Raw genomic sequence first — 57,671 nt, forward strand, 5'->3', positions numbered from 1 at the left:
GAGCGTGAACTTGAAGCGCAGACTTTTACGGTGAAAGAACTGGCAACCGCAGAGCAATCGAATGTACCATTTACGGACTTCGTTGCATTTTTTAGTGCTAAAATTTCTTTAAAATAATCGATAAAACCATCAAACTGACAATAAAATAGAGGTTCACCACGTTTTAAAATTAAATCTTTCTTTGTGTCATGCCATTCGAATGCCCACATCAAAGGTCTTGGCCAAATGTGAATCGGAAAACGTCCGCCAAAAATAGTACCTGGTAAAGGATTTTTACGGTAATGTCCAAAAGCATCGAGTTGAGTGATATAGACAACTTCGTCTGCAATAAAGCAATAAGGAAGCTTTAACTGTAAGATCGGTACGTTAGGAGTACGCCATTCATTTTCATTCACGAGTGTTAATAATTCACGTAACTTATTACCACGAACAGGAGAAGCATCACCTAAAATATTCACTAAGCTCGGCTTACCAGTTTGATCACGATCAAAACGTAGATGAAAGTCAAATGGGCAATTGATAACGAAATATCTGCTTTCAAGTTGTAATACAGCAGGACAACGACTGGCTGATTTAGCATGCTTTTGTTGTGACTGTGAGCGCATTCGATAAGGAGGTTCAAATAGAATTGAGGCTTTATCGTCAGTTAAAAACCATCCTACTTGAATTGGTCCTTCCTCAATATGTTTTTCACTGTCTTGTACTGTAAAGTGAATTTGCATGATTCTTATTCGCAAGTATTAATTCTTTCATTATAACTGAAGCAAGTATATTTTTTATACAAAATTTTATATTTCTTATCCAAAAAATTTAAATAAATCTTAAACAAAATAATGATTTATTATAATTTTAACAAAATAAGTGCAATAGTTATCATATTTTAGTTTTATTGATAAAAATACCTAATATCGTAAGTTACACTAGACTTACTCTTTATCTTCATCATTTCTAAAATTATTACCTTCATAAAGTTTCTTTTGCTTTATTAAAATGGATATCAACATAGGTAACAAAAATTGTACAAACGATTAGGGCTCCCATATAGGTTACTTCAACTGTATTTCATCATTCACCTTTAATATTTTTCTAAAAAATAAGTTGTAGAATTTTTCTCTCATTTCACACTTTTGGAGTTATCTATTTTTTTCTTTTGCTAAGCTCTGGCTCAAGCAATCCTGCTTTAACAATAAAAAAGGAGTAGACATACAATGTCTATTACTAAACTTTATCGAGTGAAAGATCTCGTTAATTATCCAGCACGTGCTGGTAAGGTCTTTGTAGATCGTTCTGGTCGCACACGAAAACTCTCCCATCGTGAAGCAACCATTGGCTTACTCAACATTTCAGAGTCCATGCTTTGGAAACTCGTAAAGCGCGGTGACTTCCCTGCACCGACCTATATTACTGCAAGCATGCCAACATGGTCTGAAAGTCAAATCAATGAATGGATCTCAAGTAAAAATAGAGCTGTATAGCGACTATTTTATTTCCCTTAAAGCCTGCCAGTAGACAGGCTTGAATCTTTTTGAAATAACGTTGTCTCAATCTTTCTATCGTTTAAAAGGTCATACAAATAATCCGCCCATTTCTGCATCATTTCTCGGCGATCTTCTAAGAACTGTGTTCTGTTGTATGCAGTACCGTTAGGATCTTTAACTCTATGCGCTAACTGATGCTCGATATGTTCTGCTGGCTGCTTAAAAATCTCAGCCAATAGTGTTCTTGCTGTAGCACGTGAACCATGTGCCGTATGCTTTCCTGCAAAGCCGATTCGCTCTAGCGCTTTATTCATTGTGTTTTCTGAAATAAACCCTTTACCCTCTCGTCCAACAAAAATATATTCGTTTTCTGGATAGAGATTAATAATCGAATCAAGTAGCTCAATTGCTTGGCTTGAGAGCGGAACAATGTGGTCTTGTTTGGTTTTACTCGCAATAAACTTTAAACAATGATTTTCTCGATCATAATGGGATTTTTTAAGCTGGCGAATCTCACCAGGTCGTTGAAAAATGAGTAGAGAGAGTTTTATTGCAATTTGGGTAGTAATTAAACTTCTAGGATGTAGTTCACCGTAGCCCCATACAGCCTTAACAAGTAAAGCTAACTCACGTGGTTCAACAATTGCGGCATGATTTTTCTTTGGTGGTGATGGGAGTTCAATATCCTCAACCGGATTATAAGTAATGAGTTTTCTTTTTCGAGCAAATTTGAAGATTTGATTTAAGTCTGACTTTAACCTTTTTGCAACAGCGTATGCTTTCCTCTCGAGAATAGGCTGAAATACCCGATCCTCCAATAGCTCCAATGTTAATTGATCAAAGCTCAACTTGCCTATATATGGCAGTGCGTCATGCTCTAAGCGACGAATTGTTTCGCTGTCTTGCTTTTGTTCTACTTTTCGCTTGTCTAGCCATTTAGATGCAATCACGGCAAAGGTATTTTCTATTTCATGTCGGCGTTGGTGTTTAGCTTGTAAACGTTTTGTTGTTGGATCAATCCCCTGTTGAATAAGTATCTTGTACTCATCTCTAATTCTACGTGCATCTTCTAAAGAGATTTCGGGATACGTACCGAGGGATACTTCATTGCGCTTGTTTGTATATGGGCGGGTATAATTAAATATCCAATACCGACTACCATTCGGATCAACACGAAAATAGAGATTTCCGCCATCACCAATCTTTATGCTCTTTTGAGGATCCGCTTTAAGTTTTTTAATCTGTAGCGCTGTGAGCTTATTTTGAGTACGTGCCATGATAAAAAACCACGCAAAAAAAAATGTAGTAAGTTTTAACTTACTACATTTCTTACTACTTTATAACCGTCGATTTACGTCAAGTGTCAACGTGCGTCATACCGCTGTATTCCAACTTTAACCAATATAATCAATCTCTTATATTGCGTTAAGCAATGTTGGAAAGTGTTGTATGGCGGAAGCGGTGAGATTCGAACTCACGGAGGACTCACACCCTCGTCGGTTTTCAAGACCGGTGCATTAAACCGCTCTGCCACGCTTCCATGGGCGCAATAATACGGCGCTTTTATGTAACTGACAAGTGAAAGTTACAGTGAATCTGATTAACTGCATATAGTTTCATCAAATCCCTACAATTTGGCGGCCAATTCGGCTCCTTCACGAATGGCACGCTTGGCATCCAGCTCGGCAGCCAGTTTAGCCCCACCAATAATATGATATTGTGCCAAGGTATTTTCCCCGGCAAGTGGCATCAAATCTTTTACCGACTCCTGTCCTGCACACACCACAATACTATCCACACGCAATAATTGAGCGTGGCCATCCACCTCAATCCATAAGCCTTCATCGGTAACAGATTTATATTGCACACCGCGCAACATGCGCACCGCGTGTTTTTTTAATTGGGCACGATGTACCCAGCCTGAAGTCTTGCCTAGGCCTGCGCCAAGCGGTGTCTTTTTACGTTGTAATAAATAAATTTCACGAATAGGTGCTTCAATTTCTGCACCTTGCATGCCGCCTTCACTGACATAATTTGGATTCGGGTCTACACCCCATTCACGTTTCCATTCATTCACAGGTTGCGGCTGTACCTGATGCGGCGGCTTTAACAAAAACTCGGACACATCAAAACCAATACCGCCTGCACCAATGACTGCAACACGATCTCCGACTGGCGCACCGCGTAGTACTTCTGCATAAGACAAGACTTGCGGTGCCTGACTGCCTTCGATCTTAAGCGCTCGCGGCACGACACCAGTCGCGACAATGACTTCATCAAAACCTTCACGCTCCAGCTGTTCACGGTTCACTTGGGTATTTAATCGCACATCAACGCCGGTTTTTTCCAATTGGACTTTAAAATAACGAATCGTTTCGTGAAACTCTTCTTTCCCCGGAATGACTTTAGCCAGATTAAACTGTCCACCCACTTCATGACTGGCCTCAAACAGCGTCACATCATGCCCGCGACTGGCTGCGACTGTGGCCGCAGACAGCCCTGCAACACCACCACCGACCACTGCAATACTTTTGGCTTTTTTGGTTTTGACATAGACCAGTTCGGTTTCATAGCCGGCACGTGGATTGACCAGACAGGTTGCGCGCTGGTTTTTAAAGGTATGATCCAGACAGGCCTGATTACAGGCAATACAGGTATTGATTTCATCAACACGATTGGTCGCGGTTTTATTGACCCAGAAGGCATCTGCCAAGAATGGACGTGCCATCTGCACCATGTCTGCCTGGCCGGAAGCCAGAATTTCTTCAGCAGTATCTGGCATATTGATCCGGTTCGATGCAATGACCGGCACCGCCACGTGCTTTTTCACTTCAGCGGTATAATCGACAAAAGCTGCACGCGGTACAGAAGTCACAATGGTGGGAATACGTGCTTCATGCCAGCCAATACCGGTATTGAGTAAAGTAATCCCCGCCTTTTCCAAAGCTTTAGCCACGGTAATCACATCTTGCATGGTATTGCCATCATGTACCAGATCCAGAAGCGACAAACGGAAACAGATAATAAATTTTTCGCCAATTTCCTCACGAATCGCTTTGACAATTTCTACGGCAAAACGCATCCGGTTTTCGATCGGGCCACCCCAACGGTCAGCACGCTGATTGACATGCCGGCTTAAAAACTGATTCAGCAAATAGCCTTCAGAACCCATGATTTCTACGCCATCATAGCCGGCTTTTTTGGCAATACTGGCCGTTCTGACATAATCCTGAATGGTATTCAGAATCTGTTTATCTGACATTTCACGTGGTTTAAAGGGAGAAATCGGCGACTTGATCGGGCTGGCCGAGACCACAAAAGGCTGATAGCCATAACGTCCGGCATGCAGAATCTGCAACAGAATTTTGGCACCATGCTTATGCACTGCATGCGTCACCAAACGATGCGGCGCAATGTCCCCCAAAGTATTCATGGTACCGCCCGCCGGTAACAACCAGCCTTGACGGTTGGGCGATATTCCACCCGTAATCAGCAGACCTGCGCCACCCTTTGCACGCTCACCAAAATACGCAGCCAGTTTGGGATAATTATAAAAACGATCTTCTAGGCCAGTATGCATCGACCCCATCACCACCCGGTTCTTAATGGTGGTAAAACCCAAATGCAGTGGCTTTAAAATGTTGGCATAGCGCGTCGTAGTCATAACAAATCCCTGATTATATTTGGCTGAGCAAGTCATTCCCTTACTTTAACTGATTTTCAGTGGCTTTTTATGACCCGGAGTTCAGCATTTTCAGGCACAAATATCAATCTTTAGAAGAGGATCACTTTCTATTTGGCGGATTAATCCTGCCATTGTCGCGCGCTAGATTTCCATAATGCAATCACGCCCAATACTGTACCAATCGGAAAACTCAGGAGCATCAGGATGGCCATAATTCTGGATAAAGTCCGTCCTGAACCATTGCCCTGTTTGACTTTGATGCTGGCCTGTATATTAAAAAATACCAGGCCGCCTAAAAGCAGCAGCACCATACCTAAACTCAGCGTAGAAATACTGGCTTGCTGATATTCCAGATATAAAAATACCAGTGTACTAAAACCAATCAGACCGGCATAAATCCCATGCAACAGTGCCAGCGTTTCATTCTTGGTTTTAGGATTTAAATTAGGTAAGGGTGGGATATGAGTCGCCATGCATTTATTCCTGTTTTATCTGAGTTTTTAACTTTATTCGGCTGAATATAGCGAATTTTTACTTTTTTAGCAGGATTCTGCTCAAAATCGTGCGATTTATGATTATTTAAGCCTATTGAATATAGATTTTAAAACGAGTTTTTCTTTTCTAAAGCAAACCTAAATAAATTAATGATACAATTGAGACAATATGTATTTTTTCAGGCCACCAATTCTGGCGTGCCTATTTCATATCATTAGGATGAACAATGTCTGATAATGCAACTATCTTGCAGAATGTCCCAGTAGGTAAAAAAGTTGGTATTGCCTTCTCTGGTGGTCTAGATACTTCTGCTGCTCTTTTGTGGATGAAACAAAAAGGCGCTGAACCTTATGCTTACACAGCGAACTTGGGTCAGCCAGACGAAGACGATTACGATGCGATTCCAAAAAAAGCTGAAGCTTATGGCGCAGTAAAAGCACGCTTAATCGACTGCCGTTTACAGCTTGCATTAGAAGGTATTGCTGCAATTCAATGTGGCGCGTTCCACATTTCAACTGGCGGTGTTCCTTACTTTAATACGACTCCTCTTGGTCGTGCTGTTACAGGTACCATGCTTGTCACTGCCATGAAAGAAGATGACGTCAATATTTGGGGTGACGGTTCTACTTACAAAGGTAACGACATTGAACGTTTTTACCGTTATGGTTTGTTGACCAACCCTGCGCTTAAAATTTACAAGCCTTGGCTAGACCAAACCTTTATCGATGAGCTTGGCGGCCGTGCAGAAATGTCGCAGTTCCTGATCGACAACGGTTTTGACTATAAAATGTCAAAAGAAAAAGCCTACTCAACAGATTCAAACATGTTGGGTGCGACCCATGAAGCCAAAGATCTTGAATACCTGAATGCGGGCATCAAAATCGTGGATCCAATCATGGGCGTTGCCTTCTGGAAAGATGACGTCGAAGTGAAAGCTGAAGAAGTATCGATTACTTTTGAAGAAGGTTTCCCTGTTGCGATCAACGGTCAACGTATCGAAGATCCAGTTGAATTCATTCTTGAAGCGAACCGTATCGGTGGCCGTCATGGTCTAGGTATGTCGGATCAAATCGAAAACCGTATTATCGAAGCAAAATCTCGCGGTATTTATGAAGCTCCGGGTATGGCGCTGCTTCATATTGCTTACGAGCGTCTTGTGACCGGTATTCATAACGAAGATACCATCGAACAATACCGCATCAACGGTTTACGTTTAGGCCGTTTGTTGTACCAAGGCCGTTGGTTCGATTCTCAAGCGCTGATGTTGCGTGAAACTTCACAGCGTTGGGTGGCTAAAGCCGTGACCGGTACTGTGACTTTAGAACTGCGTCGTGGTAATGATTACACCATCATGAACACTGAGTCGCCTAACCTGACCTATGAAGCTGAGCGCTTGACCATGGAGAAAGGTGATTCTATGTTCTCTCCAATGGATCGTATTGGTCAGTTGACCATGCGTAATCTGGACATTACCGATACCCGCGCAAAACTTGGCATCTATACAGAAACTGGTTTGCTTGCAGTGGGTACAGCATCTGCAGTGCCACAACTGAAAGACAAAAACTAAGTTTTGTTTTTGTTAAAAAACCGCTCTTGATGAGCGGTTTTTTTATGGATAGTTGTTCTTGATGTTTAAAGCATCGAACCATTGGCGGTATCTGAATTGACGGAACGAAGTGATTGATAATAAATCTGATTGCGCCCAAGCTGCTTGGCACGATACAGCGCCTGATCTGCAATTCCCAATAATATATCTTTATCAGTATCTGTTTCACCACGATAGACGGTAATGCCTAAACTGATGGTAATATGTCTCGCAACCAAAGATTTTTCATGGGGAATTTCCAGACGGTCAATCGCCTTGAAAATATTTGAAGCTACGGCATAAGCACCATGTGCATCTGTTTCTGGCAATAACACAACAAACTCTTCCCCGCCATAACGCGCCACAAAGTCCATATGACGGATCGCATTCTTGATGGTTCTGGCAATGGTTGAAATAACATCATCGCCTTTCTGATGCCCATAAAAATCATTATAGTTTTTAAAAAAGTCCACATCGATAAACAGGATCGCCAAGGTAGTGTCTTCACGACGGGCCCGTTCAAAATACACTTCAAGCGTTTCATCGAAAGTTCTCCGATTGGAAATCTTGGTCAGTTCATCATACTGGCTTAAATGTAACAATTCGGTGGTATGAATACGCTGGATCTGCTCACTGATTCTGGCCCGGATACTGTATAAAAAAATCACACGCTCACGCGCGAAAATCATATGACTAATTACATAACCCAGTAAGCAACTCCCAATCAGAATTCGCCCAAAAACCAGCGGATTAAAGTCTATGGCCATGATTGATAATACAATAATGGTCGTTGCTGCAGCGACCAGTCCGGTGACCAGCATCTGTACAGGCTTAATACCGGTCAGGATATAACCCAGAATATAAATAATGGTGACGATTGCCATCGACTGATGTTGTAACGCTGGGGTTTTAACCAACATCGTGATACAGGAAATGGACACCAGCATCCAGAATACCAGCAGCATTGAAGCTTGCAGAAAAAAGCGCTTGATCTTGGGTAAACAGGAAAACATATAAAAGAGAATTAATGACATACCGCCATTCAGTAGCCCGAACATAGACAGCACAAAATCATGCACGAAATATTCTTTACTGATAATCCAGTAATCTGTGGGGATCATCACCACCAGAAAAATAAAATAAGCCAATACCCCACCCCAAACATATTTTTCGACATGTTTGCGGGCACGTTCCAGATTTTTTGTCCAGAATTCCTGTTCCAGATGTTGAGGGAAGACCGGGCCTACACGCTGACTTTGCCGTGTAATTAATTCTTCTATGTTTTCCTTGTCATCTTGTAATTTCGCTAAACTGTACTTGTATTCCATTGCAAGTATTTATGTAATTTTTTTAGTAATTTTAAAATAACATACTTTTTCAAATTAATTTATAGATATCCCTTATTTTGTAGCCCTTTCTCATTACCATTTTTGCTATAGATGGATTATCATTTGTTTTATTTGTTCGACTGAATTTGCCTTGAATACGATTACGATTCTCCAGCCAGATGATTGGCACGTTCACCTGCGTGATGGTTTAGCACTTCAACGTACTGTTCCCGATTTAGCCAGACAGTTTTCTCGCGCAATCTGTATGCCGAATCTGGTACCACCCGTTAAAACCGTTGAAGAGGCCAATGCCTATCGTGAACGCATCATGGCGCACGTACCTGAAGGGATAAATTTCGACCCGCGTATGGTGCTGTATTTCACAGACAACACCCCGGCAAGTGAAGTTAAAAAGATCAAAGAATCTGCGCATGTCAATGCCATCAAGCTCTATCCTGCGGGTGCAACCACCAATTCTGATAGTGGTGTCAGCGACATGAGCAAAGTGTATGGCGTAATTGAGCAGCTTGAAGAGCATCAGGTACCTTTATTGCTGCACGGTGAAGTGACACATAATCATGTCGATATTTTTGACCGTGAAAAGCGCTTCCTGGACGAAGTCCTCGCACCCTTGCTCAGACAGTTCCCTAAGCTGAAACTGGTGTTAGAACACATTACTACCAGCGAAGCAGCAAACTTTGTGCTTGAGCAAGACCGTAATGTCGCTGCAACCATTACGCCGCAACATTTATTGTTCAACCGCAATGACATGCTGGTGGGTGGCATCAAGCCGCATTTCTACTGCTTGCCAATATTAAAACGTCAAACCCATCAGCAAACCTTGCTGGAAGTGGCGACTAGTGGCAATCCTAAATTTTTCCTAGGCACCGACAGCGCACCACATTCAAAAAATGCAAAAGAAAATGCGTGTGGCTGTGCAGGATGTTATAGTGCGCCGACTGCCATTGAGCTGTATGCTCAGGCATTTGATCAAGTGGGTAAAATTGAACGTCTGGAAGGTTTTGCCAGCCACTTTGGTGCAGACTTCTATGGCCTGCCACGTAATACCAGCACCATTACACTGGTTAAAGAAGATCAAGTAATCCCTGAAAGTTTAGACTATTTGGATGGTGAACAGATTATTCCGCTCTATGCGGGTAAAACCATTCAATGGAGAAAAGTGTGACAAATGAAACCCTCCCAATCATTGGTCAACGTTTTCGTGGATTCTTACCTGTAGTTGTCGATGTCGAGACGGCAGGTTTTAATGCACAGACTGATGCATTGCTGGAAATTGCGGCCATTCCGATTGTTTATAATGAGGATGGCCAGTTTGTGCCGGGTCAAGCTTACCATGCACATATCAATCCTTTTGAAGGGGCCAACCTCGATCGTAGGTCACTGGAATTCATCGGCATTGATCCGTCAAATCCGATGCGAATTGCCATGGCTGAAGATGAAAAAACCGCATTAAAGCGTATTTTCAAATCGGTCAATGACGTGCGCCGTCAGCAAAACTGTACCCATGCGGTTTTGGTGGGTCACAATGCACATTTCGATTTAGGTTTTGTTCAGGCAGCAATTGCCCGTACCGGCACCAAAAACCAGAACCCGTTCCATAGTTTTTCTGTGTTTGACACGGTGACCTTGAGTGCGGTGATGTTTGGTCAAACCGTACTGGCGAAATCCTGTATTCAGGCCGGGATCGATTTTGATGGCAAAGAAGCTCACTCTGCGTTATATGACACACAGAAGACGGCTGAACTGTTTTGCTATATTTTAAACAAACTCGCGCCTCACCTGCTTGACACTCTGGTGGCGGATCAATAAGATACCGCCATCTTCTAAACGTCCCTATCGTCTAGAGGCCTAGGACATCGCCCTTTCACGGCGGTAACCGGGGTTCGAATCCCCGTAGGGACGCCATCTATTTTCCTCTCTTTTCATATTTTTATTTTCCAGCGACTTAAGCTGCTTAAATCTTACACATTTAAAGCCCAATTAATGCAAATAATTCTCATTACTATTGATTGTAGCAATCAAGTTAATGATAATCGCTTTCATTATCTTTCAAAGATTTAACCTTCTCATGCGTTTTGCCTACTCTTCACTTTCACTTGCTATATTGGCAGCTTTATCAACCTCTAGTTTCGCAGAAGAATCCAGTTATCAAGAATCTGTCCCCAATAAGGCAACGCTTAAGTTCAACACGATTATTGTCGAAGCTCAGCAAGGAAATGAAGTTGGGAAAACGGTTTATAGCAAAGAAGATTTAGCAAAAACGCCGAATAGCTCAAAGAATATAACTGATTTTTTAAAGGTGAATCCGAATGTGCAGTTTAGCCAATCACAGTTAGCAGCAGGCTCACAAGGTGAACTTAAACCCTCTGAAATTTCTATCAATGGTGCTCAAACCTTCCAAAATAATTTTATTGTGAATGGCGTATCCAATAACCTATTAATTAACCCTGCTGATGGTCCAAGTAACTACAATACATTTAGCACTGGCTCTCAAGCGATGGCTGTCAATACAGACTTACTGTGTGATTTGGAAGTACTCGACAGCAATGTTTCTGCTGAATATGGTCAGTTTACCGGTGGCGTGGTCAATGCAAAGACCTGTGCACCACAAACTGAAATCGGAAAGATTCATGGTACTGTCACATATGATTACACAGAAAGTGACTGGGCTCGCTTTAATGCTGTTAGCCCATTAGAAGAAGAGCTCTTTGAAGAGCCGACTGAAGCCTATCAAAAGGAATATACCAAACAAGGTTTAAGTGCCAATATTTATGGCAAGCTTTCAGAGCAATGGGGGTTTAATAGTTATGCATCAAAACGTAAATCTATTATTCCTGTAATGAGTGGTTTTGATGACCCGAAAAAAATTGATCAAGAACGCAGTAATACCAACATTGGTTCAACCTTCTTCTATAACCCAAGCGAGACAGTGAAAGCTAAATTTGGATTTGATTATGCTTTACTTGACAGCTTGAATTATGCTGAAAGCCGTCGCAACTCAGCCAGTACGCTTGACACAGAAACGACAACAATGTTTTCAGAGTTAGAACACCACATAGGATCTGTAACATTAACGCATAAACTCAACTTCCAAAGTGCTGATAATGTCCGAAACTCAGAAAACAACTATGGTTTTATTTGGCATTATGCTGAAGGCAGTAAAGATTGGACCGACTCAAAAACCGTATCTGAAGGTACGCTTTTTGGTCAGCTAGAACAAAATCAAACTGCGCTCAACTACGACTTAAAAGCAGCCTTTGATCCATTCAAAATTGGTACGACTCAGCATAAGATTACAGCGGGTACAGGATACACTCATGCAGAAGTGGATTGGAAACGTGCCTCTGATGTATATATGTCAAATGTTTCAGCTGTCAATATGAAAAATTTAGCTAACAATACCTGTTTAGCTGATGATGCTTTATGCGATGCGACACCCACGATTCAAGGTTGGACAGGACAATATGTCGCTGCAGGTTCATTGTATAAAGCTGGACAATTCTCTGCTCAACAAGACCGCTTCAATGCTTTCCTTGAAGACAACATTCAATGGAACGATCAATTATCGACCCGAGTAGGTGTCCGTGCCGACTACGACTCTTTAAGCGGTAATTTCAATATTTCTCCACGTAGTTCCGTGTCTTATAAGCCCTTTGCAAATGACAAACTGCAATTTTTAGCAGGCTGGAATCGTTACTATGGTCAGCAAACATTAGGCACCGAACTCAACGATGGTATTGGTGAGTTGATGTATAAATTCTCACGTGAGAATCCGCAGGCGGACTGGGTCACATCTGCAACGAACTCAGCAAATGCCACACGTCGCTCTGACCTAGACACACCATTTAGTGATGAAACTGTTTTGGGTATCAACACCCAATTACATTCTTGGGATTTAGGTCTTAAGTGGGTGAATCGCAAATACCAAGATGAAATTTCACGTACCCACACCGATATCCCAAAAGATGGTTTCAACTTCTCTTATGAATATAGCAATGATGGTCATGGTGAAGCCGACATCTACACACTCACATTAAAAAATCGTGAAGCTTTGAAATTCGCTAGTACACAGCATTTCATTGCTTTTGGTTTTGACTATAGCGATGTATTCCGCAGTTATACCGATTATACCGACAAATTCATAACCGCAGATCAAGATGAACTCGTGTCCTATAACGGTAAAATTATGCATTGGTCAGAGCGTCCTGCACAAAACTTCAACCAACCATGGACTGCCCGTGTAAATTGGGATATTGCTTTCGATCACGCACCAGTAAAACTTTCAAACTTCTTTAGCTATAAAGACAGTTACGACGATATGATCACAGTGACCAGTAAAGATGACAAAGTAGAATATGAAGGTAATCTTCTTGATACTTATATTGCTTCTGAAATTAAACCTAAATTTATCTGGGATATGCGTACAACTTATGATTGGAAACTTTCAAAAGATTTACATGCAATCTTTGGTTTAACTATTAACAATGTAACTAACCGCACCAACACGTATACCACCAAATCAACAATCGCAAGCAAACCAAGAGTTATGACTGAAATCGGCCGCCAGTTTATCGCCGATGTCACTTTCAAATTCTAAGTTTTATAGAGAGCACTCCGGTGCTCTTTTTAATTTGCTTAGGCTATAATTAATGCAATTTCGTACTTTGTCTATGTGCCATGTTAAAAAAGATCTTACTGGTTTTACTGATTTTAGCTCCTTCACTGCTTTATCTTTATATCGTGAACCGTGAAGAGAAAGTAGAAACACCTGCCGAGCAGACTGCTCCTGTGCATAACCCGACAGAATACCAAACACCCGATCATTAAAATCTGGCTGTTTTAAACTCCTGCCAGCCGCGGGAGTTTCATTTTCCGCCTAAATGACGAGCAAATAAGCCCAATCATTCGATTTATTTAAGCCCTCAATAAAATTAATGCATTACTCCTGTTTAATGTTTGAACTTTTAGCGCTTTTTTATATAAAAGCCTTTTGACAAAAACCAATTGAGTCCTTAATATACGCATCACCTCGCAACGTCCCTATCGTCTAGAGGCCTAGGACATCGCCCTTTCACGGCGGTAACCGGGGTTCGAATCCCCGTAGGGACGCCATCTATTGATCGCATACGATCAAGCCTTATTCAAAATTATTATTAATACATTGCAGATTTATAGTTTTTCACTACAATAACTCGCTTCATTCTTCTGATTTTTTTCAACTCCTATGCACTCATCTCCGAATGATGCTACGCATCAGGGCAATTCTGCGCCTTTAAAACGCGCTATGAGTACTCGACATCTGGTCATGATTTCGCTTGGTGGCGCAATCGGAACAGGCCTATTTTTAGGGTCGGGTGAAGTCATTGCACAAACGGGGCCTGTAGGTGCCATTATTGCTTATCTCCTGGGCGGCATTATCGCTTACATGGTTATGCTCTGTCTGGGCGAACTTGCTGTTCATATGCCAGAATCTGGTTCATTTGGTGCTTATGCCAAACGTTATATTGGACCGGGTACAGGCTATACCATCACTTGGTTATACTGGCTGACCTGGTCTGTCACTCTGGGAACCGAATTTACTGCAGCCGCCTTGCTGATGCAGGAATGGTTCCCGGATATTTCCATGTGGTTATGGACCATTATTTTTGGTGTCTTTGTATTTAGCTTAAATATGATTTCGACCAAATGGTTTGCCGAATCCGAATTCTGGTTGGCACTGGTGAAAGTAGTCACTGTTGTTGCCTTTATTGTTTTGGGCTTACTGGCCATCTTTGGTGTTTTGGGCTATCAGGGCTACGAAGCTGCACCTCTATTCACCAATCTGACTGCCCAGGGCTGGTTCCCTGAAGGTCTATTCCCGATTTTTGCGACCATGCTGATCGTGAACTTTGCCTTTTCGGGTACAGAGCTGATTGGTGTTGCGGCGGGTGAAACTGAAGATCCTGCGAAAAATGTCCCTAAAGCCATTAATACTGCGATTTTCCGCTTATTAATTTTCTTTGTGGGGACGATTATCGTGGTGACGGCCTTACTCCCGCATCAGGAAGCTGGCTTGGCCGCTGAAGGTGTCAGTAGCAGTCCATTCGTAACGGTATTCCAGCACATCGGTATTCCTTATGCTGAAGACATCATCCGCTTTGTGATTATCACTGCGTTACTTTCTGCTGCCAACTCGGGCTTATTTGCCGCTTCTCGTATGATGTGGTCATTGTCCTACAGCAAACAGTTACCTGCCGTATTCTCAAGACTCAATGCTCGCGGTGTACCGTATATTGCAGTCATGGTGACCATGCTCGGTGCATTGCCAGGCCTGCTGTCTGAACAGTTTGCGCCAGAAACCATCTTTACCAACCTACTGGGCATTGCGGCGTTTACCATGGTGGTGGTCTGGATGAGTATTTGTTTAAGTCAGTTCAACTTCCGCCGGCAGTGGTATAAACAGGGTCGCACGGTCAAAGAACTGGGCTTTGCAGCACCATTGTTTCCGATTGTGCCGATTTTAGGCTTCGTGTTCTGTTTTATTACCTGTGTCAGTATGGTCTTTGATCCATCAATGCGCATCAGCTTCTTTGGCTGTCTGCTGTTTATTGCAGCCTGCTATGCCAGTTATTATGCGTTCTACCATAACAAGTCTTAAGCATCAGCTTTAAAAGAGCGACTTCGGTCGCTCTTTTTTGTCTATACTGATTGTATATTGGGCAGCTTCAATGGTGCGTCGATGAAAATTGTGTTTATTCACGGCATGAACAAGCAACAGTATACGGCGCCTTCATTACGCCAACATTGGCTGCATCTTCTCAAAAGAGGCCTCAGAAATAACCCGCAACAGCAAGCCCGTTTTAGCTATTTAAAACGGCATATCCGTATCCCTTTTTATGGTGATTTACTCTCTCGACATCATTTGCATAATCTACTCAATGCCAGCACCTTAATGCCGCAGCAATGGCCGCATTTCCCTTTTCTACATCCGGCACAGCGGCAAGCCGTACCACCAACCAATCAGTGCAAATATCAAGTTTGTGATGTGCCCCAGTTAAATCCAGATAAGACATTCAACTTTGATCAAAAGCTGAATTTTATTACAGCATTAAGCAAAGATATTGCCTTGCGGGATTTTGCGGTACTCATTAATTATTTCCCCAGTTTACACGCCAGTTTTTTGCATAAGTTCCTGCTGGAAACCTATCTTTATTTGGCCAATCCGACTTTTATGCAGGAAGTTCATCGGCGCATTCATCATCAACTGCATAGCAGCAAACCACAGATTCTGGTGGCACATTCGCTGGGTAGCGTGATCGCCTATAACTATTTGCTTCAACATCCAGAACTGAATATCCAGCGTTTTATTACCCTCGGATCACCACTGGCATTTCGTGTCATTCAGGCGCATCTTCCGCAACCAATGATAAGACCTGCTGCAATTTCAGGCGATTGGATAAATTTCTATTCACATGATGATTTTCTCACAGCATTCCCCCTCTCAGAAAGCCCTTTTAATTTTCAGCCAGCCATTATCAATCAGGAAATTCGCACGTTTGTGCAACGCCCACACGATATTGCGGGTTATTTACAGCACCCACAGGTATTAACCGCGATGCTGGAATTGCTCAAAAATCCGGCTTAATTCAGGTAATTTTCCAGTATACCCATCAGATTGTTTTAAAATTACGCACTCAATCCAGAAAATCAATTTTTTTATAGAAATGCGTTTGACACCCCCCTGTTTTCACCCTATTATACGCCCACCTCTGAAACGTCCCTATCGTCTAGAGGCCTAGGACATCGCCCTTTCACGGCGGTAACCGGGGTTCGAATCCCCGTAGGGACGCCAATTTTCAGAAGTACATTTTATTAAGTCCCTATCGTCTAGAGGCCTAGGACATCGCCCTTTCACGGCGGTAACCGGGGTTCGAATCCCCGTAGGGACGCCATTACTTCAAGCTAAAAGTAAGGGTTTTAAAATTGATCTTCTGTACTGTCCCTATCGTCTAGAGGCCTAGGACATCGCCCTTTCACGGCGGTAACCGGGGTTCGAATCCCCGTAGGGACGCCATATTCGAGATGGCAACATCTCAACAAAAAAGCCCGGGCATTGCGACTTGGGCTTTTTTGCATTCTGAATATTTAAATATAATTTTTTACCACTCATTAAAATATGCTCTTCGTTACATAGGCTGCCATGTAATTCATATTTTACAATTTGCATTCTTTTAACATTTCTATTCATATAAATATCCGTTCATTTTCATTTAAAGCAATACACCAATAAATTAGAACAAAAATTCAACATCTAGACGTCAAGTCGCACGTTAAGGTAACTGAAGAGATATCTGCAAGGATCAGATTATGTTCGTCAGCACAGAGTTAAGTTTGCCTTTATCGCCAAATAATAATCATAATTATCAATTTAAAAGCTTTAAGGATTGGGTCGACTTTTTTCAAGATACTGAAATCTCGACGAATACCAAAACCGAACAAGCTGAATCTTATTTGAGTGATCTGATTAAAAAACTGAATATAGAAACACTTGAATGGCTGGATCAACCGGCACAAGTTGAACAGCATCTTTTAGAACAACATCATCAAATTTGTGCCAAGTTTCAGGCTTATCTGGGACGGCGTAAACAGCATCAGGCCCGGGAGTATTTCCCAACGGTTTCACATGCTTTCGAATTTCTATCCAAGGTTGCACCGGTTAAACTGGTCGATGGTTCCTGGTTATATTCCACCGTACATAACTGCAATCAACCCAAGCTGAAAGATTTGATCTATATCTATCTGGAAGAACTGGGTCTGGGACATCCACGTGCCAATCATGTCACCATGTATCAGCACCTGTTAAGTCACTATGAGCTGAACAGTTATGCCGAACAACTGGATGCCAGTTATTATGAGCAGGCCGCGGTACAGTTAGCACTGGCTTATGCGCCGGCCAAATACTTGCCTCTGGTGATTGGTTTTAATCTCGGCTATGAACAGTTGCCGCTGCATCTACTCATTACCAATTACGAATTGGCTGAACTCGGGATTGATCCCCATTATTTCAATGTGCATATTACGATTGATAATGCCCACAATGGCCATGCACAAAAATCCCTGCAAGCCTTTATCCAGCATTATGAGAATGCGGAAGATCCGGAGACTTATCTTGATTTGATCAAGCAAGGCTATCTGCTCAATGACATCGGTAAAAGTTCTTCCCAGATTGTGAAAGAGCTGGATATTGAGCGCATGGCCTTAAAAGTATTCCAGAACAAGGCACTGATTGGCCAATATATTCATAACCAGAAATGTCAGTTTAGTGGCAAAACCATCAATGACTGGTTATCAGATCCGGCGCAAATTTTCAAGTTCCTGAACGTGCTGATTGAGAAAGGCTGGATTATTAAAGATGCTCCTGTTGAACAGAGCCGTTTCTGGAAAATGATTGATCATCCTGAAGGTAAAATGTTTGGTGTGTTTAATGCGACTGAAAAACAGATCATTAAAGACTGGATTCAGGGGGCAACTTTAGCAACTCGGCTGTCTTCACGTAGCGCAGCGCCGTCTCAGGCGAAAGTTGAACCTGCTTTAAGCCGTATGGATCAACAACGTTTAAATCAGTTAAAAAATCGCTTTATGCGCTGTGAAGGTGCGGAACAGAAAATTGACTTGCTGATTCCCTATACTTCACCGCATATGCATCATACTGAAGTGGGTTTATGGGCCACTCGTCAACTGGGACAGTTATTATTTCCTTTCCAGACCCAGGCGATGCATTATTCTTAACTATGTGATGAATAAAAAACCGGGCATTCTAATTGCCCGGTTTTTTATGCTTAGATGATAAATTTAAGCCGATTTACGCGAATTCAACTGCCCTTTAATTACGGCTTTAACATTGCCTTTGAGGTAGTTCAAAAAGACTTTTAACGGTGACAGTTTTGGATTCGGCTGTTTGCCTTTGGCAATTTCCTTAAACTGCGCGGCATACCAGATAATTTCCATAATCGCCATTTTGTCAACCAGCGGAATACCGGTTTTAATTTTCTCAACCGCATAACGTACATCTTGCCCTGCAATCAAACGATCACCCAGATCCGGCTCTACCGCAAAAGGTCGGGCAATGCCGACAAAATCACATGCACCACTGTCGAGTGCAGCATTCATGCCGTCGACGGTTCTAAAGCCACCAGTCACCATGATATGGCAATTGACTTCCTGACGGATCTTTTCGGCAAAATCGAGGAAATAGGCTTCACGGGCAATGGTTGAAGCTTTGCGTTTGTCTTCTTTTACACCAGCCATGGCAGGCGCTTCATAGCTGCCACCAGACACTTCAATGATATCAATCCCGGCTGCATCCATCGCCTTAAAGACATAGATCACATCTTCTTCACTTATACCACCGCGCTGAAAGTCAGCAGAATTCAGTTTGACTGAAATAATGAAATTTTCTGAGCTTGCAGCACGGACAGCCTGATAGGTTTCCAGCAGAAAACGGGTACGGTTTTCAATACTGCCACCCCATTGATCCTGACGCTTATTGGTCAGCGGTGACAGAAACTGGCTAATCAGATAACCATGCGCACCATGCAACTGGACGCCTTCAAAACCGGCCTTTTCACAAATTTGCGCTGAAGTGGCAAAACGCTGGATAATCTCCAGAATTTCAGTTTCAGTCAGCGCACGTGGTGTGCCGAAGCTGACGGCCAATGCCGGACTAAAAGGTACGGCCGACGGCGCAACTGTTTCTTTATTTAAGCCTTTGGGACACTGACGACCCGGATGTGATAACTGCACCAACTGTACCATACCCTGCTGCTTGCCCACTTCCGCCCAGACTTTAAGCTGCTCCAGATCACGCTCGGTTTCTACCACCACCACGCCCGGCTCATTTTTGGCACGAAAGTCCACCATGACATTGCCAGTAATGGCACAGCCCAGTCCACCTTTGGCCCAGGCTTCATACAACTTGAAATGTGCCTGATTGGGCTGGCCGGCATCATTGGCCAGCGCCTCACTCATAGCGCCTTTAATAATACGGTTTTTGAAATTGGTATGACGAATTTGAATGGAATCGGCCAATTGGGTCATGATCTGTCCTGATATTACTTTTATTTTGTATTCGTTTATAACGCAAGTCAGGATAATTGACAATTCAACTTGTCAAATTTACACAATTTTCATCTGCTTATTTTTACGATGATTAAAAAGTTTCGTGATTTATTGTCTTGGATCAAAAGCATCACGCACTGCTTCGCCAATATACATCAGCAAACTCAGCACAATGGCCAGACTAAAGAAAGCTGATAAAGCCAGCCATGGCGCATTTAAATTATTTTTGGCTTGCAGCAACAGCTCTCCTAAAGAGGCTGTTTCCGGTGGTAGCCCATAGCCTAAAAAATCCAGAGCCGTCAGTGCGGTAATATTGGCAGTCAGCATAAAGGGAAGTTGTGACAGACTTGAACCGATGACATTCGGCAATATATGCCTGAACATGATTCGCCCATCTCCTGCACCCATACTTCGTGCCGCCCAGACGTATTCCAGATTGCGTGCACGCAAAAACTCAGCCCGTACCATGCCCACCAGAGTGGTCCAGCCAAACAACAGCATGATCAGAAATAGCCAGTAAATATTGGGACTAAACAGACTGACCAGCACCATGACCATAAATAGCATCGGCAAACTGCTCCAGACTTCGAGCAGTCGTTGCCCGATCAGGTCGATCCAGCCGCCATAATAGCCCTGTACAGCCCCCAGCAAAATTCCAATCGCCGCCGACAATAAAGTCAGTGCAAAACCAAATAAGAGTGAAACCCTCAAGCCATACAGAATCCGCGCCAGCACATCACGACCCTGATCATCTGTTCCGAGCCAGTTTTGTGTACTTGGTGGCGAAGGCACCGGAACAGCCAGTTCCAGATTCGGGCTTTGATATGAAAATAGAATAATTGGCCAGATCGCCCAGCCTTTTTCTGCAATTAACTGTTGAACGGCAGGATCTTTATACTCGGCTTCGGTTTCAAATACACCGCCAAACGCCGTTTCCGGATAAGATTTTAAGATAGGCAAATACACTGCATGATCATATTTCACCAGCAAGGGCTTATCATTGGCAATCAGTTCTGCGCCCAAGGACATGATAAAAATAAGGCCAAACACAATAAAACAGCCAAAGCCTAGCTTGTGCTGCTTAAAGCGTTGCCAGCCTAATTGCATCAAGGACGACATTAGGAGGATCCCCGACGTGAACTGAAATGAATCCGTGGGTCGATCAGTTGATACAGCAAATCGCTTAATAATCGCAATATCAGACCAAGCAAAGTAAAGATAAACAGAGTACCGAAAATCACCGGATAGTCGCGCTGGATGATCGCCTCAAAACCCAAAACACCTAAACCATCGAGATTAAATATAATCTCAATAAACAGGTTGCCGACGAAAAACACCCCAATTAATACTTCTGGCAAACCTGCGATCAACACTAACATCGCATTTCGGAACACATGCCGATACAGCACTGCGTTTTCATTTAATCCTTTGGCCCGCGCAGCCAGAACATATTGCTTACTCAGCTCTTCCACAAAAGAAAATTTCACCAGATAAGTCAAACTGGCAAATCCACCCAGCACCATGGCCAACAATGGCAATGCCATATGCCAGAAATAATCCTGAATTTTCCCGAAAAATGAGAGTTCGGCAAAATTTTCAGAGCTGAGTCCCTGTAAGGGAAACCATTGCAGAAAAGATCCACCGGCAAAAAATACAATCAGTAAAATCGCAAAAATAAAGGCTGGAATGGCATAGCCCACAGCCAGCATTAAAGAGGTGATCTGATCAAAAACACTGCCATGTTTTCTGGCTTTGCCGATGCCTAAAGGGATAGACACCAGATAGATGATTAAGGTACTCCACAGACCTAAAGACAGCGATACCGGTAGTTTTTCCCAGATCAGATCAGTCACAGCCTTGTCTTTAAAAAAACTAGTGCCCAGATCAAACTGGGCATAGCGCCTTAACATGTCCCAAAAGCGGATATGGGCAGGCTGATCAAAACCATATTGAATATTGATCTGCTCGATCATCTCAGGGGTGAGGCCTTGCTGCCCCTGATACTGTAATCCGGTATGTGTCAAGCCATTGACCTGTTGTGCCTGATAAATCGCTTGTTCCACCGGCCCACCCGGTGCCAGCTGGATCACCATAAAGTTAATCAGCAAAATGATCAGCAAGGTTGGAATCATTAGCAACAGACGCTTGAGTATATAAGTGCTCATGGCACTCCCTGATAGGCTTGGAGCTTAATGCTGTTTGAAATAATTGGCCACACGTTGAGCCTTTGCCGCATCGACCCACCAGTAGTCAATGCCCGCGGAGAGCTTAGGTTTAAGCTTGGGCTGCTGATACATGTTCCAGTAAGCATACCAGTATTCACCCGTACCATAAGTCGGAATATGATAATAACCTGCCCGCAGCAAACGGTCTAAAGCTCGGGTACTGTCAATCACCTGCTCCCGGTTCTGCGCCTGAATTACTTGCTTAATCACCGCATCAATAGCAGGATTCTGAATACCGGCATAATTATAGTTACCGACCTGCTTGGCAGCCTGACTGCTCCAGAACTGTTTTTGTTCCTGCCCCGGTGTCAGGGACTGTGGCATGCTGTCGACAATCATATCAAACTGGTAATTTCGTAGCCGTTCATAATACTGCGCGGTTTCGACCATACGAATATTCGCCTGAATCCCCAAACGTTTTAAATGACGTAAATAAGGCATCAGATGACGCTGCTGTTCCACCTGATGCAGCAAAAATTCAATCTTGACCGCTTGACCGGAAGCATTGACCAACTGCCCCTGTTGATAACGATAACCGGCTTTTAACAGCAATTGACGGGCTTTTAATAAATTCTGCCGGTTAAACCCTGAGGCATCGGATTGAGGATATTGCCAGTCCTGAAGTACAGCCTGACGCTGAACCGGATGAAGCTTCTGCAAATGAGGCTTTAAAATTTGCAGCTCTTGGGCACTCGGCCGTCCACGAGAAGCCAGCTCGCTATTGGAAAAAAAGCTGTTCAGACGTTGATATTCACCATAGAACATGGCTTTATTCAGCCATTCAAAATCGTAAGCAAAACTTAAGGCCTGACGGAAGCGAATATCGGCAAAGGGTTGACGCCGCGTATTAAAGACCAGACTCTGGGTCGGGACCGGATTTTGATGCCGAAAACGATAACGTTTGACTTGTCCTTGCCGAACCGCAGGAAATTGATAATCCCTGATCCAGCGATTGACCTGTTTTTCCTCATGCAAAGTAAATTGGCCCGATTTAAAGGCTTCGAACTTGATTTCCGGACTACGATAATAACGATACTGGATCCGGTCAAAATTATAACGACCGCGATTCACCAATAAATTTTTGCCCCAGTATTGAGGATTGCGCTGATACGAAATACTGCGGCCGGGATCTATGCGTTCAATCACATAGGGCCCTGAACCCAGAATCGGTTTCAGCGTCAGGTCTTTAAAATCACGCCCTTGCCATTGCCGTTTAGAATAAATGGGCATCTGCGCGACAATCATGGCCATTTCCGGATTATGCCCGGATTTAAAATGCATTTTGACTTGTAAAGCTGATAATACTTCCAGCTTGTTTAAATCTGCCAGATACATTTGCAGACCGAAATTAGACTGGGTCTGATAAAGCTCAAAGCTATATTTGACATCTTCCGCAGTTACGGGCTGACCATTGCTAAAGCGCGCTTTCGGATTTAAATGGAAAATGATAAAGGTGGTTTTCTTGGGGTCAAAACTGACTTTTTCCGCCAGCAAGGGATAATACACCCCGGGCTCATCCAGTGATTTCGACAGCAAACTGTCAAAAATATAGTTGATCCCTTCAGTGACATTGCCTTTGCCATTCATGCTATTTAAATTATCAAAGCTGCCATCGGCCGCCAGAATCAGTGCACCACCTTTGGGGGCTTGCGGATTGGCATAAGGTAAGGATTGCAGATGGCTATATTTCGGTGGGCTATGTAGCGCAATATAAGGCGTGGTGATCAGGGCTGCCCAACTGGTATTCATTACCAGCGGGACAACCATGCTTAAAACAAATAAACTAAAAAATCTCACGATGAATGAATTAGTTTGGCACTTTAATCACATCACCAATACGTAGTTGTGTATTCGGTTTGAGATCATTCATTTCCGCCAGTTGATTGCTATTCATGCCGTAACGTGAGGCCAGACCGATCAAGGTATCGCCGCGTTTGACTTTATAATCAGTCACCAGTTTTGGAATCTGGATGGTTTGACTGACACGCAATCCGGCACGTGGACTGAGATTATTTAACTCGGCCAGTTCGGTGACCGTAATTCCTAAACGGCTGGCAATCGCATTCAGGGATTCGCCTGACTTGACGCTATAAGATTCAGTTGCTCTAGAAGACACAGGCTTAGCTGCCACTTTCACGTCTTCTGCTTTTTTATCCGTCGGAACATCACCCACAATTTTTAAACGCTGACCAATACGGACGTTGCCATTGGCATTCAGGCCATTTAAATCGGCCAGATACTTGACCTGAAGATGATACTGACGCGCAATAGAACTTAAGGTTTCACCCGATTTCACCACATGCGAATCGGATTTCACATGTTTCGACACCGTTTCCGCCACAGACTCACGCACGGGTTCAGCTGCCTCACCCGTCAGCTTTAAACGCTGACCGACGCGCAGGCCGGCATTACGAGAAATACCATTCAGGCTCGCCACCTGATCCATCGACAGATTGTATTTTGCGGCAATGCCGGTCAAGGTATCGCCCGATTGAACTATATAAGTTTCAGGCACCTGACTGCCGGCTGGAATCTTGATGGTCTGGCCTATACGTAAACCACTATTGGCTGCAAAACCATTTAAAGCTGCCAGCTCAGACACACTGAGCTTGCTTTGACTGGCAATGCTATACAGGGTTTCACCGCGTTTGACCTGATAATTTTCAGTTGCTGTCTGATCAACTTTAACATTTTCAAATGTCTGTTCAGTCTTTTGGGTCGATGCGGTCAGTGCTTCAACTTCCTGAAGTGGCACATTGATTTTCTGTCCCACCATCAAACTGCTACCCGCAGTTAAACCTGAGGTGAATGACGCCAGTTCAGCATTTGACAGTCCATAACGATCGGCAATCAGTTTCAGATATTCACCGCGCTTGACTGTATAGGATTTGGTTTGAACTTTGGCAGCTTCAGCTTTTTTAGCATCTTCTACTTTGGCTTTAGATGCAGCCGTTTCTTTCAGCGACAGCTTCTGACCGACAAATAAACCACTGTTGGTACTTAAACCATTAAAATCAGCCAGCTGTTTGAGACTTAAACCAAACTGGCTTGCCACACTGGTTAGAGAATCATTGGCCTGAACCACATAAGATTCCGGCTTTTCTTTGGCTTTGGTTTGTTCCTGCACCGGCTTGGCATCATACAAATAAATCGTGGTGCCTACATATAGCGTAGAGTTTGGATCGATCTGGTTCCATTTCGCTACATCACGCCAGTTCACCCCATTTTTTGCTGCAATCAGTGCCAGATTATCCCCCGGTAAAACCTTATAGGTACTACGCTTGCCCTTAGGCGCGACCACCACCACTTCAGAATCAGTCTTGACATAATTTTTACCCTGGTTCAACTGGGCTTCAACCGAAGTCGCTGTGGTATTGTCAGCAACTTCTTTCGGATAAGAGAAGCCTTTGGTAAGTTCCTTGCCTTGCTGCTCAGCCACAGACAGGCTGGTTTGAATAGCCGTCAGCTTGATTTTACCATCATAAGGATCGACAATTTCTGTGCCTGCCGGCGCCAATGCTTTCAGCTCTTCAACTACCTGAGCCTGTTCTGCCGGTGTTGCAACAGGCTGCAGAACTTCATCCACAGTTTTGTTAGTTTCCTGCGCGGTGACGACCTGCTGAACTTGCTGACGCTCGGCTGCAGAAATCGGTGGTTCGACCTGAATCTGTTTCGCTGGCGCTGCCGGTGTCACTGCGACCGGAATACGTGGCGCACTTGGAATCGGCAAATCACTTTGGGCAGCAAAACTGGCCAAGGCAGATGAGCCTCTAGGCGTTGAAATCTTTTTCGTGGTCTGTGCCACTGTATTTGCCGTTGTCACCACAGGTGCAGTCGTTGCAGGTCGAGTACTGGCAAGAACGGGTGGAGTCTGTTTTGCCGGCGTAGTCGCTTTCGCATTTAATACGGGAGGCGCAGCTTTGGTCGGCACCACTGGGGTGGTGTTTTTCGGCAGATTGCTGGCACTACTCGCAGATAATCCGCCGGAACCAGATAGTTTTTTCAGCTTTTCATCAACTGAAGGACTGAGGTCAGCAGGAATCAAAATACGACGCGGACTGGTAGGGTCAATATGATCACCACGATGCCCCGGGTTCAATTGATACAGCTCCGCACGGCTCAAACCGGTGATGGCTGCAATTTCATTTAAATTGGCCACGCCTACAGGCACTTCACGGAAATGCGGACGGTTGGCAATTGGTGGCAGGCTCACCCCATACTGACCTGGAGTTTTAATAATTTGTGCAACTGCCAGGAAACGTGGCACATAGCTCATGGTTTCTTGTGGCAATTTGAGTGACCAATAGTCGGTCGGCAGACCTGCTGCCTTATTGCGGTTAATCGCCTGCTGAATACGTCCCGGGCCAGCATTATAAGACGCCAGCGCCAGCTCCCAAGAACCAAACTGGTTATATAAACTGCCTAAAAACTCATAGGCTGCACGAGTCGATTCCACCACATCACGACGACCGTCGTATAAAGGGGTCTGCTTTAAACCATAAATACGGCCTGTGCTTGGAATAAACTGCCATAAACCTGCCGCTGCCGCACTACTGGTCGCTGCCGGGTCATAGGAACTTTCAATAATCGGTAATAGCGCCAGCTCGGTCGGCATACCACGGCGTTCTGCTTCTTTTACCGTGTAATATAAATAACGTGAGGCACGCGCACTTAAACGATCCAGATAAGGCTGACGTGAAATAAACCAGCCACGCTGCGCATCAATCCGCGGATTCCAGACACTTAAATCCATCTTGAAACCCACAGTCATGCGTTTCCAGACATCACCATGCTTCAGAACCAGTAAACGGTCGCCTTCTACTGCACGCATATCGGTTGCAGAGAGTAAATCTTCCAGTCCATCCAGACTGCTGGCATCCAGATATTGTGATCCAACTTGCTTGCTTTTCGCTGTTTGGGTCGCACTTTGTGTAGATGAACAGCCCGTCAGTCCCAAGGAAGCAAGTGCAGTTCCCAGTACAGAAAATTTTAAAAATGTTGGTAATGTCGGCTGCCACAAGATTGCGGTTGGTTTATACATAAAAAAATCCAAACAACTCGTATATAAATTTATTTTTTAGATATGCCATTGTAGTGAAGCAGGTCGAAGACACAAGGCAATAATTTACCGTGATTTCACGTTAAATGTTACAAGAAATTAAAAAATCCGGGACATATAGATTGATCGACTGCATTTGCGCTATACAATAAGCCTTCCAGCTTGTTCTCTTTTGATCGGATTTTAATTTATGTCACACACTATCACACTTTATGTTGATGGCGCTTGTCGCGGCAACCCGGGTTTAGGCGGTTGGGGTGCATATATTATTCATGGACAGCAAGAACACAAGATCTGCGGGGGCGAAGACCATACCACCAATAACCGTATGGAACTGACCGCCGCCATCGAAGGCATTCTGTTTTGTGACAAACAGGACAAGCTGGTGATCTATACCGATTCCAACTATGTCAAACAAGGCATTACCGAATGGATTCACGGCTGGAAAAAGAAAAACTGGAAAGACGTCAAAAATCCGGACCTGTGGCAAAAGCTGGATGCCGTCTGTCAGGGACGCGAGATTGAATGGCACTGGGTCAAGGGTCATTCTGGACATCCGGGCAATGAAATGGCCGATCAGCTGGCCAATCAGGGTGCCGATGAAACCCTGAAAAAATCTAAACAGACCGCTTCAATTTCCGAAGATAAAAAAAAATCTGAACCCGACTGGCTGCTAGATGATCCTTTCGGTCTGGATCTGGCCGAGAGTGAAGAAGAGCTGGACGCGATGCAGGAAGAAGAAAATATCGTATTGGATGAAGTTGCCGAGAGTGAACACAGTGACCCAGCGCATCAAGATGCTGATGCAGCTGCTGCCAATACCTCACAATTACATCCCCAGATTGTGATTACCCCCGCAACCTTACAATTGCATGGCCCGCGACAATTGATTCTGGATACCGAAACCACCGGTTTTTATTATCAGGATGGTGACCGGATTATTGAAGTTGGCGCGCTGGAAATGATCAACCGCAAACTGACCGGCAGCTCGATTCATATCTATATCAATCCGAAAACACCGGTCGGCGACTCGGTCAATGTCCACGGCATTACCGATGAGTTCCTGCAAGACAAACCGTTATTTGAGGAAATCTCTCAAGTATTGTTTGACTATTTGCACGGTGCCGAAATTATCGCGCATAACGCCAGCTTCGATATGAACTTCCTGGATATGGAATTCAAACGGGCAGGTTTTAAAGCCCTGTCCGAAGTTTGTGAAGTAACCGATACCCTGGCAATGGCCAAGTCCAAGCATCCGGGGCAGAAAAACTCGCTGGATGCCTTAGTGCGCCGCTACGAGATTCCAAAGCGTGACCGTACGTTCCACGGTGCCTTGCTCGATGCGGAAATCCTGTCTGATGTTTATCTGGCGATGACCGGTGGACAGGTATCTTTTGATATCGATGCTTTGTCTCATTCTGACGATCAGAACAACCGTTCAGGCATGGCCAGAGTTGAAATTGAACTGCCGGTGATTCTCCCCTCAGAACAAGAATTGCAGGAACATGAGAAATGGATCAAACAATTCGAAGAAAAACATGGAACTGCTTGCCTTTTCTCGAAATAAAATCTACATTTCCGAGCATGCTTTAGGTTAAAAACTACAGTTCTTCAGTTATAGTAAATACAAAGAGGTTCCGCAGCTTTAAGCGGGGCTCATATATAGATAATACTTCAGGAAAGGTGCAGATCCATGTCTTACCAAACCTCTATACATTTTGATCCAACAGCCTTACTGATAATAAAAAATGAGGTTGATAACTCGATCAAGTTAGTCGAATCAGCAGTAAGCACCTTGGTAGAAGATCAGACTTTACCTTTTGGCATTGATGATGCATTAAATCAGTTCGAACAATGTGCCCAAGTTCTGGCACTCATCGACATGTCCAGCCTGGCAAAAGTCGCTCATTATTCAGCAGAACTGATGCGCAAGATTATGGGGAACCCGGCACAGGTCAATACGCAGGACGTCATTGCCCTGAGTGAAGGCACCACCATGCTGAAACGCTATATCGAATTTATCTGCCTGCGTGAAGTAAAAATTCCACAGTTCCTGCTCGACACCCTGAACCGTCTGGAAATTGCGCTGGGTAAACCGCTCACCAGTGAAGGTCAGCATATTGAATCCCTGCTCGATCTGATCACGCCTGACTTTCAGTTACCACAAGCACCCGGTCTGGAAAAATCCAAATATGTTCAGCGCCTGTACAAGCTGTCCCTGAACAAGCTGCTTAAGCAGGAAGAAAGTGAACTGGATCTGCAGGCGATTAAACTGGTGGGGGCTTATCTGGCTGGGCTCGCTCAATCGCACACCAGCAAACAGTACTGGAATCTGGTTTTCGTTGCATTCAGCAATATTGATCACTTGCTGATTAATGAGCCACGTCTGCGCACTCTGGTGAGTATCGAGCGCAACATGGCACAATATTTTGGCTCGCCGGACAGCTTCAAGGCTTCACTTGCAGACCTGGCCAATGTCCTGAGTCTGTGTATTAGCCAGGAAGATGATACTGCACAACATATCCGCAGTCAGCTCAATATTGGTGAAGACCTGCTGACCGATATGCAGTTACAGGTCTTTAGTCGCCACCTGTATGGTCCAGACTTTGAAACCATGCATACCATTAGCGAACTGGTGACCACAGAAATGGCGCAGATTCGTAATGACATCGAGTTTAACTATCAGAACATGAGTCCTGAAAAAACTCAGGAATTGCAGGCACAGCTCAATAATCTGGCCAACATCTTCAAAGTATTGAACCTGAATGAAGCCTATCATGACCTGAACCGTCAAGCTACTTCACTGAGCCAGACTGAAATCCTGAAAGATCCGGGTTTTGCCCAGCAGTTGATGAATGTGATCCTGTCTGCCATGAACTCGATTGGGGTACTGGAACGTCATCACACCTCGAGCCGTTTGCAGCTGCGCGTCAACAACATGAATATTTCTCTGGACCGCCTGGATGAAGCACATGCGGCTTTACTCACTGAAACCAAGGCCCTGATCGAGCTTTCCAGCCAGATTCTGAGCAACTATCTGCAAGATCAGGACTTGGCTGCACTCGAACCTGTGCCAGTACAATTCTGTGAAATTGGCGGGGCGATGCTGTTCCTGAATGCAGAACATGTTCGTACTGCATTCACCACCACTGCAGCATTCATCAAGAACCGTATTGATCTATCAATGGCATTAACGCCGGAAGAGATTCATCGTGCTCTGGATACTCTGGCGAGTGCTGACATGATGATTGATAACTTAAAGAACAAACAGCCTGTTTTACAGGCTATGTTTAAGGTAGCATTGGACAGTAGTGAAAAACTCAAAATAGTTGCCTAATGTCCAAATTATCACTTGCTTATATTTTTCAGCAGCAGCAACTGCTGGTCGATCAACATTTTCAGCTTCCACAGGTTGAAGCCCTCGCAAGTGATTTGTTACTCCACACGGGTGATCAAGTGATTGCCCGTGACCTGCTTCCCGATGAGCCGATTCCTACAGGCTTGCAACTGGTACCCATCCGCCAGTTATTACAGTTCTGGAATACCCAGCAATTCGAACAGGCCAGCCGTGCGGTACAGCTTTTAGAATGGCGCCGGAATCACAAATTTTGTAGTCATTGCGGTACGGCCACCGAAGCACATCCGCTTGAACATGCGATGCTCTGTCCATCCTGCAATTATCGTCAGTATCCACGGGTTCAGCCTTGTGTCATTACTGTCATTACCCGGGGTGAAGACGAAATTTTGCTGGCCAAAAACGCGCGTAATACCAAAAGCCAGATGTATGGCCTGATTGCCGGTTTTGTTGAAGTTGGCGAAACGCTGGAAGAGGCAGTACGTCGTGAAACGCTGGAAGAAGTCGGTTTAGAGCTCAAGAATATTCAGTATCTGGCTAGCCAGCCCTGGCCGTTTCCAAGCAATCTGATGATTGCCTTCAAGGCTGAATATGCCGCGGGTGAAATCGAATTACAGCAAGAAGAAATTAGCGATGCGCGATTCTTTAAATTCGATCAGCTGCCTGAAATTCCGTTCAAGGGCAGTATTGCCCATGCCATGATTATGCATGTGACTCAAGGTACGGCAGTCGCAGACGATACCAAGACCTGGCTCTAGCTCTTATTGAGCTCAAGTTTGGCTGAACCAATAAAAAAAGAATCCAAGGGAGATAATCTCTTGGATTATTTTTTATGCCTTACTACTGGGTTAAATCCCGCTATCAGTCTCGAGATCTAAATGCATCCTCGAGTGCCCAAAGCACCTGCGCTTTGGTCTGGAAATAGCGACTGAACAAACTGGAGAGCGAACCCACGATCGTAATATGGCCAAGTTTCGGAATATGAATCAAATGGCTATGATTGCCCTTTTCTCGCAATACCCGATCTAGATCCTGACTATTGAAATGGCCAACGATGTTGTCCTTCTCGGCAATAAACAGATAATGCCGGGTTGGGCTATTTTTAACAAAATAATAAGGCATGACCTGCTGATATGGCACCGTCTGATCAAAAGCATCAGCACAAATCGGATCATTTTTATAATCAAAATGATAAGGCCCCGCCAGACCAATAATCGCACGGATTAGACTGTGGTCAATGCTGGCAGATTGCGGATGATACAGTGCAGACATGACATTGAATGCCCCAGCCGAATGTCCCATCAAAACCAGGTTTTCAGCACAGATATCTAACCGGCCGGCAGACTGCTGCAAGTGGTTCAATAATAAATGCAGATCATGAATATAGGCTGGGAAAATATGTTGTGGTGCCAGATGATAATTCATCACCACCACATCATAGCCTTCTTTGGCAAAGGCCTCACCAATGAACTGATAATCCTTTTTATCCCCATGCAACCACGCGCCGCCATGTACAAAAACAATCAGGGGGCGATGGGGCAAAGGCTGCTGGCTACGGAACAGATCAAAGCGTTGCCGTGATTTTAGACCATAAGCCAGCTGAGTTTCGATCGTGTAACCCTGTTTAGGCGTTAAACGATTCAGCGCATAACTGCCAAAATCATAGAGTCTAAATGCTTGATAGCGTTGCTGGACTTCCAGAATCTGATTCGACAATTGGTTTTTAAAATGACCGACCTTATGGAGCATCGGTTGGTTCAACCGTATCAGGATCTATCGCAACCGGCGTCTGTTCAATACCGGGCTGTGCATAAGCAGGTACTGCAAAGTTCTGACTGCTCAGATTTGAAGACTGTTCAACATTGTCAATCAGGGTCACAATTTTGGTGACATTGCCCACTTGCTGCAATACCTGATTCAGGTCAGCAATTTCTGCGCTGTTCAAACGTCCCATCACATACAGCACGCCATCTTCAGTATGCACATGTACTTTACTGTCCGCAACCACAGTGGCTTTCATGATCAGGCCGCGAGTATTCGCTGTGACCGCAGTATCCTGCATGATGGTGCTATAGCTGATCTGGTTGCCTACAGTAATAAAATTATGTACCGCTTTGACATCGCTCATGGATTTGACATTGTCTTCTGCCAGCTGCTTGAGATGTGCATCGGGCACCTGACCGGTCAGCAAGACATTGCCATGAAAACTTTCAATATTGACGCGAGCCTGTTTGAAGCGCGAATCTAGTTTATAAAGATTAATTTTTGCAGTACGGACAATCGAGGAATCAATAAACACCTGCCCCAAGGTACGCGCCCCACTCTCAGTTCCTACAGGAGCCGTACCTGTGCCGCTAGAAATAAAACTGGCACAACCTGATAAACTTGCGACACACAGCATTGTTATTGCAATACGCTTAACCACTCAGCAAGACTCCTTCATTTTATTACGTCTTTTTCAATCTAATAATCTGTCTTTAAGCTCAGATCATGGCAACTCTGCTTGAACTTTACAATGATCTTGAGGCAAATATAAGCATCTTTAGACCTTATTTTATTCACAGATTAATAAACTCTTGATCAAAAGTAAAAGCATTTTCAATCCATTCCAGATCATAAGGGTATTGCGAAAAGTCATGCTGTAGGGTTTTTGCAAATTGCTGTTTAAAATCAAAACAAATCACGTCAAAACGATAGTAATAGTGTGCAAATTGTGGATTTTTCTGAATAAAGCACATTGCCGTCTTGAGCATCTTGCCCTGTTTTGCTTTCGACACCGACTCGATCGCTTGCGCATATCCGGTGTGTGCACGAGCTTTGACTTCAACAAAGATCAGCTCCTGTTCACGTACCAGAATCAGATCCAGTTCACCATAACGGCTGTGATAATTGGCTGTAAGCAATTGAAATCCCTGCTGCTGCATCAGTTGGGTGGCTTGCTGTTCTGCCCATGTACCTAATTGCTGTCGCATTATTCTCTTTCCCTGTTAGAGCAGCTTTACACCTGTGCCACTGTACTGAAAACATTGCGGAGTACGCTGGACACCGTGTTCAGTGATCTGAATCCGGCCGGTTCTGCCCTGAAATTCAATCGTTTGCAGCCGCGGCTGAGATAAATACTGCTGGATGATGTGCCAGGCATCGCCGCCAAAAGCAATCAGGCGCTGATAAGACAGATTAACCGGTTCCTTGGCATAAGCTTGCAGCACATCCGGCCAATCCGCTAAGTAAAGCACTGGAACATCACAAAACTTGATCCCTTGTGGCAGCTTGTGCTGTTCGCTCATGGCATTGGCTACGGTATACATCCGTGAACGATTTAATTCAGGCATGACAGCCATCCATTCTGCATTGCCCAGAAACAATAATCCTGCTTGGGCATTAAAAATCGTGGTGGTTTATCTACGATTTTAAATTTCAGATCACTCTGGCTCAGCAAGGACATCAACAACAGTTCATGCTCCGCTTCACTGCCCGGCTGGCGTAAAATCAGCAGTTGCCGAATCCCGTCTTTGAATAAAAGTGCTTTTAAGGCAGCGGCATCATCTTTCTTGGATAGACTGAACTGCCAGACATTGGGAGAGACATCAGCCACTTCATTCAGGCTGAGGGTACGTACTTTGGGTTTGCTGTTCAGCAGTTGTTCCACGTCGCTACGTGCCAATGGCCCCACCACCATTCTGGTCTTTTTATTGACATGCTGTTTAAGTAGCTGGGAGATATTTTTCTGATTGGCATTGACCCATTTCAGCGGAATCTTGTGTCCTGAAGCGGTATAGGCACTGAGAAAACCCTGTTTGATACTCGATGCAGCTCGCGCCAAAGGCCCGGATTCGGGTAGAATGATCAACACTTCTGCTTGAACGCTGCTGATGCAGCTGACTAAACACAAGCCTAATATTTTATTTTTCATCTTCCATTTTTTATTATTCAATTTATTCCACATGGAGAAACCTATGAGTGCTCAGTTATTTGTTGTTGCGACTCCAATCGGGCACTTAGATGATATTAGTTATCGTGCAATTCAGGTGTTGAAATCGGTGAGTCTGATTGCTGCTGAGGATACACGAACTTCGGCACAGTTGCTTAAACACTTTAATATTCAAACACCTTTGACTGCATGTCATGAACATAATGAAAGCAACAAAATTGAGCAGCTGATCCAGCGTCTGCTCAATGGCGAAGATATGGCCCTGATCAGTGATGCTGGCACGCCCCTGATTAGCGATCCTGGTTTTAAATTTGTTCGGGCTGCTCAAGCGCATAATATCCGTGTTATTCCTGTGCCCGGTGCTTGTGCTGCGATTGCGGCCTTAAGTGCGGTCGGCTTGCCGAGTGACCGTTTCAGTTTTGAAGGCTTTCTGCCATCCAGACAAAGTCAGCGCCTGCTGAATCTGGAAAAACTCAAAGATGAAACCCAGACCTTAATTTTCTATGAAGCACCGCACCGGATTCTGGAATGCGTTAAAGATATGGCGAGCATATTTGGAGCAGACCGTCCTGTTGGCTTCGCGCGTGAAATTACCAAGACTTTTGAAACCATCAAGAAAATGACTTTAGGTGAACTGGTCGAATTCATTGCTAATGATCATAATCAGCAAAAAGGTGAAATTGTTCTGGTGATTGGCGGAGCAACCGAAGAAAAAGATCTGGATCAGGAAAAGCTGGATAAATTATTGAATCGCTTATTACAGGATCTGTCAGTCAAAGCAGCTTCACAACTGGCAGCAGATTTAACCGGTATCAAAAAGAAAGTGGCTTATCAACGTGCTTTAGAACTGACATCAGCCAACGATTAATATTCTAGCTATCTATCACTTTTATTTTTGCAAAAAAAACACCACAACTGATGTGGTGTTTTTTTATAAAGCCAAGTCAAGGAATGACTTATTCTTTAGCTACTGACTCATCTGCCGGTACTTCAACGATACGGCCGCCACTTGCGAGAAAAGCCGCAATTTCGTCTTCAAGTGCCTGACGCTTCTTTAACTTTGCAGTCACTGTCAAAGTTTCAGCTTCTGCAAGATCGTTATCATTGACGACCTCTGTACTCTCTGTTGCGCCTTTTTCAGCTGCTTTTGCTTCATCATCGTCAACGATTGAATCTTCAACGTCGTCGTCATAATCATTCATGTCTGTCATTTGCATCTCCCCCAAAATGAGCGCTCGCTTTGTATTTAAAGCCAGGTGTCGAATTAAGTGAAATTTAGCAATCTATGTGGCATTCGCCTAGTACCAAATATTAAAAAATCGTATTTTTTTTAAACAAAATCGTTACTCTTTATGGATGTTTGTTTAAAAAATTTACATTTCAACCCTAAGCTGCATAGCGTGTGTCTTTAAGTAAACTCAGACCATTGGCCTGTGCCATAAATGCATCTTTTAACATGGGCTGATTTTCTACCTGTTTCAGACCGAAATTACGTGCCCAAACCATCGGGAAAAATGAAGTCGTTTCCATCCAGCCAATCGCAGACATGCTGTGCATCATGGCATCGTTTTGTCCTTTACGGCGGTGCTCATAACGCTTCAGGCTTTGCTCATGTGCCCAAACACCACGTGACTGATCATGCAGCAATACATCACAGAGCACGGCAGCATCCAGACAGCCAATATTCACCCCTTGACCTGCCAGCGGATGAATCACATGGGCAGCATCACCAATCAAAGCCAGACCATCTTGAACATAGTATTGGGCGGCACGTGCTTTTAATGGAAAAGTCGCACGTGGTGTCGCTTGTACGACCTCACCGAGCATATGATGACTTTCACGGGTCAATAGCTGTGTAAAGTCAGCATCTGACAACCCTGCATATTCTTCAGCATAATCATCCGGCAAAGTCCAGACGATGGATTGCCAATGTCCCTGCTCTTCTTTTTTTAAGCTGGCCATCGGTAAAAAAGCCAGAGGGCCAGTTTCCAGAAAAATCTGGCGCGCCATATGCTGATGGGGCTGTACAGTTTGAATCGCACAGCTGATCCCGGCCTGTTTATAGTCCAGTACATCAATATCGATGAAAGCTTGCTCACGGACAAAGGAGTTGGCACCATCTGCGCCAATCACCAGCTTGGTTTTAAGCTGTGTGCCATCGGCCAGATGAATGATCCAGACACCGACTCCACGTTCTACCCGGCTGACTTTAACTTCGGTACGGTAATCCTGTACAGCGTCAAGCATCTTTTGCTGAATAGCCAGATTCAGGATACTCGGTTCCACCATCGAACCTAAGGCTTGTTCTACTGAGGGTGTTTTTTCTGAAGGCTGGCCGAAATTAATGTCACCATAGCCATTTTTATTCCAGACCTGCATACCGGTATAAGGCTGCTGACGTGCCAGTTTTTCCCATACACCGACTATTTTTAATAGGTGAATGGTTGCCTGACTCAGCGCCAAAACACGTGGATTCGCCACACCTAATGCCTTATCTGCATCTAAAATTGGGGCAGCGTCTAAAACTGTAGGCTGCACACCACCTTGCGCCAGCAGAAGTGCAGTCAGTCCACCGACCAGTCCACCGCCAATAATGACCACATCCAAGATTTCGTTATTTTGATTTAAGCTCATGCTTTTAATCCCATGGCATAATTTGCAACCAAAGGTTTAATGCCTGGAATATTTTCAAAGCAGATTAAGCCTGTGTTACGCATCAGTTTGAGGAATGGATTCTGGTTACTAAAACCGCGTACCACTGAATCACAGAATTTAATGACCCGCTGCTGATCTTTCAGGCGTGATTTTTCGTAGTCCTGTAGCATGGCTGCATCACCTAAATCAGCACCCTGCTCAAGCTGCTCTGCCAAATAGCGATTAAGCACATAAGCATCGCGCATACACAGGTTAAAGCCCTGTCCGGCGACAGGATGGATGGTATGGGCAGCATTGCCCATCAATACCACACGGCCAACGGCCTGTTTTTCTGCCAGGACTTGAGACAATGGGAAGCTAAAACGGCGACCGGTTTTCTGGAATTTTCCGGCACGATCACCATAAGTGTCCTGCAAGGCATCAAGAAAATGCTGATCATTTTCATCGCCCAACCATTCACCTTCTGTGCCTTTTTTTACCGGCCAGACAACGGAACGGCGATATTCACCCGGCAATGGCAATAACGCCAAAGGGCCTAAATGACTGAAACGCTCAAAACCGACATGACCATGGGGCTTCGAGGTTTGTACTGTAGTCACGATCGCGACCTGATTATAATCGTGTTCTGAAGTACCAATGCCCAATGCTTTACGGCAGAAAGAATCACGACCGTCTGCGGCAATGACCAGTTTAGATTGTAAAGTCAGCTCAGATTCACCACGCTGCGCCTGAATATAAGCACAATCGGCATCTTGGGTCAGCGATGTGACTTGTACACCATCAATCAGTTCAATCAGCGGCTGTTGTTTCACTTGGGTCAGCAGCACACGGCCGAGCCAGGCATTTTCAATCACCTGACCGAAACTTTCGACTTTTTCCTGTTCTGCTTTTAGGCATGCCTTACCAAAGCTGCCTTGTTCGGTAATATTGACTTCCAGAATTGGTGTGGCATGTTGCTGTAGTGCATCCCAAAGGCCGAGTTCCTGATAGATCTGTACACTACGGCGCGACAAGGCACTGTTACGCGCATCAAAACTGGAATGATACGGGGCAAGATGTTCATCATCATAATCTGGATATTTGATGGCTTCCAAAAGTTTGACTGCAATATTGGTTTTCGCCAACATCAATGCGAGGCTTAAGCCCACCATCCCACCACCGACAATGATGACTTCTTGTTGCATGCTTACTTCCTTATCTGTTTATTCGCATCTATGGCGAATTACATAAAACGTATACTGGTTTTATCTTACCTCAAGGCTTTAAATTTTTATAATGATTCGTTTTATTTAGTTTTCTTCATGATGATCCAGCCTATATTGAAAAATCAAGACATCACGCTTTTCATTACCCAACTTCGGCAATAGAGTATGAGCATTGATCCGTTCAACAATTTCAAACCCTGTTTTTAAAAGCACTTGGTGTGCCTGTATATGTTCCGCATCACAAAAAGTATCCAGTGATTTAAGTGTAAGATATTGTTTAAAATACTGAATCACCGCTTTCATCGCCTCAAGCATATAGCCCTGACCCTGAAATCGAGGACCAAGTCCGAAATGAACTTCAAGGCTGTTATTTTGCTGTTGAATGATCGTTAGTAATCCGATTGCCAGATGACTTTCTCGCTTAGCAATCACCCATGAAAATCCGTCACTCGGTTGCTGCCAATAGCTTAACGCCCATTTCTGTAACATCTGCTGAGTTTGACTGACTGTTGTATGCACCTGCCGTTGTAAATATTTTGATGCTTCAACGTCGCTACAATACTCTTGGAATAATGAAAATTCATCTCCAACTTTATATGCTCTTAACTCCAACCGAGTTGTCTTTAATTCAGCAACTAAAATATTTATACTCACTTTTATCAACTCAGCATTAAAAAACGGAATGTTATTATTTCATTTGGCACTTATACGATTTGATCGCAAACCTAGTCAAATTGGTATAACTCGATCTACTCGCTTCGCACAATTTTGAATACATACTGATGCTCGTAGATCCTGAATGATAAAATTGTGAATCAAGCCATTTATAAATGAGCTGATATTCACTTTCAGTAGTAGGAGGCCCATTTACAATCACTATTCTTTTCTTATTTTAAGATAATTGTATAAATATAACTCGATCTTTGAGCTAACAGATATTTTAAAAAAATTTATCCAACCATGTACAATCTAATCTTATTTGTATGATAGTGATCATCAATCTTTAGCTAGGCATTGTTGTAGATCTGAGGATGGTTCTATTAATAACGTATAAACACCTAATAAAAAAACCCCGGAAATCTACCGAGGTTTCTTCATCTTCCACACTATTTCTATCCTCTCGACAAGCTAATCGAAGACATGAATCCTATCTTGCAAGCAACTCGCCCAGGAAGATTAGCTTAACGCACAATATTGGTATGATGATCTGTGTGGTGTACTGTTTTACCCAACTTTGTTCCTGTATAAATTAGGTACAATGCCGACAAACCAACCAATACATAAATAATTCGAGATAAGGCGCTCATATCACCAAAGATCGCAGCGACCAAATTAAAATCGAATGCACCAATTAAGCCCCAATTGATGCCACCAATGATTGTTAAAGCATAAGCAATCCAGTCAATCGTATTTAATCTCATAAGTGTTCTCCTGCTCTTATTTAAGTTTATTTAAGGATCAGAGAAAGTATGAGAATCTCAGCCCATTTAATATGTAGCTTTGATGCTAAAAACGGATTTTCTGTGTTGACTTCCTGTCAATTTTTAAGCTGTAAATTTTACTTAGGTGAGTTTTATTTGACTTGTTCGATATAAACGTAAGCTAAGTCACTTTTTGATCGATTCGATATAGCTAGGAATTCTTGTTTAAAACGGCATAGAAATGTCATAAAAAAAGCCGATTTCGCGACCGGCTTTCTGTATTTTTCTTGGATTAGGCAGCGCGGGCTTTCGCCATTAATGCCTCAATCTCTTCTACCGTTTTGACGACTTTCGCGGTTAAAACTAGCGGGCCATTTGCAGTGGCCACCACATCATCTTCAATCCTAATGCCAATTCCACGCCATTTAGCATCTACTGTTTCATCATCAGGCGCGATATAAAGACCCGGCTCAACGGTCACGACCATACCCTCTTCATACGAGCGCCATTCACCGTCCACCTTATAAGCACCGACATCATGCACATCCATACCGAGCCAATGTCCCGTACCATGCATGTAGAACTGACGAAAAGCTTCTTTTTCTATAATCTCGTCGATATTACCCTGCATCAAGCCAAGATCGAGCAAACCCTGCACCAAAATACGCACTGCAACATTGTGAGGTTCTTTATACGAGTTACCAATTTGCACGGCATTGATCGCAGCGATTTGAGCATCCAGTACTACGTTATATAAGGCTTTCTGTTCCGGACTGAATTTACCATTTACCGGAAAGGTACGGGTAATGTCTGAAGCATAGAACTGATATTCAGCTGCAGCATCAATCAGGACTAAATCGCCATCTTTCAGTTCTTTGTCATTTTCTACATAATGCAGGATGCAGGCATTTTCACCGCCACCGACAATACTGTTATAAGCCGGAACACCGCCATTTTTGCCAAAGACATAATTCAGCTCGGCTTCCAGCGCATATTCCATCATACCCGGACGTACTGCTCGCATCGCTTGCGTATGTGCATCAGCAGAAATATCGGAAGCAATCTGCATCAGTTCGATTTCATTTGCATCTTTATGCAGACGCATTTCATCAACAATACGATCCAGCTGAATTACTTGCGCTGGCACAGAAGTACCACGACGGCTTTCACCACTTGCAGTTGCAATCCATTTGGCGACACGCGCATCAAACTCTGCATGCTGTCCAATGCGATAAAATAACTGGTCTTTATTTTGTAATTTTTCCAGAATTCCTTCATCTAGCAGATCAATCGGATAGGCTTCATCTGCATCATAATCCTGCATCGCCCCATCAATCCCTGCACGATAGCCATTCCAGATTTCCATTTCCCGGTTACGTTCCCGGCAGAATAAACTATAGCTATAGCCTTCTTCTTCAGTGTCAAAGGTTTCAATCACAGCCACAGCTTCAGGTTCTGAAAATCCGGTTAAATAGAAGAAACTACTGTCTGCACGGTATTTATAATCTGCATCACGGTTACGCATCGCCACCGGACTGGTCGCGATAATCGCAATACTGCGTAAACCAATTTCCCCTGCGAGAATACTGCGACGTTCCTGAAAATCAGCTTGTGTTAATTTCTTCATTACACCTTACTTCTTGTCAATTCATGCTTTTATTGAAATATTCTCTTGAAAACAGAACATATATTCTAATGAAACAGCAAAATATATGCCTGATTTCAAGCAGTGTGATGACATAGCTAACTATTTAGTTAGCTTGGACGTTTAGGCGAGAAAATTTCGACCACGCTTTGCGCCTCTGTAGCAGAAACCTGAGGCTGCACTTTTTGTGTCAATTGCTGCAAGAGTGGCGTTTCCTCAACCTCCACCTTCTTACGTCCCAAAGACAGGCTCACTGGAATCAGGCGCACAAATTCATACAATTCCTGATAGCTTTCTTCACCTTCGGCATCATCGTCTGAGTCTTCAAACTCAACCGCGGCTACATCTTGTAAATGTTCAATCAGTTCTACTTCGTCCTGACGAATATGACCAGAAGCCAGACCAAAACCTAACACCACGCCTGCGCACCAGTCCGCCAATGCCTGCACACGTTCTGAGAGCACATGCTCATCATCTGGAAGCAAAGGTAAATAATCCAGTTCATCTTCAGACAATGCATGGAAAACATCTTCAGCTTCGCCAGTCAACAGTTCTAATGCTTCGGCATCCAGTTCAGGCACATCCAGTGTTTCTAAAATCTGTAACCATTCTTCACTGCTCGGTGCCTGGGTGACACAAACAATCCCGGTCAGCAAACCATGCAGTTCACTCGGGCTAGAAATTTCCTCAATTGAAGAAAAATTGCGGTGCCATTCGGTCCAACCTGAAATATCGTCTTGCATTCGTTTATCCAATCTCTATACTGCTTATATATTACCTCTGTTTGCAACACTGTGCGACCTCGATATGTTAGAAGAATTACAGCGTCTACAAGTGCAGATTGGCGTGTTAAAAACGCGACTCGCACGGCTTGAAAGTGAGAATTCCAGTTTGCGCGAAGAGCAAGACTCTTCCATGGTGCAACATCAACAGCAAATTGAACAAAAGAACAGCGTGATTGCGCAAAAACAACAAGAAAATGAACACCTGACCGAACAGCTGACAGATTCTCGTGCCCAGTTTCAACTGCTCAATAATGATGCAACTGCACTGGCAGACCGTTATGGCCGTCTGGAAAAAAGCTGTACCGATCTGAAAAACCGTTTTCAGGAAATTCTGGCTGAACGAAATGAACTGCGGGTTTTGAAGGAAAAGATGCTGATCGAGCAGCGTCATGCCCAACAGGAAATTCAGCGCCTCAATCAGGAATCTGAGCGTTTAACCCAGAAAAATGAAAATGCCAAAGCCAAAGTTGAGGCGATTATTCAACGTCTGGCAATTCTCGGTACTGCGCAGGATCATCATGCACAAGAAATCCAACAACTGGCCCATCCGACTGAAGTGACTGAGGAAGCCTCATCATGAGTGAACAAATTGCAATTGATCTCAGAGTATTGGGGCATAGTTTCCGTCTGGCCTCTACTCCTGACAAGCAGGAAGAATTAGAGCGCGCGGCACAGTTATTGAATGATAAATACGATGAATTTCGTCGTAAAGCACCACGCATGGAACCCAGCAAGCTGATTATCATGGTGGCACTTGAGCTGATGCAGGAAGTCTTGAACATGAACAGATCACTGCAACAATATGCGCATTGCGAGCGTTTGTTACAAACCATTTTAGAAGAAGTTGAGGAACTAACAGAATAATCTCATATTCTGTTTAAACTTCGGCCATTTGGCTGAACTGTTTACAGTTCATGAACAGCATAGAGTTGCCACACCGACATTATCGTTTATAATTAACTTATCTCTGAGGTGTTCGCCAGCGGGTCTATATCCCTGCCGATACTTATATCTCCGGATGCGTTCTGCATATTTAGAGTGTATGCCTGCCTTCGTGCAGGAAACCCAGCAAGTATGCGTCGCGTCCACCTTGAACTCATCGGGTTCAGGGTAACGACATGCAGCGGCATCTTCGGAGTACTTTAATTTTTTGCTTAAAATATACTTATAATTCTCTTAAAATCCTTTCTAAACTTTCTCTCAGTTTTATATTTCAGTATTTATCTCGGTCATTTCTCAAAGTTCATTTTATTCATACCATTATCTGGTAGGCCTATAAAATGCTTAACAAGAAAATCGCTTTAACTTTCTTTTAAATACACATTGAATTTTCAAGTTATTTGATCTCGATCTAAAATAAACATGGCCCAGATTGCGGCAGGAATCCAGCCTAAAATTGAAATCTGCAGCATGAGACATATTGTTGCTTCAACCGGTTTGTGAATGGTCATAAATAAGGACCAGGGGAAAATAAAGGCAATCATCAACTTCATTTTAAATACCCTCTTGTGTTCGTGTTTGCAATTTTAATATCCAGTTTTTACTGGACTCTGTGTTCGCTCTTTTTAGTGTTATCAAAAAAAATATGCATGCTGTATCATTCTAAAAAACATCTCAAAAGCCTAATTCAGTTAGCTTAAATGCAGCTTAAAAATTATTTTAAATCAGCTTAGCGAACTTATATTTTCAGTTATCGTCTTGACGTTTTTATGAAAAAGACCTTGCTTTCACTCGCGCTGCCCAGCAGCTTTTCACTCGACTGAAACCCCTCATCTTTGGGCTGTTTAGGTGAAAACTGATTGCTACTTGGCAGCCGTATTCAAGGGTGATACCCGCCAAATCACGTCACCGACATCATCAGCCACTAAAATAGCGCCTGCAGAATCTACGGTTACACCAACAGGGCGCCCAAATGCTTTGCCCTGCTCGCTTAAAAATCCGGTTAAGACATCTTGAGGCTGACCGAAAGGCTGGCCATTTTGAAAGGGAACAAAAATCACTTTATAGCCACTATGCGGTTTGCGGTTCCATGAGCCATGCTGGCCAATCAGTGCACCATTTCGATAATGAGGCATTAGATCTGCTGTATAAAAACTTAAGCCCAATGATGCTGTATGATTACCCAAAGCATAGTCTGGTGGAATTGCCCGTGCCACCCGTGCAGGGTTTTGCGGCTTGACCCGTGTATCTACATGTTGGCCATAATAACTATAGGGCCAGCCATAAAAAGCACCGTCTTTAACCGAGGTGAGATAATCTGGAACCAGATCATTGCCGAGCTCATCACGCTCATTGACTACCGTCCAGAGTTTGCCACTCTGTGGTTGCCAGTCCATACCATTCGGATTACGAAGTCCGGTTGCAAAAGGTCGTGCTTGAGTATTGGCCAGGTCAAATTCCATGATCAGTGCCCGACCTTCTTCTTGATCCAAGCCATTTTCAGCTACGTTACTGTTGGAACCTACCGTAATATAGAGTTTGCTGCCCGTAGGATTGGCAATGACATTTTTGGTCCAGTGATGGTTTAAACGACCCGCCGGTAAATCCAGTACTTTGGTGCCGGTTGCAGTAATTTGAGTAGCACCTGCTTGATAAGGAAAGCGCATCAGGGCATCAGTATTGGCCACATACAACATATTGCCGACCAGTACCATGCCAAATGGAGAGTTGAGATTCTGTAAAAATACAGTTTTTTGTTCAGCGACTCCATCACCATTATTGTCACGAAGCAGACTAATGCGGTTAGCACTCGGATGCGATGAGCCGGCTCGCTGCATTACCCATTTCATGATTTTGCCTTTAATTCCTTTGCTATCATCAGGCTTAGGTGGTGCATCGGTTTCGGCCACCAGCACATCACCATTTGGCAATACATAGATCCAGCGCGGATGCTGCAACCCTTTGGCAAATGCCTGAACTTTTAAACCTGTAGCGGGAGTGGGCATTTTGCCCTCAGGCCAACCTTTGGCAGGTGCAATATTGACTGTAGGCAGCAAGCTGGATTTTGGTTTGGGTAACTGTGGCTGGGAACCATAACTGTCAGCAATTGGCGACTTGGATGGCATAGTACAAGCCGTCATCGCCAGCAGAAGTGCCAAGCCTGCACCAGGCAAAAAAAAGTGAACCGGCTGAATAGGCATTTTTATCTCTTGTTATTTTTTATCGTCATCGACTTACTTTAAAAAACAATTGGAGATGCTACTAGCGGCTTGATGTTTTTTCTGGTTATGAATTGGTTATCAATTTTGAAGTAGATTTGTTTTTTTGTCGTAGCAGCATGATGCACAAGAGCTAAAAGAATTCTGATCAGCCATTCGATTCAGGGATTGTTGTAGTTCATCCAAGCAAAGCTCTGTTTTAAGGTTTCAGATACTGTTCAAAAGAAAAGCCCATCTTTTGATGAGCTTCTACGTGCAGATTAGACCTGAATGATCCTAAACCTAGAGAATCTATGAATAAGAGAGTCGGATATTCGTCTGAAATACTTCAAAAACAATTAAGGGAAGTCCTCCAAACAGCTGGGTAAGATTGTGCTACACAGCCAGATCCACTGGAATGAAAGATAAGATCCGTGGCTCTCAACCACGAAATGCCGCTTCAATCGCGGAGATGTCAATTTTCTTCATGGTCATCATTGCATCAAAGGCGCGTTTGGCGGCGGCACGGTCAGAACTGGTCACTGCCTGAATAAGCACAATTGGTGTAATCTGCCAGGAAATGCCCCACTTGTCTTTACACCAGCCACACTCGCTTTCCTGACCGCCATTGCCAACAATTGCATTCCAGTATCGGTCGGTTTCTTCCTGATCTTCAGTTGCCACCTGAAATGAGAATGCTTCGTTATGCTGGAATGCCGGGCCACCATTTAGTCCAATGCAGCTAATACCCAGCACCCTAAAGTCAACGGTGATGACATCGCCTTCTTTTCCAGAAGGATAGTCTCCGGGTGCAAGGTTGATCGCGCCAATTGAGGAGTCAGGAAATGTCTCGGCATAAAATCGTGCAGCAGCTTCAGCGTCGTTATCATACCAGAGGCAGATGGTGTTCTTCGCAATATTCATCATGTTCAATCTCCATTGATTTAGGTCTTACGCGCTCTGCCTAGGCACAATGTGTTAGATCTATTGGGTTAATCAGAGATCTGATCCCTTATCTATAATTCACTCAAAAACACAAAAAATCGATTTTAGATTTGTACCTTTATTAATCAAAATCTGTTTCATGATCATCAAAATGATGACTTAAAAACGCATGCTTCACAGAAAATAAAAAAATTATGACATTTTAAGCAGCCAATAATTCAATGCCTTTAATTGACCAATTTTAATCAAGTTTTTAGAGATGAGATTCATTATGAAATTTGCTGAACTTAACCAAGTTGCTACCTCGTCATATGAGAATCAAGATCACAATTATTTTTTACTTTTCCAGAATTCCCACTTAGACTAGAGCACACTTTTGTTAGATCCGCTTTTTGCCCTATGACCATTCAAGAATTAAGAAGATACCTGCGTAAAACACGTCGTCATCTTTCTAAATTTGAGCAAAGGCAAGCTGCACAAAAAGTTTTAAATCGCCTTATACGCAGCCCGCAATTTATTCATGCCAAGCACATCGGCATTTATCTGCATGCTTTTGGTGAGATTCATACCCACACCATTATTGAACGCTGCTTTAAACTGGGAAAACAGGTCTATCTGCCTACGATTTGCGACATGAATCAACAGCTGGTCTGGATTCGAATCAGCCAGCATCAATATCGCAACAAGCGCTTTGCCTATCATCGGCTGGGAATGCGGGAGTCCATGACGACACGTGGTACTCATGTTTCTAAGCTGGATTTATTGATCATGCCGCTGCTGGCCTGTGATCATTCAGGGACACGAATCGGGATGGGTGGCGGTTTTTATGATCGAACCCTGGCTTCTGCGCCCGGGCGTCCATTCCGTCTGGGACTGGCGCATGACTTTCAACTGCTTAGCCAGCCCTTAAAACGGGAAAAATGGGATCAACCCTTGGATGCTCTTATTACCCCGACAGTTTTTTTAGCTTTCAAACGCTAATTTTTCAATTTCCCTGTTGTGAACTACTTTAAAATCACATAATTAGTCATTTTTCATACAATTTAATCTTAACGCCCCTTGTATTTTTTAAATTACCCATCACTATTAAAACATGGCAACACCGTTGTCACTCATTAGGAGTGCTCATGTCTGAAATTATTATGAATCAAGAAACCTTAGAGCCTCAGGTTCCAAGTGTACTACCCCTTTTGGCGCTGCGTGATGTGGTGGTTTATCCGCATATGCAAATTGCGCTGTTTGTCGGTCGTGAAAAATCGATCAATGCAGTTGATGTGGCTCGTAACAGTGACAATCTAGTATTTGTAGTTGCGCAAAAAGATTCGCTTACAGAAGAAATTGATCACGACAATTTATATCAATACGGTACTGTCGCGAAGATTGTGCAAGTTGTGAATCACGAAAATGATGAAAACTGTATCAAAGTCCTGATTGAAGGACTGCACCGTGCCAAACTGAAAACCATCATTGACGAAAATGAGTATCTGACAGCAGAACATGAACTCAGCCCAATGACCGTTACGGTGGATGAAGACACTCAAGCCGTGCGCTTACAAGAATTACGTGCGCTTTTTGCTCAATATGCAGAAGCGAAACTTCGTAATGCGCGTGAACTGATCACCGCAGCCAACAAAATTGAAGACCTGTTACAGTTATTATTCTTCGTGGCGACCCGTGTTCCATTGAATATTGATGTCAAACAAAAATTCCTGGAACATGATGAATTCGAAGCGCATTTAACTGAGCTGATGACTTATCTATTGCAACAATCTGAAGAACAGCAGATTGAGCAAACCCTGCATGACTCTGTTAAACGTCAGATGGAAAAGAACCAGCGCGAATACTTCCTGAATGAAAAAATGAAAGTCATTCAGCGCGAGCTTTCCGACATGAACGGCGGCGCGGAAGATGATGTCGCTGAAATTGAAAAACGTCTTGCTGAAGCAGATCTGCCTGAGCATGTACGCAAGAAAGCTGAAAACGAATTCCGTAAACTCAAAGCGATGCAGCCTGCCTCAAGTGAAGCAGCAGTTGTTCGCAACTATCTGGAAGTGATTCTGGATACACCGTGGAATAAAGCCAGCAAAGTCAGCATTAACCTGAACAAAGCACAGGAAATTCTGGATGCAGACCACTATGGTCTGGACGATGTCAAAGATCGTATTGTGGAATATCTTGCGGTTCAGTCGCGTGTGAAAAAATTGCGTGGCCCGATTCTGTGTTTAGTCGGCCCTCCGGGTGTTGGTAAAACCTCACTGGGTGAGTCGATTGCTAAAGCAACTGGTCGTGAATTTGTGCGTATGGCCCTTGGTGGTGTACGTGACGAAGCCGAGATTCGTGGTCATCGTCGTACCTATATCGGTGCGATGCCAGGTAAAATCGTGCAGTCATTGACTAAAGTTGGGGTGAAAAACCCGTTGTTCCTGCTCGATGAAATCGACAAGATGGCGCAAGATTACCGTGGTGATCCGGCGTCTGCGATGCTCGAAGTCCTCGATCCATCACAGAACAACAAGTTCAGTGATCACTACCTGGATCTAGATCTGGATCTGTCTGAAGTAATGTTTATCTGTACCGCAAACAGCATGAACATTCCTGAAGCCTTGCTGGATCGTATGGAAGTGATTCGTCTTCCGGGTTATACCGAAGAAGAAAAAGTCAATATTGCAGATCGTTATCTGGTACCAAAAGCCATTAAAAATAATGGCCTGCGTGCTAAAGAGTTAACTGTGCATGAAGAAGCGATTCGTGACATCGTGCGCCGTTATACCCGTGAAGCCGGTGTACGTAGCCTTGAGCGTGAAGTATCCAAAATTGCACGTAAAGTGGTCAAAGAAGCGGTGAGCAAAAAAGCCAAAAACCTTCAGATTGAAGTGACAGCAGGCAATCTTCCAGATTACTTGGGCGCACATAAATTTGACTATGGTATGGCGGAAGAAGAAGCACAAATCGGCCGTGTCAATGGTCTGGCCTGGACTTCGGTGGGTGGCGAATTACTGACCATTGAGGTTGCAGCCGTTCCAGGTAAAGGCAAGTTCATTACCACCGGTTCTCTTGGCGATGTCATGAAAGAATCAATTACCGCTGCCATGACTGTGGTGCGTACCCGTGCAGATGAGCTTGGCATCGAAGCGTCCCGCTTTGAAGAAACCGATGTGCACGTGCATTTACCGGAAGGTGCGACACCGAAAGATGGTCCATCCGCAGGTTTGGCATTGACCACTGCATTGGTATCTGCATTTACCGGGATTCCGATTCGTCCGGATATCGCGATGACAGGTGAAACCAGTCTGGGTGGTCGTGCATTACGTATTGGCGGTTTGAAAGAGAAACTTCTTGCAGCCCATCGTGGTGGCATCAAGCTGGTCTTCATTCCACAGGAAAACGTACGTGATTTGGCGGAAATTCCTGAAAATGTAAAAGATGGTTTAGAGATTAAAGCCGTGAAATCGATTGATGAGATTTTACCGCTGGCCCTCATCTCTTTGCCAAAAGCCTTGGTGAAAGCACCGATTGTAAAAACCAAAGAAGAAGCGAAAGCAGCCCGTCATTAAGATGAGCTGATTTGCCAAAACCCTGCTCCGGCAGGGTTTTTTATTGTGTAAAGAAATTGATTAAGGTTGCAAGGCCATCTCTACCAGCCCATCAATCACATAGGTCATCTTTTTCAGATCCAGTTTATCCAAGGTGTCCAGCTCAGTATTATAATAAGGGTTACGATAATGCGCCGTATCGGTAATTAACATGGTCGAATAATTGAATTTGGCATAATTCAGATAACCAGAAAAATTCATATCCTGAGCAAAAGTTGGACTGATAAAACGTTGACATTCCAGACGGTTAAGACTTTGCATGGCAGTACAATAATCTCCGGTCATTCCGGTCGAGGTCAAATGACCAATCGCGGCAATAAAGTTCCCATGATCTGGATAAATCCATTTCAACCCCACCGGATAAGTCTGCACCAGATTTTCATCAAAATAGCCAATTGAATCCAGAATCACCACACCTTTCAGCTTCTGCTTTTTTTTCTTGAGCGACTTGGCATGAATATAGCTGCCCATATGTTCTGTCTTGAAAAAAGGCGGCTCTTCCAAGGTATAAAAAGCAAATTCGATCTCATGTTTGAGCTTGGATTTTTGCAAGGCCAATAATCTTGCGGTTTCCAGTAAACCTGCCACTCCCGAGGCATTATTGTCAGCACCGTATCGATCACTAAAGACATCATAATGCGTGCCCATGACCATTTTAGTTTTGGCCTGAGCATTTAAATGGCAAATGACATTTCGATAGCTTAGGCTATTAACTACATAGACCTGAAACTGACAGGGAATGCCAAAACGCTGCATCTGTCCTTTAATCCATGCAGACACTCGGTTCAGTTCTTTAACATTCTTGTAATTTCGAAATTCATCGACACTCATGATCTGGCTGAAAAACAATTCCAGATGAGAAATTTGAGCGCGTGTGTTGGTATTGGCGGTACTGAGACTTGAGCCGATTAGACCGGTGACCAACAGCAGCAAAGTACAACATCCTTTTATGATGACCTTAGTCCGCATTTATTATTATCCATTCCTTTATCAAGCGGAGACTTGAACTCAGGACATTAAAGCAGCACTAAATCCTTCATTTCAATTTCAATTTGTTTCCTGACTCAACTTCGTGTTGTTTGATCGTTATAATGAAGTATCCAATTATTGATCTGTCTGTATGAAAATCCGTATCCTGACCATTGGTCAAAAAATGCCAGCATGGGTGCTGACTGGTTTTGAAGATTATTTCAAACGTATTCAGCCCTTTGTACAGACCCAGATTATTGAACTGCCCATGGCCAAGCGCGGCAAAAACGATTCTGAAGCGGATATCCTGAAATATCGAAATATTGAGGGTGACAGCATTTTAAATGCACTCAAGCAGAACGAAATCCTGATTGCGCTAGAAGTGGGTGGACGTGAGTTCAGTACCGAAAAACTGGCTGAAACCATGAAAGGCTGGATGCTGGAAGGCAATGATGTGGTACTGGCGATTGGCGGGCCAGATGGTCATTCGGAAGCAGTACGTAAAGCTGCTGCATGGCATTGGTCCCTGTCTAAGCTCACACTTCCCCATCCCATGGTTCGGGTGATGCTGATTGAACAACTGTACCGTGCAATGACCATTAACCATAACCATCCCTACCATCGTGCAGGTTAATGACGTTGCTGAAGCGTTCTGTTTATGCAACGTTTTGTTGAATAATTCCTCCTGCTTTTTTCGCTATTTTTAATGCATTATTGAGACATCTTCTAGATGTGGTTTGACTTATGAACTTACAAACGTTGCCCGGCTTATTTATTTCTCATGGCTCTCCTATGCTGGCGCTGAATCCTGAGCAAGTGGGTCCTGCCTTGCATCGTTTAAGCGAAAACCTGCCACGCCCGGAAGCGATTATTATCATGTCAGCGCACTGGGAAAGTGAGGCACTGGAAGTCAGTAGCGGTATTCGACCAGAGACTTGGCATGATTTCCGTGGTTTCCCGCCAGAGCTGTATCAATTACGCTATCCTGCACCGGGAAATCCTGAACTGGCCGAGCAGATCTTGGGTTTGCTGGCCAATGCCGGTTTTGCCGCACATGCCAATAGTACTCGTCCACGTGATCATGGCGTATGGATGCCGCTGCTGCATATGTATCCGGATGCGGATATTCCAGTGGTTGAAATTTCATTGCCCATGTCGATGAGTGCCGATGAAATCTATAAAATTGGTCAAAGTCTGGCATCGCTACGTGAGCAGCAAATCCTGCTGATTGGTTCAGGCAGTATCACGCATAACCTACGTGAACTGTCTTGGGATGGAACGGCTGCTGATGTACCGGCATGGGCATCAGATTTCCGCAATTTTGTCGTTCATAAACTGGCCCATAGCGATTATGATGCGATACTGGACTGGTCCAATATTCCACACATGGCGCGTAATCATCCAACACTGGAGCATTTTGCCCCGATCTTCTTTGCGATGGGGACCGGAAGCCGTTTTAGTCTGGTACATAGCAGTTTTAGCATGGGTTCTCTCGGCATGGATGTCTACCGCTTCGATTAATCTTGATTGAAAACTTAAAATTTTAACTTTTAAATTTGGATACATTTTGCAACCAAAATCTGCGATATGTATCCATATCTTTTAGAAATGCATCCGTTATCATTTCAATTCTTTGTTCTTTATTATAAATCCATGAAATTAAAATTTATTGTACTGGCATTATTACCTTTAACTTTTGCAGCCTGTCAGTCTGGTGATATTCAGCAGGCTGGAGATCGTACAGTGGCCACCCTACAACAAAAAAGTGCAAATCAGCTTCTTTCTGCCTACCACTGGCAACTAGATCGCGGGCTGGAACGACCAATCGTGCTCAGTTTCGATGCTCAAGGCCGCCTGAGCGCCGTGACGGGCTGCAATGGACTCAGTACAAACTGGTCAGTGAAAGATAATATTATCAGCACCAGCGAAGTCATAGGAACCGAAATGGCCTGCGATACCGCACTGATGCAACAGGAACGCTTTGTCAGCCAGCTTTTACAAAAACGTGCAATTCCTTTTGCGCTCAATACCACGAACCTTGACCAGCCGACCCTAACGCTTTCCGCTGCCGATGGTCAAAAATATGAATTTACCGGGAAAATGACTCCGGAAACCAGATATCAGGGGCAAGCTGAAACAATTTTTCTGGAAATTTCCCCAGATACCAAATCATGTACCGGTGTGGCTCAGCAAAGCTGCTTGCAAGTCAAACAGGTTAAATATGATCAAAACGGTCTGAAGACCCAGGTCGATAAGGACTGGACATTATTCTATGACCAGATTGAAGGTTTTCAGCATTCACCGAATGAACGCCAGATTATTCGGCTAAAACGTTTTGAAATTAAGAACCCTGCGGCAGATCAATCTAAATATGCTTATATTTATGACATGGCAGTCGAGCGCGAAGCCGTGAAAGGTTCATTATAAAATATCTATCCATAAAAAAACCGAGGCTATGGCCTCGGTTTTTTTAAAGCGACACTCAGTCAGACTTAGAATACGCCTTGAGCAAGCATTGCATCAGCCACTTTTACGAAGCCTGCAATGTTGGCACCGTCTACATAGTTCACAGTACCGTCTTCTTTGGTACCGAATTTTACGCAGTTACGGTGAATTTCTTTCATGATCGCATGTAAGCGCTCATCAACTTCCTCAAAGGTCCAGCCTAAACGCAATGCATTTTGCGACATTTCCAGACCAGAAGTGGCAACACCACCTGCATTTGATGCTTTACCTGGCGCATAAAGCGTTTTCGCTTCAACGAATTTCTCTACAGCAGCCAAGGTTGAAGGCATGTTTGCACCTTCAGCGACACAGATCACGCCATTTGCGAGAAGCTTTTCAGCATCCTCCGCATCCAGTTCGTTTTGAGTCGCGCATGGCAGTGCGATATCACATGGAATACCCCAAGGACGTTGTCCTTCCAGATATTCAAAACCATGTTTAGAGGCAAATTCTGAAATACGACCCCGTTTTACGTTTTTAAGTTCCATCACTTCAGCAAGCAATGCTTCAGTGAAACCATCTTTGACGTGAACCGTACCCGCAGAGTCAGAAAGTGAAACCACTTTCGCGCCCAGATACAACGCTTTATCAGCAGCATATTGCGCAACGTTACCAGAACCTGAAATTGCGACAACTTTGTCTTTGAAGCTTTCGCCACGAGACTTGAGCATTTCCTCAGCGAAATACACAGTACCGTAACCCGTTGCTTCCGGACGCGCCAATGAACCACCGAAGGTTAAACCTTTACCGGTGAATACACATGCCGTGTCGTTACTTAGTTTTTTCATCATGCCGGCCATATAGCCCACTTCACGACCGCCTACACCAATATCACCTGCAGGGATATCTGTGTTCGCACCCAGGTGACGATATAGCTCGATCATTAAAGCTTGGCAGAAACGCATGATTTCGCCTTCTGATTTGCCTTTAGGGTCAAAATCAGAACCGCCTTTACCACCACCCATAGGAAGTGTGGTTAAAGCATTTTTAAATGTTTGCTCAAAGCCTAAGAATTTTAGGATTGAAAGATTCACTGAAGGGTGGAAACGCATACCACCTTTAAATGGACCGATCGCTGAGTTGTATTGTACGCGGAACGCACGGTTTACCTGAGTTTGACCTTGGTCATCTACCCAAGAAACTCGGAACTGGATCGCACGTTCTGGCTCAACTAGACGTTCTAGCAAACCATGTGCTGCGTATTGTGGATTCTTTTGAATGAATGGCCACAAACTGGTCATCACTTCTTCGACAGCTTGAAGAAATTCTGGTTGGTGTGCATCACGTGATTTTACGTAATCTAGGAACTCATTAAGTGTGTTGTATTTCAACGCTTAATCCTCAGCAGAAAATGGATCAAAATTGGTCAAATTTACAATCAATGTTAAATTTTGGCGCAAAATATTAAATATCTTTTGTAACTAATCTACAATACTTTTTTTGAAAATACTTTAAAATTAATTTGATAACAAATATTTATATTGATTATGAATATTTTTTCTATGTCAGGAAATGCCAATTGAATCAAGGCTTAGATTCAGATCTATGCTTAATAATAAGGCATAACTTGACCCTTAATTGCGCACGACTTAGGAGTTTAAAAATATGTTAAAATGCATAACTCGACATATTTTGTTTCACTTACTGCAAAGCTCAGCATGAGCAGCTCTGGTTATTCATGAATTCGCCAATTTCTCTGGTCCAATCGATTGATGCTTTACTCCCTCAAACCCAATGTGGACTCTGTGGTCATCGTGACGGATGTTTACCTTATGCCCAGTCGATTGCTGAGGGTGAAAATGCCAATAAATGTGTGCCAGGCGGACAGCCTGTTGCCGATGCTTTGGCTGCATTATTAAATCGTCCTGAACTTGTGGCAGAAGAAAGTGTCTGGCCCATTCAAGCCGACGGTCGCCCGCAGCGCATCAAAGCCGTAATTCGTGAAGATGAATGTATAGGCTGTACCAAATGTATTAGCGCCTGCCCGGTCGATGCGATTATTGGCGCCGGCAAACTGATGCATACAATTCTGACCGATCTGTGTACTGGCTGCGAACTGTGCATTCCACCGTGTCCGGTTGACTGTATCGATCTGGTCGAAGACCCACAGCCTTTGCCGACTGAAGCACAGCGTATTGCTGAGCAGGACGATTTACGTCAGCGCTATTATGCGCATATCCAGCGTGAAGAAAAACGCCGTACTGACCGCAAGGGCCCAGTCGTCCGTGCAGAAATCAATACTGCCCTGTTTGCCCAGTTCTCTGCTTTAAATGAGCAGCTTCCTGTGATTGAAGTTGTGAATAAGCCGGCGAATACTCCGATTACGCTAGATTCTAAAACCACGATTGAACTGGCAAAACTACGCACCCAAATTAAAAAGCTGGAAAAACAGCTTTCGGTTCGTGAAGATGCCAGCAAACGCCTGCAACTGACAGAATTAGCTGAAAAATTACAGACCTTACAGGGATAAGTACATGACCACTGCGAGCACAAAACCTGTAAAAAACATGACCAAAAAACAGATTCAGACCTTTTTTGAACGCCTGCGTGAACAGCGCCCCAATCCGAAAACCGAACTGAATTATGCCAATCCCTTTGAATTACTGGTCGCCGTGACTCTGTCTGCCCAAGCCACCGATGTCAGCGTGAATAAGGCCACGGACAAACTGTTTCCAGTCGCCAATACACCGGAAACGATTTATGCGCTTGGTGTGGATGGTTTAAAGGAATATATCAAGACTATTGGTTTATATAACTCAAAAGCAGTTAACGTAATTAAAGCCTGTGAGATGCTGATTCAGAAGCACAACAGCGTGGTACCGGATAATCGTGCGGATCTGGAAGCCTTGCCGGGTGTGGGACGCAAAACGGCCAATGTGGTGCTGAATACTGCCTTTGGTCAACCGACCATGGCGGTGGATACACATATTTTCCGGGTTGGTAACCGTACCGGATTGGCTACAGGTAAAAATGTGCTTGAAGTTGAGCATCGACTGGTCAAAGTGATTCCGAAAGAATTTATCATTGATTCTCATCACTGGCTGATTTTACATGGCCGTTATTGCTGTATTGCCCGTAAACCGAAATGTCATGAATGTGTGGTCGCCGATGTGTGTAACTGGCCTGATCGTTTTGAATTTGGTGCAGCGCGCGCAATTGCAGTGAAGAATATCGCTATTTCTGAATAGAATTGCAGAACTAAACTAAGACCGAAAAAAAGGTGATCAATACCTCACCTTTTCTACAATTTTCAACATACCGCTTTTATTTAAAACTGGACTCAGCTTCCACTAAAGCATGCCGAATTATTTATTCTGATCGTGTTCAGCCTGTTCCTGTTCTTTTTTGCGCTGTTCAAGCTCCGCCTGCAATTTCGGGTGCAACTGGCGTTGTGGATGCTTGGCTGCATTTTCTGCACGTTCTTCCTGACGTACTTTATTCAGTATTTTAAAACTCATATAGAACAGACCCACCAACACTGCCAGAAATATAATCATTAACACCAACACGCCAAATTTCATAGCCACAGCACCTGTTCAAATACGCAATAAAAAAGAGCCCTAATATGACTTAGGGCTCTTCGATTGTCAAAATCATCGTTAGCCGATTATTTTGCTTGATCCAGAATCGCGAAAAGCTCAGTCTGAACCTGATCGATTGGACGCAGACCGTTTAACTTGTTGTAAGTCGGTGCATTTTCACCTGATGCTGCACGGCCTTGGTAGAAGCCCACCAGTTGCTCAGTTTCAGTATGGTAAGAACCTAAACGTTTACGAATTGTCGCTTCCAGATCATCTGGACGCTGAACCAGATCTTCACCCGTTTCGTCATCTTTACCTTCCACTTTTGGCGGGTTGTAAACGATGTGATACACACGGCCAGATGCCGGGTGCTGACGACGGCCAGAAAGACGTTGTACGATCTCTTCATCTGGAACATCGATTTCAATCACGTGATCGATGTTGATACCTTCGTTTTCTAAAGCTTCTGCTTGAGGAATGGTACGCGGGAAACCATCAAAAATACAGCCATTTACACAATCAGGTTGCGCAATACGCTCTTTGACCAGACCAATGATCAACTCATCAGAAACCAAACCGCCATTGTCCATGACACTTTTAGCTTGTAGACCTAATTCAGTTCCTTCACGAATTGCAGCACGGAGCATATCACCGGTTGAAATTTGTGGGATATTGTAGCGCTTACAGATCAACTGAGCTTGTGTACCTTTACCTGCTCCAGGTGGTCCGAGTAAGATAATGCGCATATATAAACATCCTCATTTAAACAATATGTATGACGCCACGACCACAATCGCCCGATTGTGTCCCCCGGCATCTCATTATAAGAAAGCCACAAACAAATGGATTAAACCCGCGACAAAACCGGTTACCCCACCCAATAAAATCAGAATCCATTCATCTTCCTGAAATGCAGGACGTAAAAGATTCTGAAACTCCTTCGGAGTCAACTCGCGTATGCGGTCTCTAAACATTTGATAGATTTTCTGTGCACGGCTCGCATTAAATGCTGGGTCGCATACAGGCACCAT

49 protein-coding genes, 6 tRNA genes, 1 other RNA gene and 3 pseudogenes (1 of these 59 running past the window's edge) are annotated in these 57,671 nt (G+C 43.9%); 29 read left to right on the forward strand and 30 right to left on the reverse strand.

Going from position 1 to position 57,671, the window contains the following annotated elements:
• On the reverse strand, positions 1-722 hold a 722-nt coding region (locus FTV48_RS03460), incomplete at its 3' end, for a hypothetical protein (protein WP_306669355.1).
• A 486-nt stretch (positions 723-1,208) separates the two neighbouring features.
• On the opposite strand from FTV48_RS03460, the gene FTV48_RS03465 reads away from it, so the two are divergent.
• Positions 1,209-1,475, forward strand: coding sequence for an AlpA family transcriptional regulator (locus FTV48_RS03465; protein WP_179999416.1), 267 nt, complete (start codon positions 1,209-1,211; stop codon positions 1,473-1,475).
• A 17-nt stretch (positions 1,476-1,492) separates the two neighbouring features.
• Here FTV48_RS03465 and FTV48_RS03470 read toward each other — a convergent pair whose 3' ends face one another.
• The 4 genes from FTV48_RS03470 to FTV48_RS03485 all read right to left on the reverse strand — a co-directional run bounded on the left by FTV48_RS03470 (position 1,493) and on the right by FTV48_RS03485 (position 5,636).
• Positions 1,493-2,758: a tyrosine-type recombinase/integrase gene (locus FTV48_RS03470; RefSeq protein WP_373683526.1), complete on the reverse strand. Its 1,266-nt coding sequence runs from the start codon at positions 2,756-2,758 to the stop codon at positions 1,493-1,495.
• A gap of 170 nt (positions 2,759-2,928) precedes the next feature.
• Positions 2,929-3,018: transfer RNA gene (locus tag FTV48_RS03475), tRNA-Ser, on the reverse strand.
• Positions 3,019-3,105: 87 nt separating this feature from the next.
• The gene (locus FTV48_RS03480) at positions 3,106-5,142 is read right to left on the reverse strand and encodes an NADPH-dependent 2,4-dienoyl-CoA reductase (protein ID WP_100357220.1); all 2,037 of its coding nucleotides are present in this window, start codon (positions 5,140-5,142) and stop codon (positions 3,106-3,108) included.
• Between the two features lie 140 nt (positions 5,143-5,282).
• Positions 5,283-5,636 carry a hypothetical protein gene (locus FTV48_RS03485; protein WP_100534377.1) on the reverse strand — a complete coding sequence of 118 codons (354 nt, stop codon included), beginning with the start codon at positions 5,634-5,636 and terminating at the stop codon, positions 5,283-5,285.
• Positions 5,637-5,884: 248 nt separating this feature from the next.
• Here FTV48_RS03485 and argG point away from each other — a divergent pair, with 248 nt between their 5' ends.
• The gene (argG, locus tag FTV48_RS03490) at positions 5,885-7,225 is read left to right on the forward strand and encodes an argininosuccinate synthase (RefSeq protein WP_100328771.1); all 1,341 of its coding nucleotides are present in this window, start codon (positions 5,885-5,887) and stop codon (positions 7,223-7,225) included.
• A 65-nt stretch (positions 7,226-7,290) separates the two neighbouring features.
• Here argG and FTV48_RS03495 read toward each other — a convergent pair whose 3' ends face one another.
• Positions 7,291-8,571 (reverse strand): diguanylate cyclase, encoded by a 1,281-nt coding sequence (locus FTV48_RS03495; protein ID WP_179999420.1) that lies wholly within the window; start codon positions 8,569-8,571, stop codon positions 7,291-7,293.
• A gap of 151 nt (positions 8,572-8,722) precedes the next feature.
• Between FTV48_RS03495 and pyrC the strand changes: the two genes are divergently transcribed.
• The 12 genes from pyrC (at position 8,723) to FTV48_RS03555 (ending at position 18,360) form a co-directional block, all read left to right on the forward strand.
• On the forward strand, positions 8,723-9,757 hold the full coding sequence (pyrC, locus tag FTV48_RS03500) for a dihydroorotase (protein WP_034608601.1): 1,035 nt from the start codon (positions 8,723-8,725) through the stop codon (positions 9,755-9,757).
• Positions 9,742-10,401: a ribonuclease T gene (gene rnt / locus FTV48_RS03505; protein WP_034608604.1), complete on the forward strand. Its 660-nt coding sequence runs from the start codon at positions 9,742-9,744 to the stop codon at positions 10,399-10,401. Before pyrC ends, rnt begins: the two co-directional genes overlap by 16 nt.
• Positions 10,402-10,421: 20 nt before the next feature.
• Positions 10,422-10,497: transfer RNA gene (locus FTV48_RS03510), tRNA-Glu, on the forward strand.
• A gap of 163 nt (positions 10,498-10,660) precedes the next feature.
• The gene (locus FTV48_RS03515; protein ID WP_100328773.1) at positions 10,661-13,189 is read left to right on the forward strand and encodes a TonB-dependent siderophore receptor; all 2,529 of its coding nucleotides are present in this window, start codon (positions 10,661-10,663) and stop codon (positions 13,187-13,189) included.
• Positions 13,190-13,269: 80 nt separating this feature from the next.
• Positions 13,270-13,419, forward strand: coding sequence for a hypothetical protein (locus FTV48_RS03520; protein ID WP_005096385.1), 150 nt, complete (start codon positions 13,270-13,272; stop codon positions 13,417-13,419).
• 209 nt (positions 13,420-13,628) lie between these two features.
• Positions 13,629-13,704 (forward strand) — tRNA-Glu (locus FTV48_RS03525).
• A gap of 112 nt (positions 13,705-13,816) precedes the next feature.
• Positions 13,817-15,229 carry an amino acid permease gene (locus FTV48_RS03530; protein ID WP_100357224.1) on the forward strand — a complete coding sequence of 471 codons (1,413 nt, stop codon included), beginning with the start codon at positions 13,817-13,819 and terminating at the stop codon, positions 15,227-15,229.
• An 81-nt stretch (positions 15,230-15,310) separates the two neighbouring features.
• Positions 15,311-16,216 (forward strand): alpha/beta hydrolase, encoded by a 906-nt coding sequence (locus FTV48_RS03535; RefSeq protein WP_179999422.1) that lies wholly within the window; start codon positions 15,311-15,313, stop codon positions 16,214-16,216.
• Positions 16,217-16,347: 131 nt separating this feature from the next.
• Positions 16,348-16,423: transfer RNA gene (locus FTV48_RS03540), tRNA-Glu, on the forward strand.
• Between the two features lie 24 nt (positions 16,424-16,447).
• A tRNA-Glu gene (locus FTV48_RS03545) sits at positions 16,448-16,523 on the forward strand.
• Between the two features lie 46 nt (positions 16,524-16,569).
• A tRNA-Glu gene (locus tag FTV48_RS03550) sits at positions 16,570-16,645 on the forward strand.
• 293 nt (positions 16,646-16,938) lie between these two features.
• A complete protein-coding gene (locus FTV48_RS03555; protein WP_179999424.1) occupies positions 16,939-18,360 on the forward strand; it encodes an iron-containing redox enzyme family protein in 1,422 nt (473 codons plus the stop codon).
• A 63-nt stretch (positions 18,361-18,423) separates the two neighbouring features.
• Here the strand turns inward: FTV48_RS03555 and FTV48_RS03560 are convergent, their stop codons facing one another.
• The 5 genes from FTV48_RS03560 to FTV48_RS03580 all read right to left on the reverse strand — a co-directional run bounded on the left by FTV48_RS03560 (position 18,424) and on the right by FTV48_RS03580 (position 26,955).
• Positions 18,424-19,668, reverse strand: a complete 1,245-nt coding sequence (locus FTV48_RS03560) for an NADH:flavin oxidoreductase/NADH oxidase family protein (protein ID WP_005171838.1) — start codon at positions 19,666-19,668, stop codon at positions 18,424-18,426.
• Between the two features lie 129 nt (positions 19,669-19,797).
• The gene (locus tag FTV48_RS03565; RefSeq protein WP_179999426.1) at positions 19,798-20,808 is read right to left on the reverse strand and encodes an ABC transporter permease; all 1,011 of its coding nucleotides are present in this window, start codon (positions 20,806-20,808) and stop codon (positions 19,798-19,800) included.
• The gene (locus tag FTV48_RS03570; protein ID WP_005096376.1) at positions 20,808-21,854 is read right to left on the reverse strand and encodes an ABC transporter permease subunit; all 1,047 of its coding nucleotides are present in this window, start codon (positions 21,852-21,854) and stop codon (positions 20,808-20,810) included. Before FTV48_RS03570 ends, FTV48_RS03565 begins: the two co-directional genes overlap by 1 nt.
• Positions 21,855-21,878: 24 nt before the next feature.
• A complete protein-coding gene (locus FTV48_RS03575) occupies positions 21,879-23,681 on the reverse strand; it encodes an extracellular solute-binding protein (RefSeq protein ID WP_179999428.1) in 1,803 nt (600 codons plus the stop codon).
• Between the two features lie 40 nt (positions 23,682-23,721).
• The gene (locus FTV48_RS03580; RefSeq protein WP_179999430.1) at positions 23,722-26,955 is read right to left on the reverse strand and encodes a LysM peptidoglycan-binding domain-containing protein; all 3,234 of its coding nucleotides are present in this window, start codon (positions 26,953-26,955) and stop codon (positions 23,722-23,724) included.
• Between the two features lie 208 nt (positions 26,956-27,163).
• Here FTV48_RS03580 and rnhA point away from each other — a divergent pair.
• From rnhA to nudC, 4 genes and pseudogenes are all read left to right on the forward strand, one after another.
• Positions 27,164-27,691: pseudogene (gene rnhA / locus FTV48_RS15170) on the forward strand (ribonuclease HI); the annotation flags it as partial.
• 108 nt (positions 27,692-27,799) lie between these two features.
• Positions 27,800-28,540: pseudogene (dnaQ, locus tag FTV48_RS15175) on the forward strand (DNA polymerase III subunit epsilon); the annotation flags it as partial.
• 126 nt (positions 28,541-28,666) lie between these two features.
• Positions 28,667-30,310 (forward strand): hypothetical protein, encoded by a 1,644-nt coding sequence (locus FTV48_RS03590; RefSeq protein ID WP_005096371.1) that lies wholly within the window; start codon positions 28,667-28,669, stop codon positions 30,308-30,310.
• Positions 30,310-31,086, forward strand: coding sequence for an NAD(+) diphosphatase (gene nudC / locus FTV48_RS03595; protein WP_100357231.1), 777 nt, complete (start codon positions 30,310-30,312; stop codon positions 31,084-31,086). Before FTV48_RS03590 ends, nudC begins: the two co-directional genes overlap by 1 nt.
• A gap of 103 nt (positions 31,087-31,189) precedes the next feature.
• Here nudC and FTV48_RS03600 read toward each other — a convergent pair whose 3' ends face one another.
• The 4 genes and pseudogenes from FTV48_RS03600 to FTV48_RS03615 all read right to left on the reverse strand — a co-directional run bounded on the left by FTV48_RS03600 (position 31,190) and on the right by FTV48_RS03615 (position 34,274).
• Entirely contained in the window at positions 31,190-32,077 is an 888-nt protein-coding gene (locus FTV48_RS03600) for an alpha/beta hydrolase (RefSeq protein ID WP_179999433.1), read from the reverse strand.
• Entirely contained in the window at positions 32,067-32,753 is a 687-nt protein-coding gene (locus tag FTV48_RS03605) for a BON domain-containing protein (RefSeq protein ID WP_179999434.1), read from the reverse strand. Before FTV48_RS03605 ends, FTV48_RS03600 begins: the two co-directional genes overlap by 11 nt.
• Positions 32,754-32,886: 133 nt before the next feature.
• Positions 32,887-33,300: a YraN family protein gene (locus FTV48_RS03610; protein WP_179999436.1), complete on the reverse strand. Its 414-nt coding sequence runs from the start codon at positions 33,298-33,300 to the stop codon at positions 32,887-32,889.
• A gap of 15 nt (positions 33,301-33,315) precedes the next feature.
• Positions 33,316-34,274, reverse strand: a pseudogene (locus tag FTV48_RS03615) (penicillin-binding protein activator).
• Positions 34,275-34,284: 10 nt separating this feature from the next.
• On the opposite strand from FTV48_RS03615, the gene rsmI reads away from it, so the two are divergent.
• A complete protein-coding gene (rsmI, locus tag FTV48_RS03620; RefSeq protein ID WP_005096362.1) occupies positions 34,285-35,127 on the forward strand; it encodes a 16S rRNA (cytidine(1402)-2'-O)-methyltransferase in 843 nt (280 codons plus the stop codon).
• A gap of 88 nt (positions 35,128-35,215) precedes the next feature.
• On the opposite strand, the gene FTV48_RS03625 is transcribed toward rsmI, so the two are convergent.
• The 7 genes from FTV48_RS03625 to FTV48_RS03655 all read right to left on the reverse strand — a co-directional run bounded on the left by FTV48_RS03625 (position 35,216) and on the right by FTV48_RS03655 (position 41,928).
• Positions 35,216-35,470: a hypothetical protein gene (locus tag FTV48_RS03625; protein ID WP_005171865.1), complete on the reverse strand. Its 255-nt coding sequence runs from the start codon at positions 35,468-35,470 to the stop codon at positions 35,216-35,218.
• A 175-nt stretch (positions 35,471-35,645) separates the two neighbouring features.
• Positions 35,646-36,893: an FAD-dependent monooxygenase gene (locus FTV48_RS03630; RefSeq protein WP_179999437.1), complete on the reverse strand. Its 1,248-nt coding sequence runs from the start codon at positions 36,891-36,893 to the stop codon at positions 35,646-35,648.
• Positions 36,890-38,098, reverse strand: a complete 1,209-nt coding sequence (gene ubiH / locus FTV48_RS03635; protein WP_179999439.1) for a 2-octaprenyl-6-methoxyphenyl hydroxylase — start codon at positions 38,096-38,098, stop codon at positions 36,890-36,892. Before ubiH ends, FTV48_RS03630 begins: the two co-directional genes overlap by 4 nt.
• Positions 38,099-38,203: 105 nt before the next feature.
• Complete coding sequence (locus FTV48_RS03640; RefSeq protein WP_179999440.1) at positions 38,204-38,773, reverse strand: GNAT family N-acetyltransferase; 570 nt, start codon at positions 38,771-38,773, stop codon at positions 38,204-38,206.
• A 527-nt stretch (positions 38,774-39,300) separates the two neighbouring features.
• A complete protein-coding gene (locus FTV48_RS03645) occupies positions 39,301-39,540 on the reverse strand; it encodes a DUF378 domain-containing protein (RefSeq protein ID WP_005107468.1) in 240 nt (79 codons plus the stop codon).
• A 292-nt stretch (positions 39,541-39,832) separates the two neighbouring features.
• Positions 39,833-41,167, reverse strand: a complete 1,335-nt coding sequence (gene pepP, locus FTV48_RS03650; RefSeq protein ID WP_179999442.1) for a Xaa-Pro aminopeptidase — start codon at positions 41,165-41,167, stop codon at positions 39,833-39,835.
• 128 nt (positions 41,168-41,295) lie between these two features.
• A complete protein-coding gene (locus FTV48_RS03655; RefSeq protein ID WP_005096352.1) occupies positions 41,296-41,928 on the reverse strand; it encodes a UPF0149 family protein in 633 nt (210 codons plus the stop codon).
• 64 nt (positions 41,929-41,992) lie between these two features.
• On the opposite strand from FTV48_RS03655, the gene FTV48_RS03660 reads away from it, so the two are divergent.
• The 3 genes from FTV48_RS03660 (at position 41,993) to ssrS (ending at position 43,112) form a co-directional block, all read left to right on the forward strand.
• Positions 41,993-42,550, forward strand: a complete 558-nt coding sequence (locus FTV48_RS03660; protein WP_100328787.1) for a hypothetical protein — start codon at positions 41,993-41,995, stop codon at positions 42,548-42,550.
• Complete coding sequence (locus tag FTV48_RS03665; protein WP_004279505.1) at positions 42,547-42,834, forward strand: cell division protein ZapA; 288 nt, start codon at positions 42,547-42,549, stop codon at positions 42,832-42,834. Before FTV48_RS03660 ends, FTV48_RS03665 begins: the two co-directional genes overlap by 4 nt.
• 97 nt (positions 42,835-42,931) lie before the next feature.
• Positions 42,932-43,112, forward strand: a non-coding RNA gene (gene ssrS, locus FTV48_RS03670) — 6S RNA.
• Between the two features lie 189 nt (positions 43,113-43,301).
• On the opposite strand, the gene FTV48_RS03675 is transcribed toward ssrS, so the two are convergent.
• From FTV48_RS03675 to FTV48_RS03685, 3 genes are all read right to left on the reverse strand, one after another.
• Positions 43,302-43,463: a YqaE/Pmp3 family membrane protein gene (locus FTV48_RS03675; protein WP_005096350.1), complete on the reverse strand. Its 162-nt coding sequence runs from the start codon at positions 43,461-43,463 to the stop codon at positions 43,302-43,304.
• Between the two features lie 309 nt (positions 43,464-43,772).
• Entirely contained in the window at positions 43,773-45,050 is a 1,278-nt protein-coding gene (locus FTV48_RS03680) for a sorbosone dehydrogenase family protein (protein ID WP_227523622.1), read from the reverse strand.
• A gap of 498 nt (positions 45,051-45,548) precedes the next feature.
• Positions 45,549-46,031, reverse strand: coding sequence for a VOC family protein (locus FTV48_RS03685; RefSeq protein ID WP_171063357.1), 483 nt, complete (start codon positions 46,029-46,031; stop codon positions 45,549-45,551).
• Between the two features lie 420 nt (positions 46,032-46,451).
• Between FTV48_RS03685 and FTV48_RS03690 the strand changes: the two genes are divergently transcribed.
• Together FTV48_RS03690 and lon are read left to right on the forward strand one after the other, a co-directional pair.
• Entirely contained in the window at positions 46,452-47,033 is a 582-nt protein-coding gene (locus FTV48_RS03690; RefSeq protein WP_100355263.1) for a 5-formyltetrahydrofolate cyclo-ligase, read from the forward strand.
• A 146-nt stretch (positions 47,034-47,179) separates the two neighbouring features.
• Entirely contained in the window at positions 47,180-49,606 is a 2,427-nt protein-coding gene (gene lon / locus FTV48_RS03695; RefSeq protein WP_100328791.1) for an endopeptidase La, read from the forward strand.
• 60 nt (positions 49,607-49,666) lie between these two features.
• On the opposite strand, the gene FTV48_RS03700 is transcribed toward lon, so the two are convergent.
• Positions 49,667-50,614, reverse strand: coding sequence for a M28 family peptidase (locus FTV48_RS03700; RefSeq protein ID WP_034608612.1), 948 nt, complete (start codon positions 50,612-50,614; stop codon positions 49,667-49,669).
• 151 nt (positions 50,615-50,765) lie between these two features.
• Here FTV48_RS03700 and rlmH point away from each other — a divergent pair, with 151 nt between their 5' ends.
• The 3 genes from rlmH (at position 50,766) to FTV48_RS03715 (ending at position 53,041) form a co-directional block, all read left to right on the forward strand.
• On the forward strand, positions 50,766-51,248 hold the full coding sequence (rlmH, locus tag FTV48_RS03705) for a 23S rRNA (pseudouridine(1915)-N(3))-methyltransferase RlmH (RefSeq protein WP_005096341.1): 483 nt from the start codon (positions 50,766-50,768) through the stop codon (positions 51,246-51,248).
• Between the two features lie 110 nt (positions 51,249-51,358).
• Positions 51,359-52,135, forward strand: coding sequence for a dioxygenase (locus FTV48_RS03710; protein WP_179999443.1), 777 nt, complete (start codon positions 51,359-51,361; stop codon positions 52,133-52,135).
• Between the two features lie 132 nt (positions 52,136-52,267).
• Positions 52,268-53,041 (forward strand): META and DUF4377 domain-containing protein, encoded by a 774-nt coding sequence (locus tag FTV48_RS03715; RefSeq protein WP_034609074.1) that lies wholly within the window; start codon positions 52,268-52,270, stop codon positions 53,039-53,041.
• Positions 53,042-53,106: 65 nt separating this feature from the next.
• Here FTV48_RS03715 and gdhA read toward each other — a convergent pair whose 3' ends face one another.
• Positions 53,107-54,450: an NADP-specific glutamate dehydrogenase gene (gene gdhA, locus FTV48_RS03720; RefSeq protein ID WP_005096336.1), complete on the reverse strand. Its 1,344-nt coding sequence runs from the start codon at positions 54,448-54,450 to the stop codon at positions 53,107-53,109.
• A 347-nt stretch (positions 54,451-54,797) separates the two neighbouring features.
• On the opposite strand from gdhA, the gene FTV48_RS03725 reads away from it, so the two are divergent.
• On the forward strand, positions 54,798-55,589 hold the full coding sequence (locus FTV48_RS03725; protein ID WP_100328793.1) for an RnfABCDGE type electron transport complex subunit B: 792 nt from the start codon (positions 54,798-54,800) through the stop codon (positions 55,587-55,589).
• A 4-nt stretch (positions 55,590-55,593) separates the two neighbouring features.
• Entirely contained in the window at positions 55,594-56,307 is a 714-nt protein-coding gene (nth, locus tag FTV48_RS03730) for an endonuclease III (protein ID WP_100328794.1), read from the forward strand.
• A 117-nt stretch (positions 56,308-56,424) separates the two neighbouring features.
• On the opposite strand, the gene FTV48_RS03735 is transcribed toward nth, so the two are convergent.
• From FTV48_RS03735 to FTV48_RS03745, 3 genes are all read right to left on the reverse strand, one after another.
• Positions 56,425-56,640: a hypothetical protein gene (locus FTV48_RS03735; RefSeq protein WP_100534398.1), complete on the reverse strand. Its 216-nt coding sequence runs from the start codon at positions 56,638-56,640 to the stop codon at positions 56,425-56,427.
• An 86-nt stretch (positions 56,641-56,726) separates the two neighbouring features.
• Positions 56,727-57,386 carry an adenylate kinase gene (gene adk, locus FTV48_RS03740; protein ID WP_005096329.1) on the reverse strand — a complete coding sequence of 220 codons (660 nt, stop codon included), beginning with the start codon at positions 57,384-57,386 and terminating at the stop codon, positions 56,727-56,729.
• 75 nt (positions 57,387-57,461) lie between these two features.
• Positions 57,462-57,671, reverse strand: the 3' end of a protein-coding gene (locus tag FTV48_RS03745) for a hypothetical protein (RefSeq protein WP_005096327.1). It continues 1,107 nt past the right edge of the window; only the last 210 of its 1,317 coding nucleotides appear in the window; its start codon lies beyond the right edge, outside the window; the stop codon is at positions 57,462-57,464.

This window comes from Acinetobacter sp. YH18001, from assembly GCF_013416975.1.
In the GTDB taxonomy this organism is placed as follows: Bacteria; Pseudomonadota; Gammaproteobacteria; order Pseudomonadales; family Moraxellaceae; genus Acinetobacter; species Acinetobacter pseudolwoffii.

Coding starts and splice junctions, on each gene's coding strand:
- FTV48_RS03700 (WP_034608612.1), bottom strand. CDS start 50,614: ATGCGGACTAAGGTCATCATAAAAGGATGTTGTACTTTGCTGCTGTTG.
- FTV48_RS03715 (WP_034609074.1), top strand. CDS start 52,268: ATGAAATTAAAATTTATTGTACTGGCATTATTACCTTTAACTTTTGCA.
- FTV48_RS03495 (WP_179999420.1), bottom strand. CDS start 8,571: ATGGAATACAAGTACAGTTTAGCGAAATTACAAGATGACAAGGAAAAC.
- FTV48_RS03710 (WP_179999443.1), top strand. CDS start 51,359: ATGAACTTACAAACGTTGCCCGGCTTATTTATTTCTCATGGCTCTCCT.
- FTV48_RS03675 (WP_005096350.1), bottom strand. CDS start 43,463: ATGAAGTTGATGATTGCCTTTATTTTCCCCTGGTCCTTATTTATGACC.
- FTV48_RS03645 (WP_005107468.1), bottom strand. CDS start 39,540: ATGAGATTAAATACGATTGACTGGATTGCTTATGCTTTAACAATCATT.
- nudC (WP_100357231.1), top strand. CDS start 30,310: ATGTCCAAATTATCACTTGCTTATATTTTTCAGCAGCAGCAACTGCTG.
- rnt (WP_034608604.1), top strand. CDS start 9,742: ATGGAGAAAAGTGTGACAAATGAAACCCTCCCAATCATTGGTCAACGT.
- FTV48_RS03575 (WP_179999428.1), bottom strand. CDS start 23,681: ATGGTTGTCCCGCTGGTAATGAATACCAGTTGGGCAGCCCTGATCACC.
- rlmH (WP_005096341.1), top strand. CDS start 50,766: ATGAAAATCCGTATCCTGACCATTGGTCAAAAAATGCCAGCATGGGTG.
- FTV48_RS03480 (WP_100357220.1), bottom strand. CDS start 5,142: ATGACTACGACGCGCTATGCCAACATTTTAAAGCCACTGCATTTGGGT.
- nth (WP_100328794.1), top strand. CDS start 55,594: ATGACCACTGCGAGCACAAAACCTGTAAAAAACATGACCAAAAAACAG.
- FTV48_RS03520 (WP_005096385.1), top strand. CDS start 13,270: ATGTTAAAAAAGATCTTACTGGTTTTACTGATTTTAGCTCCTTCACTG.
- FTV48_RS03685 (WP_171063357.1), bottom strand. CDS start 46,031: ATGAATATTGCGAAGAACACCATCTGCCTCTGGTATGATAACGACGCT.
- FTV48_RS03515 (WP_100328773.1), top strand. CDS start 10,661: ATGCGTTTTGCCTACTCTTCACTTTCACTTGCTATATTGGCAGCTTTA.
- FTV48_RS03465 (WP_179999416.1), top strand. CDS start 1,209: ATGTCTATTACTAAACTTTATCGAGTGAAAGATCTCGTTAATTATCCA.
- pepP (WP_179999442.1), bottom strand. CDS start 41,167: ATGAAGAAATTAACACAAGCTGATTTTCAGGAACGTCGCAGTATTCTC.
- FTV48_RS03735 (WP_100534398.1), bottom strand. CDS start 56,640: ATGAAATTTGGCGTGTTGGTGTTAATGATTATATTTCTGGCAGTGTTG.
- FTV48_RS03565 (WP_179999426.1), bottom strand. CDS start 20,808: ATGTCGTCCTTGATGCAATTAGGCTGGCAACGCTTTAAGCAGCACAAG.
- FTV48_RS03680 (WP_227523622.1), bottom strand. CDS start 45,050: ATGACGGCTTGTACTATGCCATCCAAGTCGCCAATTGCTGACAGTTAT.
- FTV48_RS03570 (WP_005096376.1), bottom strand. CDS start 21,854: ATGAGCACTTATATACTCAAGCGTCTGTTGCTAATGATTCCAACCTTG.
- FTV48_RS03655 (WP_005096352.1), bottom strand. CDS start 41,928: ATGCAAGACGATATTTCAGGTTGGACCGAATGGCACCGCAATTTTTCT.
- FTV48_RS03530 (WP_100357224.1), top strand. CDS start 13,817: ATGCACTCATCTCCGAATGATGCTACGCATCAGGGCAATTCTGCGCCT.
- ubiH (WP_179999439.1), bottom strand. CDS start 38,098: ATGCAACAAGAAGTCATCATTGTCGGTGGTGGGATGGTGGGCTTAAGC.
- FTV48_RS03600 (WP_179999433.1), bottom strand. CDS start 32,077: ATGCTCCATAAGGTCGGTCATTTTAAAAACCAATTGTCGAATCAGATT.
- FTV48_RS03725 (WP_100328793.1), top strand. CDS start 54,798: ATGAATTCGCCAATTTCTCTGGTCCAATCGATTGATGCTTTACTCCCT.
- FTV48_RS03610 (WP_179999436.1), bottom strand. CDS start 33,300: ATGCGACAGCAATTAGGTACATGGGCAGAACAGCAAGCCACCCAACTG.
- FTV48_RS03630 (WP_179999437.1), bottom strand. CDS start 36,893: ATGAGCTTAAATCAAAATAACGAAATCTTGGATGTGGTCATTATTGGC.
- rsmI (WP_005096362.1), top strand. CDS start 34,285: ATGAGTGCTCAGTTATTTGTTGTTGCGACTCCAATCGGGCACTTAGAT.
- FTV48_RS03665 (WP_004279505.1), top strand. CDS start 42,547: ATGAGTGAACAAATTGCAATTGATCTCAGAGTATTGGGGCATAGTTTC.
- lon (WP_100328791.1), top strand. CDS start 47,180: ATGTCTGAAATTATTATGAATCAAGAAACCTTAGAGCCTCAGGTTCCA.
- FTV48_RS03580 (WP_179999430.1), bottom strand. CDS start 26,955: ATGTATAAACCAACCGCAATCTTGTGGCAGCCGACATTACCAACATTT.
- FTV48_RS03590 (WP_005096371.1), top strand. CDS start 28,667: ATGTCTTACCAAACCTCTATACATTTTGATCCAACAGCCTTACTGATA.
- FTV48_RS03560 (WP_005171838.1), bottom strand. CDS start 19,668: ATGACCCAATTGGCCGATTCCATTCAAATTCGTCATACCAATTTCAAA.
- FTV48_RS03555 (WP_179999424.1), top strand. CDS start 16,939: ATGTTCGTCAGCACAGAGTTAAGTTTGCCTTTATCGCCAAATAATAAT.
- FTV48_RS03535 (WP_179999422.1), top strand. CDS start 15,311: ATGAAAATTGTGTTTATTCACGGCATGAACAAGCAACAGTATACGGCG.
- adk (WP_005096329.1), bottom strand. CDS start 57,386: ATGCGCATTATCTTACTCGGACCACCTGGAGCAGGTAAAGGTACACAA.
- FTV48_RS03660 (WP_100328787.1), top strand. CDS start 41,993: ATGTTAGAAGAATTACAGCGTCTACAAGTGCAGATTGGCGTGTTAAAA.
- FTV48_RS03485 (WP_100534377.1), bottom strand. CDS start 5,636: ATGGCGACTCATATCCCACCCTTACCTAATTTAAATCCTAAAACCAAG.
- argG (WP_100328771.1), top strand. CDS start 5,885: ATGTCTGATAATGCAACTATCTTGCAGAATGTCCCAGTAGGTAAAAAA.
- FTV48_RS03625 (WP_005171865.1), bottom strand. CDS start 35,470: ATGACAGACATGAATGATTATGACGACGACGTTGAAGATTCAATCGTT.
- FTV48_RS03690 (WP_100355263.1), top strand. CDS start 46,452: ATGACCATTCAAGAATTAAGAAGATACCTGCGTAAAACACGTCGTCAT.